The organism is Marinobacter sp. NFXS11 (genome assembly GCF_040148675.1).
In the GTDB taxonomy this organism is placed as follows: Bacteria; Pseudomonadota; Gammaproteobacteria; order Pseudomonadales; family Oleiphilaceae; genus Marinobacter.
Window position 1 is genome coordinate 621,872 of record NZ_JAGDDV010000001.1, and the last position, 57,043, is coordinate 678,914.

Sequence of the window (57,043 nt, forward strand, 5' to 3'; positions counted from 1 at the left end):
GAAATTTGTGGCGTAATGTTAACGGGTTAACAGTATTACTTCAGTTTGTTGCGAATGTTCTGGTAACCGGTTTTCAGGTCTTCGCCAAGTTTTGATGCGGTCTGACGAGCTTCATGGGACGCGCTCTCGGCATCGTGCAGAACTTCATCGACCTTGTTTCTGAAGCGATCCCAATCCTGTTCGAGATCCTCCCATTCGTCCTTAACGTCTTCACGGGCCAGATGAATCTGGACGCGCGCCTCATCTCGGTATTGTTTTACTTTTTCCGACAGCTTCTTGAGTTCTTCTTGAAGACTCATATCAAGCACCTCCTTGGATTGTTGGTGTGCTTACAATGCGCTCGATTGTAAAAAACTGTCAAGGGGCTGGCGGTGCCAGCAGTGCACAACGAAGGCTGAGTTTGATTTAGATCAGGAACAGCCGGCGAGCAGGGCAGACATATCCCGCAGATAGTGCCAGGGGGAGAGGGGGTCGAAGCCTTTCGCCGCGCGGTCGATCTGGCTGCACAGGGTGATGGCCTCATTTAGTTGGTTCCGGTTCAGCCGGCGAGCGGCCTGTTCCATTGCCCGGGCACGTTGCGGCTGGAACACGCCCCGTTTTTTCAGGAATGCGGCGGGATTTTCCGACTGGGCGGCCGCAGACGTCAACTCGAGAAGCAGGTTCAGATCCCGGCTGAGAACCGACAGCAGGCCGAGCGGGTTTTCGCCCTCTTGCTGAAGCACGGTGATCATCTTGCCGGCGTGGGGCGCCCGGCCACTGATCAGCTCGGTCACGAGTTCAAATCCATTGAACCGGGAACTGTCCTGGACCGCCTGTTCAACGGTTTCCTCATCAATCGTATTGCCGTTTGCGAGCAGTGACAGCCTGTCGAGCTCCTGGCTGGCGGCGAGCAGATTGCCCTCGAGGCGTTCGCTCATGATGGCCAGGGCTCCCCGGGTCAGGCTGAGACCGCGGTTGCTGGCCCTCTGCTGCAGCCAACCCTGGAACTTGTCGGCATCGACGGGCCACACCGGCACGTGCACGCCTTTTCCCTGAAGCTCCTTGTACCATTTGCGACGGGTTTCCGCCGCGTCCAGACGAGCACTGATGAGCACGAGGATGATATCTTCGGGAGGTTCGGCCAGAACTCGTTCCAGTACTGCACGGCCATCGCCCAGCTTACCGGTTGGCAGATGGATCTCGATGCGCCGTTTTTCAGCGAACAGGGACATAGCACTGAATTCTTCGGCAACGGCGTTCCAGTCCATTTGGTGGTCAGCGTGAAAGGTCAGGCGGTCATGAAAACCGGCGTCTTTTGCGGCCTTGCGAATCTGATCACAACATTCCTGAACCAGCAGGGGTTCGTCCCCGGATATGAGATAGACCGGCGAAAGGCCCTTTTTCAGAAGCTGGGACAACTGGCCCGGATTGGTCTTCATGGCTGGCCTGTAGCTGGAGCGTCGGCTTCCTGTTCACGCTGGTAATCTGCCCGGATGGCGTCGATTCGCTGCGGAGTCAATGGTGCCAGCCGGAATATCACCTGCTGCGCAAGCCGATCGTCCATTTGTTGGCGGAGGGTCTCTTCTTCACGCTGTCTTGCCAGCACGTTGGTTTCGTCGTACCGGTAACTCTCGCTGGTGGTCAGGCGTGTCGTGCCTACCATGGGAACCCGATCCGCGCTGACCACTTCAAGGTCCACGGAGTGACGCAGCGTGTATTCGGCCGCTGCGGCCTGGGCGGTGATGGCACTTGCGCGACGGTCACGCTCGAAGTTCTTCAGCCGCAGAATGTAGTCTGCCTCCGCCACTGGCGCCACCCGGATATTGCCCAGGTTGAGCTGTTCACGCAAGGAACGGCACAGCGTGTCGGGTACCTGTGATGAGCAATCCACGGCGAGAGGCTCGAGGGCCGAAGAGACTGGGGGCGCGCCCCGCAACTGGAATCCGCAACCACCAAGCAGCGCCGCCATAACAGCGGTTAGTAGCAGTTGTGTACGGGATTTCAGAGCGGAGTGCCTGGACATATCAGTTGGCCACCACGTTCACCAGTTTGCCGGGGACCACGATAACCTTACGCACCGTCGCTCCCTCGGTAAAGCGCATGACATTCTCGTTCTCCAGGGCCAGCTTTTCGAGGTCCGCTTTACTGATGTCGGCAGGCACATCTTCCTTGGCCCGCACCTTGCCATTCACCTGCAGTACCACCTGGATCTGGCTGCGAACCATGGCGGCTTCATCGGCTTTTGGCCAGCGTGCATCAACCACCGGCTCCTGGTGGCCGAGCGCGTGCCAGAGGGTGTGGCAGATGTGCGGAACGATCGGCGACAGCACAAGCACTGCGGTATCCAGCGCTTCCTGGCGCACTGCCCGGGTCTGGGGCTCGTCACCCTGCAGCTTGCCGACCTCGTTGAGCAGCTCCATCACAGCGGCAATGGCCGTGTTGAAGGTTAGCCTACGGCTGATGTCGTCACTGACTTTGGCTATCGTCTCGTGAGTCTTGCGCCGCAGGTTTTTCTGGTCGTCGTTCAGGCTTGCGGCGTCCAGAGCGGGCGCTGGGCCAGTTGCGGCGTGTTCGTTCACCAGACGCCAGACCCGCTTGAGGAACCTGTGTGCGCCTTCGACACCGCTGTCTGACCACTCCAGGGACTGTTCTGGCGGGGCCGCAAACATCATGAACAGACGAACCGTATCGGCGCCGTGCTCATCAATAATGGCCTGGGGATCGATACCGTTGTTCTTGGACTTGGACATCTTGGTGACGCCGCCGGAAACCACCGGCTCACCATCTTCCCTGTGCACTGCTCGCACGGGCTGGCCCTTTTCGTCACGCTCGACGGTTACGTCGGCGGGCGAAATCCATACCTTGCCGCCTTTGCCGTCGTCGCGGTAATAGGTCTCCGCCAGAACCATGCCCTGGCAAAGCAGCCGGTTGAATGGCTCTGAACTGGTTACCAGCCCGACATCCCGCAGGAGCTTGTGGAAGAAGCGGGCGTAAAGCAGATGCAGGATCGCGTGTTCAATGCCACCGATATACTGATCCACCGGCAGCCAATAGTTGGCAGCGGACGGGTCCAGCATGCCCTGGTCGTAATTCGGGCTGCAGAACCGTGCGTAGTACCAGGAGGACTCCATGAACGTATCAAAGGTGTCGGTTTCCAGCGTCGCCGGCTGGCCGTTGAACTCCGTCTTGCACCACTCAGGGTCGGCCTTGATGGGGGACTGGACACCGTCCATTTCCACATCTTCCGGCAGACGTACCGGCAGCTTGTCATCGGGCACCGGCATCTCTGTGCCATCTTCCAGGGTCATCATCGGGATCGGTGCACCCCAGTAACGCTGGCGGGATACGCCCCAGTCGCGCAGGCGGTAGTTGACGGTTCGCTTGCCGATATTCTGTTCTTCCAGGTAGCTGGCAATCTCGTCGAAGGCTTCCTCGCTGGTCAGGCCGCTGTATTTACCAGAAGACACCAGCGTGCCTTTTTCGGTAAACGCTTCTTCCTGCACATCAATCTCGCGGCCATCGCGGGCGGCAATAACCTGCTTGATGGGCAGCTTGTATTTTCGGGCAAACTCATGGTCCCGCTCGTCGTGGCCCGGAACCGCCATCAGGGCACCGGTGCCGTAGTCAGTCAGCACGAAGTTGGCGACCCAGATCGGGATCTCTTCCTGGGTCAGCGGGTGAATCGCCTTGAAACCGGTGTCGATGCCGCGCTTTTCCATGGTGGCCAGCTCGGCCTCCGCGGTCTTGCTGTTGCGGCACTCCTCGACAAATTCAGCCACGTCCCGATGGCGCTCCGCCGCCTCTTTCGCCAGCGGATGCTCTGCGGCCACGGCCATGTAGCTCACGCCCATCAGGGTGTCGGGGCGCGTGGTGTAAACCGTCAGGCCACTGTCCCGGTCTTTCAGCGGGAAGGTCAGTTCGGTACCTTCCGACTTGCCGATCCAGTTGCGCTGCATGGTCTTGACCTGCTCGGGCCAGTCTTCCAGCTCGTCCAGATCGTTCAGCAGTTCTTCGGCGTAATCGGTAATGCGGATAAACCACTGGGGAATCTTCTTCTGCTCAACCAGTGCGCCGGAACGCCAGCCGCGGCCGTCGACAACCTGCTCGTTGGCCAGAACGGTCTGGTCAACGGGGTCCCAGTTAACCGTGGACATCTTCTTGTACACCAGGCCCTTTTCGTACAGGCGAGCGAAGAACCACTGCTCCCAACGGTAGTAATCCGGCTTGCAGGTCGCCAGCTCCCGGTCCCAGTCGTATCCGAAACCCAGCTGCTTGAGCTGGTTCTTCATGTATTCAATATTGGCGTAGGTCCACTTGGCCGGCGCGGTCTTGTTGGCAATGGCGGCGTTCTCGGCGGGCAGACCAAATGCGTCCCAGCCCATGGGCTGCATCACGTTCTTGCCCTGCATGCGCTGATAACGGGAAATCACATCGCCGATGGTGTAGTTACGGACATGCCCCATGTGCAGCTTGCCACTGGGGTAGGGGAACATGGACAGGCAGTAGTACTTGGGCTTGCCCGGCTCTTCCTTGACCATAAAGGTCTTGTTCTCTTCCCAGAAATCACGGGCATTCTGTTCTACGTCACGGGGATTGTATTGCTCGTCCATTCCTGCCATTACCGAAATTACCTTGTGTGGAAAAATAAAAGCCTGTATCAAAAATCACGTCCGGAGCGGGCCGAACATTCTAACGCACACTAGCCTTTACAGGTAGTCTGCCAATTTTCTGTTCTTGTGCCAGACTTATAGTCATGGGGGAGGTTCTGGCGGGCATGGCTTCCCGGGACACGCCGTGAATACGTCCGTGTAGGCTTGATCGCAGCATCCATGCTGCTCACAGTCCCGGAAAGCCATACCCGCCAGAACCCCAGACAAAGTCAGTGAAGTCAACAGGCGTGTTCCAGAGGTTTGGGAACCGTGATGGGGGCCTTCGTGCCGGGACTGTCTGCAGCATGGATGCTGCAGTCAAGCGTACATGGATGTATTTACAGCGTGTCCCGGCACGAAGGCCCTCAGCGCGGCTCTTGCACCTGACTGCGGTATTCAAGGAGTCGATATGACACAACCAGAAAGAAGTCATCTCTCAGGCAAGGCACTGGAAGTTTACGACCGTATGCTGGAGCGGGTAAAAACGCGTCTCCATGACCTGGAAGAAACATCGCTCCAGAACCTCGAAGAAGAGGTCCAGAAAGCGGTGGAGTTCGAGTACGAACTCGAGGAAATGACCCGGGATGAGGCAAACCTCCTGGGGGCTTATCTGCAGCGGGATCTTGAACACCTGCTGCATTTTGTCGAGGAGACTGGTGAAGGCCTGAGCGAATGGTTGCAGCTTGATATCGCGCTGCTGGAACACCAGTTGGCGGACAGTTTGTTCTCGGTTGCTGATAAAACCGTCGTCGACTTCCTGGAACTCAAACAGAAACTGGAAAACAAGGAAGTGGGCCAGTACATCTCAGGCGAGGTGGCCACTGCTGGCATGTTCCAGTGCCTGAACTGCGGGCATATGCGCTGCCTGACAGCTACCAGCCACCTGGAACCCTGTGAAGCCTGCGGCTCCCACTACTACGAGCGGGTTACGAGCCGCTGGCCGAAACAGGAGGAATGACCCGCTCCCGGACAAAGACAATCAGAATGACCGCCAGGGTCAGGACGGGCCAGGAGCCAGTCTGCATGTAAGGCGTGCTGCCGGTGGCGGTGAATACCTCGCCAGTCAGGGTGGCGCGCTCGAAATGGGGGATGGTTTCGGTCAGCTGGCCCCGGTTGTTAATGATCGCGGTGACGCCATTGTTGGTGCCGCGGAGCATGTAACGACCCGTCTCCAGAGCCCGCATTCTGGCAATCTGCAGGTGCTGCAACGGGCCAATGGAGTCGCCGAACCAGCCATCGTTGCTGATGGTCAGTAGCAGGCCAGCGCCCCGGGCGTTGAAGGCGACAAAATCCGGGTAGGCGACCTCGTAGCAAATGAATGGCATCACATTGACGCCATTGGCCTTGAGCGGGTCCTGCCACGCCGGTCCCCGGCTGAAATCGCTCATTGGCAAATCGAAGAAACCGATCAGCCCCCGCAGCACGCTTTGCAGTGGCACGTACTCGCCGAAAGGCACGAGCTTCTGCTTGTGGTAGATCCCTTCGCCATTGCCGATGGCCATGATGCTGTTGTGGAACGTGAAATCTTCAATACGGTCGCTGAAGCCGTACCAGGGTATTCCGGTAATCAGCGTACTGTTGTCGCCCAGCTGTTCACTGATGTGATCAATGATCTTGCCAGCCTGGTCCTGGGGGATCGGAATGGCGGTCTCGGGCCACAGGATCAGATCCGTGTCCCAGTGATCCTCGGTCATGCCGAGGTAGGTGACGATCTGATCCTTCAGGAACTCGGGATCCCATTTGATCTGCTGGGGAATATTGCCCTGCATGGCGGCAAACGAGGTAGGCTCCTCGTTTAGCTCCGTCCACTCGACGCGGTCCATGGCCGGGGCAATCAGCCAGGGAATCAGCGCCACCGCAAGAGTGACGCCCGCAGCAACCGGCTTGGCGTGTTTCAGGAGCCACCAACTCCCGTAGAGTGCGGCCCCTGTGGCCGTTATCCAGAAAGTGATGCCATGCACGCCGGTCAGAGGTGCCAGCCCCGCGAGCGGGCCGTCCGTATGTGCTGTGCCCAGATACAGCCAGGGAAAACCGGTAAGCAGCCAGCCCCGAAGCCAGTCGCCAAGTATCCAGATAGCGGGAAACAGTATCAGACGCCTGGCCGGGCTCTGCTTGGCAAGCTTGCCCCAGAACCAGAACGCCAGACCGTGGAACAGCGCCAGCCCTGCAACAAAGAGAACCGTCAACAAGACGGCAATCGGAATGGCGGTATTACCGTGTTCGCTGATACTGACGTAGACCCAGCTGGCGCCGCTGCCGAACAGCCCCAGGCCAGTAAGCCAACCTGCCCGGAAGAGTTTCTCCGGCGCCAGAGGAACCGTCACGAGGAGAATAAGAAGAACTGAAACCGGCCCCAGCCACCAGAGGTTGAACGGTGAAAAGGTCAGGGTTTGCATGGCGCCGGCAACCAGAAGGGTTGCCGCGCCAAGTAATGCGTTTGAGGAAAGAGGGGTCTTCAGCGCTCTGGTATTTTTCGCGTCACTGTTCACTTCGGGTTACCTGCAGCAGACGGATTACACGGTTATCGGCGTTGGCAATGGTAAAGCGCAAACCGCCGAATTCAACCGATTCGCCCCGTCTGGGCAGGTGTCCGAATTCCTTGAGAACTACGCCACCGATGGTGTCGAATTCCTCTTCGTCCAATTCGGTCTCGAAGAACTCATTAAAATCATCAATGGGTGTTACCGCTTTTACGGCGTAGCTGCCATCGCCCCGGGCCTTGATGTGGGTCTCTTCATCAAAATCATGCTCATCTTCGATTTCGCCCACAATCTGTTCCAGCACGTCTTCAATGGTGATCAGGCCGGCCGTACCACCGTATTCATCCACCACAATCGCCATGTGGTTACGGTTTTCCTTGAATTCCTTGAGCAACTGGTTAAGGCGCTTGCTCTCGGGCACGAAGGTGGGCGGGCGCAGAATTTCCCGGATACGATTCCAGTTGAGGTCGTTGTTCAGAGCCAGGGGAAGCAGATCCTTGGCCAGAAGAACGCCAATCACGTCGTCCTGGCTGTCCCCGATGACCGGGAACCGGCTGTGTGCAGAATCCATGATTTCGCCCAGGAACTCCTTGGGTTCCTGGGAGGCCTTGACGGTGACCATCTGTGAGCGGGGAATCATGATCTCATCCACTCGCATGTCGATCACCTGCATGGCACCTTCGATGATGCTCATGGCATCGACATCGATGATGTTCTGGGACTCGGCGTCCCGCAGGATTTCCAGCACGTCCTCGACGGACTCAGGCCCGCTGGAGAAGGCCTGGGATATACGTTCCAGCCAGGACTTGCCGCCCTGGCTGCGACTCGACTGATCGTCGCTCATGAGTCTTGTTCCGTTTCCTCTGCTTCGTAGGGATTGCCGAATCCGAGCTGCGCAAGCAGTCGGACTTCGAGGGCTTCCATGACCTCGGCATCTTCGTCTTCAATATGATCAAAACCCTGGAGATGCAACATGCCGTGCACCACCATGTGCGCCCAGTGGGCGACCAGGGTTTTTTCCTGTTCCGTGGCCTCTTTCTCGACAACCGGTGCACAAATCACCAGATCTCCGGCCAATGGCACCGTTATACCGGCTGGCGCCTCAAATGGGAAGGACAACACGTTGGTCGGGTAGTCCCGCTCCCGGTACTGATGATTCAGGGCCTGGCTTTCTTCGATTCCGACAATACGGACCGTCACCTCGGACGGATCCTCGCCCTGCCAGGCAAGTTGCGCCCATTTTTGAACCTGCGTCTCCGAAGGTATCCCTGGCGCCTCAAAAACCTGCTGAAAATCCACAGTCAGCTTATTCACTGGCCCGTCGCACTCCCGTCGTCAAAGGAATCGTAGGCTTCAACAATCCGCTGTACCAGCGGGTGCCGAACAACGTCCCTTGCTTCGAACCGCGTGAACCCAATACCCGATACCTTGCTCAGAACCCCGGCAGCGTGAATAAGCCCCGAATTCTGACCCCGTGGCAGGTCTACCTGAGTGGTATCGCCGGTAATCACTGCCGTGGAGCCGAAGCCGATCCGGGTCAGAAACATCTTCATCTGCTCCCGGGTAGTGTTCTGGCTTTCGTCCAGAATGATGAACGAGTTGTTCAGTGTACGGCCCCGCATGAAAGCCAGCGGCGCAATCTCGATCACGCTTTTCTCGATCAGCCGGGTGACATGGTCAAACCCGAGCATTTCATACAGAGCGTCGTAGAGTGGACGAAGGTAGGGGTCTACCTTCTGGGCCAGGTCGCCGGGCAGGAAGCCGAGTTTCTCACCAGCTTCTACCGCAGGACGGACCAGCAGGATCCGCTTCACCTGCTCGTCTTTCAGGGCCTCAACGGCACAGGCCACCGCCAACCAGGTCTTGCCGGTACCCGCCGGCCCTATCCCGAAGTTGATATCGTGGGTGCGGATGTTATGAACATACTTTTGCTGGTTCGCGCCCCGGGGTTTGGCCTGCAGCTTAGGCGTCTTGATCACCGTCACGGCGCCATCGTAGGGAACATCCTCCGGCAGGCGTTCAAAACCGGTTTCCCGGATAAACAGATGCACGGTATCCGGGGGAAGGTCATCGGTGGCCTCGGTTTCCCGATAAAGATGCCGGATAACCTCAACGGCCGCCGCCACATGCTCTGTCTCACCCTCAACTCTGAAATGATGGCCGCGCCTGCCGACTTTCACATGCAGGCGTTTTTCAATCATCTTCAGGTTTTCATCAAACTGGCCACAAAGCGTCGCCAGCCGACGCTGGTCCACCGGGTGCAGGTCAAATTGTCTGTGATCGTTGGCGTTCAAAAGTGCTCCGTTTTCGTTTACTCCCCTGGTTTCTTTTTCGGGAGTACGTGTTTCTGAGTCTAGGTTAACGGGCGAGAGCCGGAAGGACTTTCCAAAAAACGCCCGTAAATACGTCCATGTAGGGCTCGGTCGCGCCATCCCTGGCGCTCCACGTTTTTGGAAAGTCCTTCCGGCCCTCGCCCTGATCAATCTATGTGCAGGTCCGAATGTGAAAAAACAAGTAGGTCGGTTTAGCTGGAAGCATAATCCGAAAGATTTCCTGAATTTAGGCCTGATGTTGGATTACGTTTTCGTCTAATCCAACCTAAGAATGTTTTGCTAATATCTCGAAGACGGCTGTGCGGCCGCCGGAGAGTGGTGGGGCTCTCCTCCCAAAAATGTCGGCGGCCAAGGATGGCCGACGCCAAGCGCACATGGATGTGCTCGTAGCGGTTTTTGGGAGGGGAGCCCCATCACTCGCCCCACACCAAGCCTCAGACGAATAGGAAGCCAGGCCTAAAACAACTCCGAGTTCACTGGCACCCCGCGAAGAGAGTTGGCATAAGCCTCCACAATCTCCACATCAATAAAGTGCCCGACAATCTCCGGATTCTCATGCCGGAAATTCACAATCCGGTTGTTCTCGGTACGCCCCGCGTACTCGCCAGGATCCTTCTTGGACAGACCAGTCACCAGAATCCTTTGGGTAGAGCCAACCATCTTGCGGCTAATATCCATCACATTCTGATTCAGGCGGTCCTGCAGGATGCTAAGCCGCTGCTTCTTGACGTCCATCGGCGTATCGTCCGGCAGATCTGAAGCCGGCGTGCCGGGCCGTGCGCTGTAGACGAAGCTGAAGGACATGTCGAAGCCGATGTCGTTGATCAGCTTCATGGTGTCCTCGAAATCTTTCTCGGTTTCACCCGGAAAGCCGATGATGAAATCCGATGAGAAACTGATATCCGGGCGAATCTTGCGCAGGCGGCGGAGTTTGGATTTGTACTCCAGCGCCGTGTGGCCTCGCTTCATGGCCGCCAGGATCCGGTCGGAACCGCTCTGAACCGGTAGGTGCAGGTGGCTGACCAGCTCAGGAACGCGCTCATAGACGTCGATCAGGGCATCCGAGAATTCCACCGGATGGGACGTGGTGTAACGAATGCGGTCGATGCCGTCGATGGTGGCGATCAGTTCGATCAGCTCCGCCAGGTCCATGGTGTCGCCGTCGTGGGTTTCGCCACGGTAGGCGTTCACGTTCTGGCCCAGCAGGTTCACTTCGCGAACGCCCTGGCTGGCCAGGTGGGCGACTTCGGCGATTACGTCGTCGGCCGGGCGGCTGACTTCTTCGCCTCGGGTGTAAGGCACTACACAGAAGGTGCAGTACTTGCTACAGCCTTCCATGATGGAAACGAAGGCAGAGGGCCCATCAGCACCGGGCTCGGGCAGGTTGTCGAATTTCTCGATTTCCGGGAAGCTGACGTCCACTACGCCCACGCCGTTACCCTTGGTGCGCACCTCGGTAATCATGTCCGGCAGGCGATGTAGCGTTTGCGGGCCAAAGACCATGTCCACGTAGGGCGCCCGATCCAGGATGGCCTGACCTTCCTGAGAGGCAACGCAACCGCCGACGCCGATGATCATTTCGGGCTTTTTGCTCTTCAGCTTTTTCCAGCGACCAAGCTGGTGAAAAACCTTTTCCTGGGCTTTTTCCCGGATGGAGCAGGTGTTCAGCAACAGGATGTCGGCGTCGTCGGGTGAATCGGTCATTTCGACGGTTTCACCGGATTTGAGCAGGTCTGCCATGCGGGCAGAGTCATACTCGTTCATCTGACAGCCGTGGGTTTTGATGTACAGCTTCTTGGCCATGGGTCTCACGTAATCTGATGGATGTTGCGCCGGGAACTGGATGTTTGAAACGAGGCGCCAGCAAAAAGGAACTGAGCATTATAACGGGGTGCTTAAACTTCAACCACCTTTGTCTCGGCTAGTTGCTAGTTCGCTTGTGGTACTATTTGGCGCTTATGGTTTCGGGGGCTGAATCGATTGGGGAGGAGCTTTCCAAAAAACGCCCGTAAATACGTCCCTGTAGGGCTCGGTCGCGCCATCCCTGGCGCTCCACGTTTTTGGAAAGCTCCTCCCCAATCGCTTCGACGGGCTTCTCGATAGGCCTCCTGAAACTAATGAAATGTAGGTCGGATTAGCCGAAGGCGTAATCCGACAACCCTGATAACCCAACACCCAAACACCAAAATGACCCCCGAACGCCTCGCCCGAATCAAACAAACCCTGAACACCCGGCAACCGGACCTGAGCGTGCTAACCGACCAGGTCCACAAACCCCGGAACCTCTCCGCCATCATCCGGTCCTGCGACGCCTTCGGGCTGGCGAACATGCACGTGGTTTGGCCAAAGGAAGGCTTCCGGGCGTTTCGAAAAACTGCTGGCGGCAGTTACAACTGGGTAACCACCCATACTCACCGGAGCATGGACGAAGCAATCGCTGCTCTGAAAGGGCAGGGCCATAAGATCTACGCTGCCCAACTATCCGACCGGGCCATTGATTTCCGCGAGGCGGATTACACGGTGCCGTGTACGGTGGTCATGGGCAACGAGGTTGATGGCGTCAGCGCTGATGCAGCGGCCCAGGCCGACGAGCACATCGTGATCCCGATGATGGGGATGGTGGAGTCGCTCAACGTTTCCTCCGCCTGCGCAATTATCCTGTCCGAAGCGCAGAGACAGCGGAAATTGGCCGGTATGTTCGACCAGCGCCGGTTGCCGGACGACGAATACAACCGCCTCTTATTCCGCTGGTGTCAGCCCACCGTCAAACGCTACTGCGACGACCGCAATCTGCCGTACCCGCCTATCGACCCGGAGACCGGAGAGCTAATCGATGGCGTAGGCTGGATGCAGGAAGTAAGAAAACTGAGGGCTAACCGCCCCAGGTGGAACGGGGAGCCCGGAAAAACCAAGGCGTTGTCAGAGTAAAGCTCTCTGGTGGATGAGGTCGTTTATGACGCCCCGGCTGAACACGACACGATGAATGAAGAGGAGTTTCAGTACTTGATGAAGGCCTTGCCGGAATAGAACAAAAACTGAGCGATTTTTGATTCCCGATGTAAAGTTTCGCAAAATCATTAGTTTCACAATGGGTAGGGGCTCACCTAGTTGCAGAGTATCTGATAATAATGTCGCCGCAGGAAAACCATATCTCAATGCATCGCACACCCCGGGATAGGGGTGTTTTTGTTCCTGTCAGACAAAGGAAGCAGTATGTCCCATCAAAACAAATTAGCGGCTGTATGTGTTGCAGTTACTCTCACTGCCTGTGGGGGAGGAGGAGGGAAAGATTCCTCTTCTGAGACAGCAAAGCCGGCCGCCCCAATACCTACATCAGTGATTACGGTTTCTGAATCAACAACAGAAACGCGAGACCTTCCGGACGCATTCGCAAGCCTGAACGGGGAGGTGTCGAGCGAGGGCGACTTGTTATCTGGGAGCCTGGTCAACGGAAACTTGAGTGTGACAGTCGGTGAGGTAGATCGTCCCACCGAAACCACTGCGAAGGTGGTCAACGGGGATGGAAAGGCCATAGCCACCCTCAAGGTTCTGGTAGAAAACACCTCCGCCGCACCAGTGATACAAACCTTGGAAGTGCTGGAAAGCCAACGAGCAAACCTGCTGGCGCTTTCGGATCTCAAAGCTCTACACAAGTTGATCGTAGATTCAGCTTACCTGGGCTCTGAAATATCCGCGGCCGAACAAGACTCGCTGCTGGCTCAATTCAATACGGACCAACTTAACCGCTTTCCACAGGCAGAGATGGCATTTGATGAAGCCCTGACAGTTTTACGTGAGTACAACGACGGAACACTGGGCGATGATCAGTTGAATCCAGCGCAGGTGATAGCAGAATTGAACTTCCTGGCTCAAGAGGGACACGCGTTGGTGGTATCGACTGCTCAGAATCTCAGTTCCCCGCTTGCCATTCCTCAGAATTATGATCTTCAGGTGAACATAGATTCGAGCGTGGTAAGCCGGTTCATCGGCCAACAAGACCTTGGTTCAATGTCGGGCGGGCAGTGGTCCTACGACCCCACATACCAGCACCTTTCACTCATTCAATAACAGGGCCGAATCATGAAGACGAAACTGACAAAGGCGCTTGCCATTGTTCTGGCGACACAGGCAATAGCAATAACGCCGGTGGTGTATGGTTCAGCGACCACCCGCGATATGGCCGGCGTTGACGTGACTGAGATGGTGTCCCTGGTCATCACACGGGTACAGGGAACAGAGCCAGTGCTCGAGGGCCTTGGTTACAAGGCAGATCGAGTGACGCCATACTACGAAACCATCACCATCCCTGCTGCGGAAGCTAAAGACCTGGTACCGCACCTGGAGCGACTGGAAAACGTCCGGGCAGTCGAGCAGGACCATCGCACCACCTATGTGCCACCCGAACAAATCACCATCACAAGAAGCTCAGAAAACTGGGATTACTACGAGGAGAGAAGTAAGTTTGCAGCTGAGGGGCCAAACGACAGCTACTTCATCGACCAGTCCGCATGGATGGAGCCACATGAGAACCTGGCAGGTGTCTCGGACATCCTGCGTGCATGGAAGGCTTCAGAAAAGGTCGAGCAATTGCGTGTTGCCATCGTGGATTCCGGGTTCGACACACATCCGGACCTGACGTGGAGTGAAGGGATCAATCTATATTACCCAGATGATCTGGCTGACGCCCAGGACTACAGACGTTACCGGACTGAATGCGCTGATGTCAGCAATGCGAACTACCACGGCCAGCAAGTCGGGGCTGTGGTTGGGGCAATTTCAGGCAACAGTTACGGCGTTGCCGGCATCCTGGATGCAAAGATGGTTGCTGTTCATGTGGCAGGCTGTGACGGTTCCGGATTTCTGTCTGCCACCACCGACGGTATCCGCTGGGCGGCCGGTGATCCGGATGTGGGCATGTTCCCCATTTCCGAGCCAGCGAAGATCATCAATGTTTCCAGGGGAACTGGTCCGGGTGAAACTGACTGCCCAACCTACGCTCAGGACGCGATCGATTACGCGATCAGCCGTGGCAGCATCGTTATCATTTCCGCCGGCAACCATGCAGACACCCCGTCATCCAAGATCGCGCCGGGCAATTGTGAGGGCGTTATCACGGTCGCAAACATAGGGCGATCGGGCGAACCGTCTGGCTCAACAAGTCGAGGCAGCGCCGTGGAACTGTCAGCAATCGGCGAGCTGGTGCCTGCGATCTCACCTGATGGCGACGAGCAAACGCTGATGTTTGGAACCTCATTCTCGGCACCCACGACCTCAGGCGCATTCGGTCTGCTCTGGCAACAGATACCTGAGCTGAGCCCGGACGACGTCATTAAAATAGCCCGAGAGACCGCTCGCCCGCTTCCAGGCAATCCAAGTGATCTTGGATGGGGTGTGGTCGACCCTTACCGTATGCTGGAGCGAGCAACCAGGCTATTGAGCGAGGCTCCGGCCGCTTACGACCACCCGGAGAGAACCGGGAGCGTAACAGAGGGGCTCTCCCACTACCTCGAGGCCAAAGGTTATGTGGCGGGGGCGTGCAGTGCCGTAGAGATGGACCTCGAGACAGAGTTGGATTCGGGGAAGCACATTGTCATTTTTGAAGTGCCCCAAGGCGAACCGTTGAACCGAACTAGAGGGACAAAATTCATGTCGTCCCGGAACACTCGTTTTCTCACGAATATCAGCGCCGACGACAATTCGCAGTATGGTTATCAAATCTGCGAAGACGGTGATGGACGAACCTGTTCCCTGGATGCGCTCATAAAAGTTGAGTTGACCGGCATAGGGCAGGGCCAAAACTGCTAAAAACGGCAAAATTGCCAGTCCGTGCAGGACAACAGCACTGTGTCAGCTTTTTGATTGTCGCAAAAACAGCGGGTGCGGATGAAAGTCATCATCTGCACCCGCATGGTTATATGTCAGGCCGCAGGGCCACTAGATTTAACGGCTAGCTAGCTCAGTAAAGGCCCGGCTTGATCACTCCTCGCGAGCCTCAAGATACCGCTGAAGCTGCTCCCGCAAAGCCTTGGGAAGCCGGGTAATCGTCAGGGCATCTTTGTCACGGTCATAGTAGACCGCCTGATTCACCAGGTCGGATGAAAACGACACGCTCATACCACCACCAGAGCCCGCAATACGCACCAGCTTCTTTACTTTGCGGTGATCCGGGTGCAGCACGCCACTTTCCGGCATTTCGGCGGTTTTCGAGGCAAACTCCTTGAAGCGTTGAGGCTCGCTCTCGTCGAGGTAGCCGGATAGCGCCTCGATTTCCACCGGCTCGCCCAGGGCATGCTGCTCCTTACAGAACTCATAGGCCTTGTTGCGAACCTCTCCGGCTTTCTCAGGCTCGGAGGACTTGGCAAAAGCTTCCACCGCATCCAGGAAGGTAATGGTTTCCTTTTCAACATCCACCTGATTGGTAAACCCACACAAACGGATGAACAGCTCGCCCGGCTCACCCGTTCCTCGGCCATGAACCAGGGTGAGATAGTTCTCCGCCGGGTTGTTGCCGCGCCAGTCGTCCAGCTCGATACGAACAGCCAGATTCAGACGGGACAGGCTGAGAACGTCGGTCGCATCCAGTGATTGGTTGCCATCGAAGCGCATGGCACTGTCGGTTTCCAGAATGAACAGATAGACCACTTCAGCATCTGCCAGGGCATCATGGACAATCATCAGGTGGCCATCGAACTCTTCCTGACTGCCGGTCAGGAGCTCCTGCCACTGTCCGAACAGGCGGTCGGTCATGGCGCCGAAGGTTTGCTTGTCTTCCAGGTAGTCTTTCAGCCAGGCGCTGAACGGGCACTCACCAAAGTCCTCGGAGAACCGCCCGTATTTCTTGCCGGGTTTGCTGTTGAAAAGCCGCTTCATCTGCTTGTGCAGCCCCTCGTAATCGCCACCGGGCTCCTGCAGGGCCTCACCGGTGACGAGGCGGGCAGGCTGGCCCGGCTGGTACTGGCTGGCGAAGGCAGTGCGGAGGTGTTTGATGGCCATCTTTGGCTCCTGTTCGTTGTTTCGGGTGACTCAGAGGGGCGGGATTTTGCCACGTATTGGCGTTAGATTCATTCGTAGTCTGCTGGCTTAGTAAGAGGGCCGCAGGGCAGGTGATTCTTTTTCTTCCGAAAAAACAACTCGCTTCGCTCAGACATTTTTTTCTGCAGAAAAAGAATCACCTACCCCACGTCCACGGGCCTTTCAGTGGTCCGCCAAAAAAGAACGGGTGGTTTACCGTACTTTGGTTTTGGGAATTAACACCAAGGTATGTCGGCGACGGGGTGGGGGTATCTTTTTCTGCCGGGAAAAGATGTCTGAGCGAAGCGAGTTGCTTTTCACAAAGAAAAAGATACCCCCACCCCGGCGCCAGCCACCGAACTAGGGGCATCTAATATCCCGTCGAATCTACGGAATTAGATCCGCTTGCTGCGAATCAACTCCTGAACAAGTTTGCTCACAGCCTCAGGAATCTCCTTTTCGCTGTCGGCGGTTGTCGCCGCATTGGCAATGTCCGTGCCCAGGTTAACGGCAATGGCAACCAGCCCGTGAGAGGTCAAAAGCTGGGCCACGCGGCGGCGTTCGTCAGCATCGCCGGCGTTTTCTTCGGTGACCACCACGGCGGTTTTGCCCTGGTCGAACAGCGCACGCTCAACGGCGAGGGCCAGTGCCGGCGCCTGGCGACCATTACAGGCAATGATGGCCGGCTTCTGGGCCAGTCGGCGCTCGCGTTCTTCTACCGAAACCGGATCGAGCGATTCGCCGGAATCTGCCAGGCCGGCCACCATGCCTGCACCGATGGTGACGTTGGAGAGCCGGTCGATCACGATGAAGCTGCCGGTGGCGTGGTTGCGCTGGTACGCATCGAAGGCGATCGGCTGGTTCAGGGTCAGCTCGCACAGGCCGATTTCGTTCAGCTGGAGCTGGCTTGGGTTGGCCTGCTGTTCCAGGGTGTTTACGTCAGTCTGGTGGTGGATCTTTTTCACCGTGCCGGAGGTAAAGGTCGGTCCCAGCTTGATGTCGTACAGCCGGCCGGTTTCCAGGGGTGCGTCGGTCATCCAGACGATATTGGCGTTGAAGCGGTTGCCCACTTCGGGCTCGTCTTCAACTTTTACCAGCATATCGCCGCGACTGATGTCGATTTCATCGGTCAGAGTGAGGGTAACCGCCTGATCAATGTAGGCTTCTTCCAGGTTGCCGTCGAAAGTCACAACTTCTTTGACCGTACTGGTGCGCCGTGAGGGCAGGGCCATGACCTTCTCACCCGGGCGTATCACGCCGGAGGCGATAGTGCCGCAGAAGCCCCTGAAGTTGAGATTCGGGCGGTTGACGTACTGAACCGGAAAGCGGAAGTGCTCCAGGTTCTTGTCCCGGCCCACTTCTACGGTCTCCAGGATTTCCATCAACGGCTGGCCGGTGAACCAGGGCGTGTTCTCGCTTTTGTTCACCACGTTGTCGCCTTCCAGGGCGGACAGCGGGACGAAGCGGATATCCTTCAGGCCCAATTTGGCGGCAAAGGCCAGGTAATCGTCTTTGATTTCGTTGAAGCGCTCTTCGCTGAAATCCACCAGGTCCATCTTGTTCACGGCCACTACAATGTGGCGAATGCCCTGCAGAGACGCGATGTAGGAATGGCGGCGGGTCTGGGTCAGCACGCCATGGCGGGCGTCGATCATCAGGATTGCGACCTGCGCCGTGGAGGCACCGGTGGCCATGTTGCGGGTGTACTGTTCATGGCCCGGGGTGTCGGCGATGATGAACTTGCGCTTGTCGGTAGAGAAATACCGGTAGGCCACATCAATCGTGATGCCCTGTTCCCGCTCCGCCTGCAGTCCGTCGACCAAAAGGGCAAGGTCGAGTTTCTCGCCCGTCGTTCCCATCTTGGCGCTGTCGGTTTTCAGGCTGGCCATGTGATCTTCGTAGATCATCTTGGTGTCATGGAGCAGGCGGCCGATCAGGGTGCTCTTGCCGTCATCCACGCTGCCACAGGTGAGCAGGCGCAGGAGTTCCTTGTTTTCGTGCTGTTTCAGGTAGGCCTGAATATCTTCTGCGATCAGATCAGACTGGTGTGACATCTTAGAAATACCCTTCCCGCTTTTTCTGTTCCATGGAGCCGGCTGAATCGTGGTCGATCACCCGACCCTGGCGCTCGGAGCTCTTGGCCAGCAACATTTCCTGGATAATGTCCGGAAGCGTGTTGGCTTCGGATTCGATGGCGCCCGTCAGCGGGTAGCAGCCCAGGGTCCGGAAGCGAACCGATTTCATCATTGGTTTCTCGCCTTCCTTCAATGGCATGCGGTCGTCGTCCACCATGATCAGGGTGCCATCGCGCTCAACGACCGGGCGTTCGGCGGCATAGTAGAGCGGAACGATGTCGATGTTCTCAAGGTAGATGTATTGCCAGATATCCAGTTCCGTCCAGTTGGACAGCGGAAACACCCGGATACTCTCGCCCTTGTTGATCTTGCCGTTGTAGATGTTCCACAGCTCGGGACGCTGGTTTTTGGGATCCCAGCGGTGGTATTCATCCCGGAACGAGTAAACTCGCTCTTTGGCACGGGATTTTTCCTCATCGCGGCGGGCACCGCCGAAGGCTGCATCAAACTTGTACTTGTCGAGTGCCTGTTTCAGGGCCTGAGTCTTCATGACATCGGTATGTTTCGCGCTGCCGTGAGTAAAAGGCCCGATTCCCTGATCCACGCCTTCCTGGTTGGTGTGCACGATCAGGTCGAGGCCGAACTTCTCAGCGACGTTGTCCCTGAACTTGATCATGTCCCGGAATTTCCAGGTGGTATCAATGTGCATCAACGGAAAGGGCGGCTTACCCGGGTAAAAGGCCTTCAGGGCCAGGTGAAGCATTACCGCGGAGTCCTTGCCGATGGAATACAGCATTACCGGATTGTCGAACTCGGCTGCCACTTCCCGGATGATGTGGATGCTTTCCGCTTCCAGCTGTTTCAGGTGCGTGAGGTTGTATGTCGTCATGATAATCCGTTGCCGCCGTGCGGGCCGTTTTGGCTATGCGAATGAATACGGCAACTATAACAGAGGGGGTAAGGGCATAAGAAGACGACCAACTAGACATTGGCGTTATAACAATATAGCAGTGGTGGGCCTTGGTCGTTCGTCAGCCGGCAGGTTGAGGTCAGGCCGGATTGCGGGAGTCGGCCAACAGTTTGGCAACGTATCGATCGACGTAATCGAAGCCATTACCCTCAAATTCAGCGAACTGGATGCCAAGCTGAAATTCGTCCCTTGCGATGCGTCGCATGTGAACGATGTTGCCGTCGGCAATAATGGAAACCGGTTGCGTTGCAACCACCGGCACGGAGAATCGGGTCTTCACGGCAATCCAGTGTCCTGGAGCCGGGGCCTTTTGCTCGGGAATGAGCTGCTTCACCGTTTCCTGATTACAGGAAATCATGACCCCGGTGCGGGAGAGATTGGATACCGAACAGGTCAGGCAGCAGCCGTCCGATTTCTCAATAGTAATGTCGGTGGCTACGTCCACTCGCTGTTGGTTGCGCAAATTCAATTTGGCGGCGACAGGTTTCATGTTGACTCTTCTGGCGTGTCTGGTTGCGAATGATGCTGCCTTTCCCATAAATCCCTTCCAGAAAAACACTTAAACGCATGATAAGCGAATAAAAGTGTAGTTGTTTACTTTGTGATCAGCAAGAAGCCTGCCGCCTATAGTGGCAGATTTGTTAAATCTTTCTGAACAAGACGTCACAAATTTTGATGTCGATCAGATTATTCCGCTGGTTTTATTGGTCGGACTTTTGCTGCAGGCGGTCCCGTAGCTGGTGTAAAATATCGCCCTTCATTCATTTGTGGGCTCGCGCCGAGCTCCGGGAATTCCAAGCATTTTATGACAGACAACACCCAAAACCCCGCCGCATCCGGTAACGGCAAAGTCGGCTTCATCAGCCTCGGTTGCCCCAAGGCCCTCGTAGACTCCGAACGCATCCTCACCCAATTGAGGCTCGACGGTTACGATGTTGTGCCGACTTATAACGACGCCGATGTTGTTGTGGTCAACACATGCGGTTTTATCGATGCCGCCAAGCAGGAATCCCTGGACGCCATTGGCGAAGCCATAAGCGAAAACGGCAAGGTCATTGTTACCGGTTGTATGGGTGTTGAAGCCGCCAAGATCCGCGACACTCATCCCGGTGTCCTGGCCGTTTCCGGTCCCCACGCCTACGAGGAAGTGGTTGGTGCTGTTCGCCAGTTTGTGCCCCAGAAAAAACAGCACGATCCGTTCACCGATCTCGTTCCGCCGCAGGGAATCAAACTGACCCCGCGGCACTATGCCTACCTCAAGATCTCCGAAGGCTGTAACCATCGCTGCACCTTCTGCATCATTCCCTCCATGCGCGGTGATCTGGTCAGTCGGCCCATTGGCGATGTAATGGACGAAGCCCAGCGCCTGGTGGATGCCGGTGTAAAGGAACTCTTGGTCATCTCCCAGGATACCTCCGCCTACGGCGTAGACACCAAATACCGCACCGGCTTCTGGCAGGGGCGACCGCTCAAGACCAAGATGCAGTCACTGTGCGAAGCGCTCGGCGAAATGGGCGTGTGGGTACGCCTGCACTACGTTTATCCCTATCCCCATGTCGACGACATCATTCCGCTGATGGCCGAGGGAAAAATCCTGCCGTACCTGGACATCCCGTTCCAGCACGCCAGCCCGAAAGTGCTCAAGGCCATGAAGCGCCCGGCCCACGACAGCAAAACCCTGGAGCGCATCCGCAAATGGCGTGAGATCTGCCCCGAGCTCACCATTCGCTCCACCTTCATCGTTGGCTTCCCCGGTGAAACCGAGGAAGACTTCCAGTACCTGCTGGACTGGCTCGACGAGGCTCATCTGGATCGTGTGGGCGCGTTTAAATACAGTGCGGTGGAAGGTGCCAAGGCCAACGAAATCGAAGGCGCAGTCCCCGAAGAAATAAAAGAGGAACGCCTGGCCCGTTTCATGGAAAAACAGGCAAAGATCTCAGCGGCCCGCCTGCAGGCCAAAATCGGCCAAACGATCGACGTGCTGATTGACGAGGTCGACGAGGAAGGCGCCATTGGTCGCTCAAAGGCCGATGCGCCGGAGATTGACGGCATGGTTTATCTCAATGATGAGACTGACCTTGCGCCTGGCGAAATTGTCCAGGCCGTGGTTGAGCATGCCGACGAGCATGATCTTTGGGCTCGGCTTCTGTAATGGTGTTTGAGTTGGGTTTGTAGCCTTCGTGGTTTGGTGGAGGGCTTTGGCGGGCGGCGCTTCCCAAAAACCGCTACGAGCACATCCATGTGCGCTTGGCGTCGGCCATCCTTGGCCGCCGACATTTTTGGGAAGCGCCGCTCGCCAAAGCCTCAGAATCTTCAGGGATAGGGAGCAATCAGTGTGTAGGTCGGATTAGGCGAAGCCGTAATCCGACAACGGTACCAGCCGTCCAAAGATGTCGGCTTACGCTTCGCTAAGCCGACCTACAATCCAAACAGGCTGGGGCCGTAGCAAAACGCCACGACCCGGAGCCAGCGGGTTAACCCCCAAGCTTCTTGATAAGAATCTCGTTGAAAAGCTTCGGGTTCCCCTGACCCTTCGAGGCTTTCATCAGAGGTCCCATAAAGCCGCCAAGCATCTTCTTGCGCTTCTTCGGGTCTTCCTCGTTCTGATACTGCGCCACCTGATCCGGCATGCCCGCCAGAACCTCATCTACCATAGCTTCCAGGGCGCCGGTGTCAGACACCTGCTTCAGACCCTTGGCATCGATGATGGCGTCAACGCTGTCGTTCTCACCAGACCACAGCGCCTCGAACACCTTCTTTGCGCCGGCGGATGAAATCGTATTGTCGGCAATCCGTACCACCAGATCGCCCAGCTGAGCGCCGCTGATGGGCGAATCGGCAACCGATTTCTCCTCTGCGTTCAGGCGAGCAGAGAATTCGCCCTGGATCCAGTTTGCGACCAGTTTTGCGTCTTTGCCCTGGCTGGCCGCTTCTTCAAAGAACGTGGCCAGTTTCGAGTCGCCGCTTAGCAGGCCGGCGTCGTAGTCGTTCAGGCCGTACTGGTCCATGAACCTCGCCTTGCGCGCATCCGGCAGCTCCGGAAGGCTGTTGCGAGCTTCTTCGATGAAGGAATCATCGATTTCCACCGGCAGCAGGTCCGGGCAAGGGAAGTAGCGGTAATCGTTGGCTTCTTCCTTGGTTCGCATGGAGCGGGATTCGTCACGGTCGCCGTTGTACAGGCGGGTTTCCTGCACAATGGTGCCGCCGTCTTCCAGAATGTCCATCTGGCGCTCGACTTCGTGGGCAATGGCCTGTTCCATGAACCGGAAGGAGTTCAGATTCTTGGTCTCGGTCCGTGTGCCCAGCGTGTCGGAGCCCTTCGGCTTTAGCGAAATGTTGACGTCAAAACGCATGGAGCCCTGAGACATATCACCATCGCAGACGCCCAGCGAAGTCACAATGCCGTGAAGCTTCTTCGCGAACGCCACCGCTTCTTCCGCGTTGTTCATGTCCGGCTCAGTCACCACTTCGATCAGTGGCGTGCCCGCCCGGTTGAGGTCAACACCGGTCATGCCATGAAAGTCTTCGTGTAGGGATTTCCCGGCATCCTCTTCCAGGTGGGCATGGTGAATGCGCACGCGCTTGGTCTCACCGTTCGCCAGATCAATATCCACATAACCGGGGCCAACGATCGGGCGCTCCAACTGCGTGGTCTGGTAGCCCTTGGGCAGGTCCGGGTAGAAGTAGTTTTTCCGCTCGAACACTGATCGGCGCTCTATCTCAGCATTCACTGCCAGGCCAAACATGACCGCGTAGCGGAAAGCCTGCTCGTTGGGTACCGGCAGGGTGCCAGGCATGGCCAGGTCAACGGCGTTGGCCTGGGTGTTGGCCTCGGCGCCGTAAGCGGTGCTGGAGCCTGAAAAAATCTTGGTCTTGGTGGCGAGCTGAACGTGAATTTCCAGCCCGATCACAATGTCCCACTGCATAGTCTTTCTCCTGTCCCGGGCTTATTGCGGTTCACGCTGGTGCCAGTCGGTCACCTGCTGGAATTGATGGGCGGCGTTCAGCAGACGCGCCTCGGAGAAATAATCCCCGATAATCTGCAGCCCAACCGGCAGGCCGTCCACGAAACCGGCCGGAACCGACATGGCCGGAACACCGGCCAGGTTAATGGCGATCGTGAACACGTCCTCCAGGTACATGGTCACCGGGTCGCTGGTCTTTTCGCCCTGAATAAAGGCAGGGGAGGGCGTGGTCGGGCTCATCAGCACGTCCACTTCCTTGAAGGCATTGATGAAATCCTGCTGGATCAGCCGGCGAACTTTCTGGGCCTTGAGGTAATAGGCGTCAAAATAGCCTGCAGACAGAGCGTAGGTGCCCACCAGAATCCGACGTTTCACCTCTTCGCCAAAACCCTCCGCGCGGGAGCGCGTGTAAAGATCCATCAGGTCTTTCGGATCTTCACAGCGATAGCCATAACGGACCCCGTCAAAACGGGACAGGTTGGCGGACGCCTCTGCTGGAGCAATTACATAGTAGGCAGCAATCGCGAGCTTAGCGTTTGGCAGCGACACCTCTTTAACCGTGGCGCCCAGCTTCTCGTATTCGGTTACCGCGTTGCGAACCTGCTGCTCCATTGCCGGGCTTAGCTGGTCGCTGAAATACTCCTTCGGCAAGCCGATCTTCAGGCCTTTCAAAGGTTCGTTCAGGGTAGCCGTGTAATCCGGCACCTCCCGGTCGAGGGAAGTCGAATCCTTTGGATCAAAGCCTGCCATCACATTCAGCATCAGCGCATTATCCTCTGCGCTTCGGGCAATGGTGCCGCCCTGGTCGAGGCTGGAGGCAAAAGCAATCATCCCGTACCTGGACACTCGGCCATAGGTCGGCTTCAGCCCGGTAACACCACACAGCGCAGCCGGCTGACGGATCGAGCCACCCGTGTCCGTGGCGGTAGCCGCCGGAACCAGGCGTGCTGCAACCGCCGCTGCCGACCCGCCAGAAGAACCGCCTGGCACCCGCTTATTGCCCTCGCTCAATCCCCATGGGTTGGTCACTGCGCCGAAATAACTGTTCTCGTTGGACGACCCCATGGCGAACTCATCCATGTTGGTCTTGCCCAGACACACCGCACCGGCCTGGCGGAAATTCGCCGTAACGGTCGCATCGTAAGGCGGAACAAAGTTCTCCAGCATCTTCGAGCCGCAGGTGGTCCGAACGCCATTGGTGCAGAAAATGTCCTTATGCGCGAACGGAACCCCCGTCCAGGGCGTCGCATTTCCCGCTGCGCGCTGTTCGTCCGCCACCCGGGCATCGGCCAGAGCCTGCTCTTCGGTCACGGTAATAAAACTGTTGTACTTCGAATCTTCCCGCTTGATGCGGTCGAGGAACTCCTGAGTCAGCTCCACACTGGAAATATTGCCGCTTTCCAGTTCCCGGGAAAGCTCTGCTACGGATTTGTTATGCATGACGTGTCCTTTCACTCGATCACTCGGGGAACCAGATAAAGCCCGTTCTCGGTAGCCGGCGCAATCGCCTGGAACGCCTCCCGCTGATTGGTCTCGGTTACCTCGTCAGCGCGCAGGCGCTGGACTGCATTCAACGGGTGGGCCATGGGTTCAACCGAATCGGTGTCGGCGGCCGCCAGCTGATCCACCAGATCCAGAATATTGCCCAGATCCTTCTCCAGAGCCGAAACCTGCTCGTCATCCACACGAATGCGGGCGAGCACAGCGACTTTCTCAATGTCCTCACGGGAAATGGTCACGCATTGCCTCCCAGGTAAATGAAATGTCGGTAATAAATCTTTTGAAAACGAGGGCCAAACCTGAGCTTCGGGGCCGTTCGGGGAATCCTTTTCAAAACTGTAGAGGGCCATGGATGGCCCGAAACAAGCTCACATGGATGTGCTCGTAGCGTGTTTTGAAAAGGATTCCCCGAATGGCCCTTCACCAGGGCCAGAAAACCAAAGCGAGTATGGTAACAGATTCGAACAATGGCGGGAGGCCCCAGCCCATAAGGTAAATGTGTGAACCGTAAGGCTTGAGGCCCGTTCGCGCCTTGCCTGCAGGGGTGCTCACTGCTAAAGTTGCCGCATCTTTTCTTTGCGACTGCAACTCTCAGGTTGAAACTACACGAATGTTGATAAAAAGACTCCGAGGCATCTTCTCCAGCGATCTGTCCATCGACCTGGGCACCGCCAACACCCTGATCTACGTGCGTGAGCGCGGAATCGTGCTGAACGAGCCCTCGGTAGTGGCCATTCGCACCAACAACTCCCAGAAAATGGTTGCCGCCGTCGGCGCTGAAGCCAAGCGCATGCTCGGCCGTACGCCGGGCAATATTACGGCCATCCGCCCCATGAAAGACGGCGTAATCGCAGACTTCGTGGTAACCGAAAAAATGCTCCAGCACTTTATCCATAAGGTGCATGAAAACAGCTTCATTACCCCGAGCCCGAGAGTACTGGTGTGCGTGCCCAGCAAGTCCACCCAGGTAGAGCGCAAGGCCATTCGTGAATCTGCCCTTGGAGCTGGCGCCCGGGAAGTGTTCCTGATTGAAGAACCCATGGCCGCCGCTATCGGTGCCGGTCTGCCGGTCGAAGAAGCCAGTGGCTCCATGATCGTGGACATCGGCGGCGGTACTACCGAAATCGCCATCATCTCCTTGAACGGCATCGTCTACGCCGAGTCCGTGCGGGTAGGTGGTGACAAGTTCGACGAAGCCATTGTTACCTACGTACGCCGCAATTACGGCAGCCTCATCGGTGATTCCACCGCCGAGCGCATCAAACACGAAATCGGTTGCGCCTACGAAGGCCTCGACATCCGCGAGATCGATGTTCGCGGTCGCAACCTGGCTGAGGGTGTGCCCCGGGCATTCACCCTCAACAGCGAGGAAATTCTCGACGCGCTTCAGGAATCCCTGGCGCAGATCGTTCAGACCGTCAAGAGCGCTCTCGAGCAGTCGCCGCCTGAGCTGGCGTCCGACATTGCCGAGCGCGGTATCGTGCTGACCGGCGGCGGCGCCCTGTTGCGCGGGCTGGACAAACTGATCAGCGAAGAGACCGGCCTGCCGGTGATTATCGCTGAAGACCCGCTGACCTGTGTGGCCCGTGGCGGCGGCAAGGCGCTGGAAGTGATTGACCGGGGTGGCATCGGAATGTTCTCCCAGGAGGGATAATCCTGTGGGGAGGGCTCGCCATTAAAACTATCTTTGTCCAGGGGCCTGTTCCCGGCTTCAGACTCCTCATCGTTCTTCTCGTATCGGCAGCCCTGGTGGTTGCCGATGCGCGTTTCGACAAGCTCTCAACAGTGCGAAGTACCATCGCAACCGGCCTGGCACCAGTGTACTGGCTGGGGAACGCGCCCTACGAATTTTCCGACTGGTTCGCCGGGCTGTTTGAAAACAAACAGGATCTTCAGGAAGATAATGAAGATCTTCGGGCCCGTTTGCTGATCCTCGAGCGTCGCGCCCTGAAATACGCCGCTCTCGCTTCCGAGAACAACGAGCTGCGCCGCCTGATGAACTCATCAGAAGTGCTGGATGACCGTGTCATCGTTGGCGAGGTGGTCGGTGTCTCCCCGGATCCCTTTTCCCACGAGATCATTATCAATAAGGGTCGTAGTGACGGCTTGTCGCCGGGCCAGGCCATTCTGGACGCCCATGGTCTGATGGGGCAGGTGGTGCAGAGCAGCCAGATTACCTCCCGCGTCTTGCTCGTCTCCGACAGCAGCCACGCCGTCCCGGTGGAGGTTGTGCGTAACGGTTTGCGCGCCATCCTGCTGGGTACCGGCGACACGGATACCCTAGATCTCGTTCATGTGCCGGATACGGCGGATATTCGCGAGGGCGATCTGCTTGTCAGTTCCGGCCTGGGTGGGCGTTTTCCGAGGGGTTATCCGGTCGCGGAAGTCAGCCGAATATCCAAAGAGCCGGGCGAACCGTTTGTCTCCATTGAAGCCACGCCCAAGGCGCAACTGAACCAGAGCCGTCTGGTGCTGGTAGTGTTCCCTCCGGAGAATGCCGCTCCGATCGAAACCGACGAAGGTGAGGGCGCATCCGCTGCCAACGTCGCCGAAGATGCCAGCCAGGGAGGGCAGGACTGATGTTGTCCGTAATCAGCTATCCGGTCTTTGTGCTTTCCGTGATCGTTGCCCTGGTGTTCAGTATTTCCCTGTTTCCGGTGGGCTGGTTCGAGTTCCGCCCCGAGTGGCTGGGGTTGGTGGTTTTCTACTGGACGTTCCGGGCACCGGCCCAGTTCGGGATCCTGCTGGCCTGGTGTCTCGGCATGTTGCTGGACGTGCTGGAAGCCACGCCTCTTGGCGTGAATGCCATGGCCATGGCCTTGATCGCTTTCCTGGTGCTTACCATCCACCAGCGTTTGCGCATGTATCCAATGCCCCAGCAGTGCCTGATGGTGTTCCTGTTGTTGGGCATCAATCAGATGCTGGTGCATTTCGTGAAGCAGTTGCTGGGTGCCGATGATGCCGGATTCAGCTACCTCTGGCCGGCCCTGACCAGCGCGCTGGTATGGCCCATATTCTGTATTCTCCTGGACAACATTAACCGCAAACTGGGTTAGCCATGCCATCAATCATTCTCGCCTCGGCTTCGCCACGCCGGGCGGAGCTGTTGCAGCAAATCGGCCTGAATTTTTCGGTTCGTCCGGCGGACATCGACGAAACACCGGAGTCCGATGAACCCCCGGAACACTATGTGGAACGTTTAGCCCGGGAGAAGGCGCTGGCCGTCTCTGAGTCTTCCCCGCACAGCCTGGTCCTGGGATCAGATACCTCTGTGGTGCTTAATGGCGAGATACTCGGTAAGCCGTCAGATCCGGCAGACGCCCGGGAAACTCTGGCCCGTCTCTCCGGTGCGACTCATCACGTCATGACGGCCGTGGCACTCGCCACCGCCGGCCAATGTCAGTCAACCCTGGTCATTACCGAGGTCAGTTTCAGGCCGCTTTCAAGCGCCGAGATCGACGCCTACGTGGCCAGTGGCGAACCCATGGACAAGGCCGGAAGTTATGGAATTCAGGGCCTTGGTGGTATTTTTGTTAATGAGCTCCGGGGTAGCTACAGTGCCGTGGTTGGTCTGCCGCTGCAGGACACCGCCGCATTGCTGGCTGGTGCCGGTTACCCGGTCTGGAAAAACTGGCCGCGCAGTCTGGAGAGCCAAACATTATGAGCGAAGAGATTCTGATCAACGTCACCCCGGTGGAAACGCGGGTGGCCCTGGTTGAAAACGGCATGCTGCAGGAAGCCTACATAGAGCGCACCAGCAGGAAAGGCATTGTCGGCAACATATACAAGGGCAAGGTGGTGCGCGTTTTACCGGGCATGGAAGCGGCGTTCGTCGATATTGGTCTGGAACGGGCTGCATTCATCCATGCGTCCGATGTGGTTCCGAGTCAGTCCAATGGCGATGAGCCCGTCGATACTCCGAAAACCGTTCCCGATATTCGAAGCCTGCTTCGGGAAGGGCAGTCACTGGTCGTCCAGGTGACCAAGGATCCGATCGGCACCAAGGGGGCCCGCCTGACCACCCAGCTTTCAATTCCGTCCCGGTATCTGGTTTTCATGCCCGGTGTCAGTCACGTTGGTATTTCGCAACGGATTGAGGACGACGCCGAGCGGGCGCGGCTAAAAACGCTGGTGGAAGAGGCCGCAGCGGAAGATGAAGACGTTCAGGGTGGTTATATCATCCGGACGGCCGCGGAAGCGGCTCCGCCTGAGGACCTGATTGGCGATATGGCCTACCTGCACCGGTTGAGCCAGTCTATCCATGAGCGCATTGCCCGGGTTCAGGCGCCGGCGGTTGTGTACCAGGATCTGCCGTTGTTTATTCGCACCATCCGGGACCTGATCCGGCCCCAGACCGAAAAGGTGCGTATCGACAGCCGCGAGAGTCATCAGCGGGTGATGGAGTTCGTCGATGAGTTTGTTACGGAATTTGCCGACAAGGTCGAGTACTACCCGGGCGAGCGCCCCATCTTTGACCTTTACTCGGTAGAGGACGAAATCCAGAAGGCCCTGAGCCGAAAGGTGCAGCTCAAGTCCGGTGGTTATGTGATTATCGACCAGACCGAAGCCATGACCACCATTGATATCAATACCGGGGCGTTCGTCGGGCACCGGAATCTGGAAGAAACCATCTTCAAGACCAACCTGGAGGCGGCCCGGGCCATCAGTCGTCAGCTGCGCCTGCGAAACCTGGGCGGCATTATCATCATCGACTTTATCGACATGGAAGATGCCGAGCACCAGCGCCAGGTCCACCGGATGCTGGAAAAGATGCTGGAGCGGGATCACGCCAAGACCAAGATCACCGGCGTCTCCGAGTTGGGCCTGGTGGAAATGACTCGCAAACGTACCACCGAGAGCCTTGGTCAGGTGCTCTGCGAACCCTGCCCCATCTGCGATGGACGGGGTTTTCTGAAAACCACCGAGACCGTTTGTTATGAGGTTTTCCGGGAAATTCTCCGGGTAAATCGCGCCTACGATGCCGAAAGCTATCTTGTGATGGCCTCCCAGAGCGTGGTGGATCGCCTGCTGGATGAGGAATCCGATAACGTGGCCGATCTTGAAACCTTTATCAGCAAGACCATTCGCTTCCAGGTCGAGCCCTTTTACAGCCAGGAGCAGTACGATGTTGTTCTGCTCTGATCCCGGGAAACTGCGCCGGTTACCGGGTTAAGGGGTCTGAATGTCCTCCGCTGACCACGAACCGCCGCTTCCGGAGAACCTGCCCGAGAGTGCTCCGGTTCGGCTTTTGGCGAGGCTCGCAAGCCTGATCTGGTGGATGCTGCTGACACTTCTGGTGCTGCTGGCCCTATACGCCGGGCTTGGCCGTCAGCTGACCCAGAATGTGGATAGCTTTCGCGATGATCTGGCTCGTGAGCTGTCAGACAGGCTGGGCCATGATGTCAGTATTGGTCGTCTTTCATCCCAGTGGTACTGGCTCGACCCCGCCTTTACGGCCAGCGACATTCAGGTCACTCACCCTGACACCGGAATTGTTGTTGCCAACCTCCAGCATCTGAATATCCGCTTTGCTGCGCTGGCCTCGCTGATGCGTCTGAGGATTGTCTTTGAGGACTTCGAGGCAGACGGTCTGGAGCTGACCGTGAACCAGGAGCGCGGCGGTGATGTCGCGGTGAGAGGCGCAGAAATACCGGAACCGGTCAGCAATCAGTTGCAGGAGTGGCTGGAGCTTGCCGGCGACTGGCTCTCCGACCCCTACGTCAAGATTACCCGCGTTAATCTTGGTATCCGGGATAATCAGGGCAACCTTCGCCATCTGGATATTCCCCAGCTGGATCTCGACTACCGCCGTGGATTGTTCCACGCATCCGGCCGTGCTATGCAGTCTGGTACCACCCAGCAGTTGGCCAGTTTTGCACTCGTGGGCCAGCATTTTTTTCGGGGAGACTTTACCGGCCAGTTGTACCTTGGCGTCGATTCCGGTCGGCTGTTCGACGGACTGGTTGACGAGTACCAGTGGCGATCCCTCCGGGTGGAAGGCTTCGATCTTGGCGGGGAAGCCTGGCTTACGTTCCGCAACGGTTTGCTGCAACAGGTGACCGGTACGGTGCGGACCCCCTATCTGCAGTTGGGTGTCGGCTCTCAATCCCTGGCGCCTTTGGAAGACATTCGCGCGAGATTTGGCTGGCGTCGCCACGATACGGTGATGACCGACGAGACTGTGGTCGAATCAGGGGCCTTCGCCCTTGGCGAATGGCATCTGAAGCAGCTCCAGTGGACCTGGGACGGTGATGTGGTTTCACCTTTCAGTCTGAGGCTGGCGCCCTCGGAGGGAGGCATGTCTGTCATTGCCGACGCCCTTCCGCTTGCGCCCACACGTCGCCTCGCGGCGCGGCTTCCGTTTTTGCCGGAGCGTGCACTCCGGGCCCTCCTGGACTATCGGCCCAGTGGCTTTCTGGACCAGTTGAGAATCTTTTTCCCCGAGGGCGCCCCGGAAGACTTTCAGCTTTCCGGCCGGTTGCGTGACGTCAGTGTCCGTGCCCATGGCGGCGCCCCGGGCGTTACCTCTGTAAACGGAGACATCGCTCTGGACCGGCAAAGAGGATATGTCCGGGTTGCCGCCGGCGAATCGCCTGTTTCACTGGATTTCCCCCAGCTTTTCGGGGGTGCCTGGTCATTCCCGGTACTTGAGGGCGAAGTGGCCTGGTTGCTGGATGGCGCTATCACCCGCGTGTTTTCGGATGGCGTCCGGATGCGTTACGGCGAGGCCACCGAACTGGACGGAGCTTTTGACCTCAGGATGGATCGAGAGGGTGAGGACAATCTGGGGCTGAAAGTGTCGGTGAAAAACGGCAACGCCGACATGCTGGCGGATTTTGTTCCGGTTAAGGCGGTAAACCCCGGTTTGTACGATTGGCTCACGACCGCCATTCTCGAGGCCGATATTACCTCAGGGACGTTTTTTGGCCATGGCCAGATAGGTTCTGGTGCACCCCGGGGCTCCTTCGTCACCTCCATGATCTATGAATTCGATCAGGCATCTGTCCGCTACGATGACGCCTGGCCGGAGGTCACGGGTGCCCGGGGCAGTGTCAGGGTTCACAATGGCGACACGCTGGTCCGACTCGAAGCAGGTCAGACCGGGGGCCTGGATCTCGATCCCGGGACGGTTCGCGTGGTGCCCTCCGATCAAGGCACACGGATAAGGGTGGATACCTCGGCTCGGGTGCCGGGCGAATCGGTTGGGTTCTGGATGAAAAATAGCCCCCTGGGTGATATGGCAGGCACAGAGGCCCAGAAGCTTGAATATGGTGGTCAGTATCAGCTGGATCTTGGTATTGACTTGCCATTGGGGGCGGAGCAGCCCCCCGTGGTTGAGGCAAATATTGCCGCTCAGGAAGGCTCCGTCTCCTACCCCTCGGCAGGGTTGGCCTGGAGGTCGGTTCAGGGTGAACTGACTTACCACAGCGAAAACGGCTTCTCCGGTGGTCCTCTGACTGCCGAATTCTTCGATGAGCCGGTGACCATTGCCTTCAGCAAGTCCCGGGCGGGCAATGCCCTTACCATCCGGCAGTCGGGAACGCTACCGGCGCCCGGGGTGTTTGAGCAGGCGGGACTTGGGACCCGTTCGGGGTTTGGTTTGCAGGGCAATGTCACCTATACCGCGGACCTGGACGTGGGAGCGGATTCAACGTCTGGCATCCGCGTGCGCTCCACTCTTGAGGGGCTGTCGGTTGACTGGCCGGAGCCACTGTCAAAAGCGGCGGATGAGGCCGCACCGCTGCGGGCAACCATCAATCCCTCGGCCTCCGGCGGGCTTGGCATTACGGGCGACTGGGAAAACCGCGCAACGTTCGATTTGTTATGGAAAGAGACCGGGTTTGATTTGCGCCTTGGACGCCTGCACCTTGGCCCGCAGGTGTTGAGCGATATCGATATCAATGCCCTCGATCTTGGTGACCGGTGGGTGGTGACCACGAGCTCGCAACGCGCTGAAGGCCGGCTGACAATTCCGCAGAATGGTGACACGGTGAAGGCCGATTTTCAGGTGTTACGGCTCGTACGCAGTGAGACACCCCCTGAGGACTCGCCGGAATTGCTGACCCTGGAAGAGCAGCTGGAGGCATTCCGCGCGCTGGATATGGGGAACTGGCCCGATATCGACGTCTCGATTGCTGAACTGCAACTGAACGAGGAATCTCTGGGACAGTGGGCCTTCCGGCTCCGCCCTGAACCCTTCCGGTTGCAGGTAAATGACATCGAGGGGCGCCTGAATTCCCTGACCCTGCTGGGCGACATGAGCTGGAGCATCATCGGAGACCGGGAAACCAGCCGGTTTAAAGGGTCCATCATCGGGGGTGCGCTCGCGGATCTGAACGAGCTCCTCGACACCGAAATGCCGGTCACCAACGAGAGCACCAATATCGAGCTGGACCTGGACTGGCCTGGCCGCCCGGATGAGTTTTCCATACCGGAACTCAGTGGCTCGGTTAGCCTGAGACTGGATGAGGGCGTGATCCTCGAGCGAAACAATACTGCTCAACTGTTCCGGGTCTTCAACCTGCTGAACTCCGATACACTATGGCGCCGGCTGAAGCTCGACTTTTCCGATCTGTATGAGCGGGGTGTGGCTTTTGACGCCATCTCGGGCAAGGCGCAGATAGTCAATGGCTTGCTGACCATGGATCCGGAGTTGCAGATAGTGGGCCCATCCGGCGCCTTCAAGCTCAGTGGTACGACCAATATGGCCAGCGAGGAGCTGGATATGCGGCTTGTGGTTGTGTTACCCCTGACCCAGAATCTGCCATTGGCGGCACTGCTAATGGGTGCTGGTGCGCCGATTGGCGGCGCCTTGTTTGTGCTGGACAAGATTCTGGGCGATCCTTTGAGCAGGCTGACCAGCGCAACCTACAGCGTGACCGGCACATGGGACGAGCCGGAAGTGGACCTGCAACGGGTGTTTGATACAGGCGAATAATTTTTCTGTTTGGCAATATCGGAGGCAGTCATGAGCAAGCGTGTTTCCAACCGGGTCGCAGCCATCCAGATGGTCAGCGGTCATGACATCGAAGCCAATCTGCGCGAAGCGGAACAACTGCTGGCCCAGGCTGCCGAGCAGGGCGCCTCGGTCGCCGTACTACCCGAGAATTTTGCGGTTCTGGCCACCAGTCAGATGATTGATCGTGGTCGCCAGGAAGCGGGGCCCGAGCCTGTCATCAGAAGCTTCCTGGCCGATCAGGCCCGGAAACTGGGTCTCTGGATCGTTGGCGGATCGATGCCTGTAGCCAAACGACCGGACGGCTCAGATCTGGAGGATCGGGTCAGGGCAACGTGCATTGTTTTTGATGACCAGGGTAGGGAAGTTGCCCGTTACGACAAGATTCACCTGTTTGATGCCATGGTGGAAGACGCCCATGGTCAATACCGTGAATCGGACACCTTCGAGCCCGGCGAACAGATAGTGACTGTGAATACGCCCGCGGGCAAGCTGGGGCTGGCGATCTGTTACGATCTTCGCTTTCCGGAGCTGTTCAGGCTGCTCCGTGAGCAGGAGGTGGACTGGATTTGCCTTCCTAGCGCTTTCACCTGGCAGACCGGTGAGGCCCACTGGTACCCCCTGATCCGGGCGCGCGCGATCGAGAATCAGGTATGGTTAGTGGCGCCTGGCCAGGGTGGCCACAACAGCGAGCGCCGTCGCACCTATGGCCACAGTCTGATCTGTGATCCCTGGGGCCGGGTGGTCACGGAGATGGGTGAAGGCCCGGGCCTGGTCACCGCCGAACTGGACTCCGATCAGGTAGCCAATCTGCGCACCCGGATGCCGGTGTGGGAGCACCGCCGGCTTAAAGGGTGAACGAACTGCTCACATGGCCTCAGCGTCGTCGATGCATTCCCTGAGATAACGGAACAGTTTCCGGGCCTGGCCGGTGTTCTTCTGTTTTTCAACGTCTTTTCGGGCGTTTCGAGCAAGGTTTCGCAGGTGCTGCATATCGGCACTGGGGCAGTAGCTGAAGAATTCGCCAACAACGGAATCGCCTTCGGCAATCATCCGGTCCCGCCAGCGTTCCGCCAGGTGATGTCTGCGGGTGTGTTCCTCGCTACCGGCATCGAAGGCGTCGATGGCTTTCGCCAGGGCTTCGGGATCATCTTCCTGTCGGATGACCTTGCCGATGTATTGCAGGTGTCGTCGTTTGGCCTCGTTCTGGCGGATACGGCGGGATTCCTCGATCGCGGCGCGGAGGGTGTCGCTGATTGGCAGGGTCTCCAGCTGATCGTTGCTCAGGTCCAGCATCCGCTTGCCCAGATCCTGCAGGGCATGCATTTCCCGCTTCAGCTGGGATTTGCTCGGGCCGTCGTATTCCGGCGCGTCGTTGTCTTGATGGTCTTTCATAAATCCGAGATCCGCTTAAGCGTAGAAAATCGTCGCGAGGCCAAGAAAGGCCATGAACCCGACCACATCGGTCACAGTCGTGAGAATCACGCTGCCTGCCAGGGCCGGGTCGATATTGCGCGATTTGAGAAACAGTGGCAGAACCGTGCCAACCAGCGCTGCGGCGACAAGATTGATCACCAGCGCGGCAGCAATGATCGCGCCGATCAGCACGTCCTGGAACCAGAGCATGGCGGCACACGCCACCACGGCGGCCCAGAGCAGGCCGTTCAGTATCCCCGACAGGAATTCCCGGTTAAGAAGCCAGCCCACGTTGGCGCCGCTGATCTGGCCTACGGCCATGCCGCGAATCACCAGGGTTAGCGTCTGACTGCCAGCAATGCCACCCATACTGGCAACAATCGGCATCAGCACCGCAAGCGCCACCACTTTGGCGATGGTGTCTTCGAAAAGTCCGATGACGGCGGAGGCAGTCAGTGCGGTGATCAGGTTGATGCCCAGCCAGACGGCACGGCGACGGGTGGTTTTCCACACCGGCGCAAAGGTGTCTTCGTCTTCATCCAGACCCGCCATACTCATCAGCGAGTGGTCTGCATCTTCCCGGATAACGTCAACCACGTCATCGATGGTGATGCGACCCAGCAGTCGGCCCTCCTCATTCACCACCGGCGCCGAGATCAGGTCGTAGCGTTCAAACAATGTCGCCACCTTGGTGTCGGAGAGGCTCACGGGAATAGGCTCGATGTCGGTATCCATGACTTCCCGCACGGTGGAGGCGGGGTTGGAGACCAGCATTTTCGTGATGGGCAGCATGCCAATGAAATCGTCCCGCCGGCTAACTACGATCAGACTGTCGGTCATCGGTGGCAGGGTTCGATGTCGACGCAGGTAACGCAGTACAACGTCAATACTGATGTCCGGGCGCACCGTAATGGTGTCCGTGTTCATCAGACCGCCGGCGGTGTCCTCCGGGTAGGAGAGCACTTCCTCCACGCGCTGGCGGTCCTGCTCGTCCATGGTGTCCAGCACTTCCTGGATCACCGTGTCCGGCAGCTGCTGCAGCAAGTCGGCCAGGTCGTCCGACTCGAAATCCTCGATAATGTCCGCCAGTTCCTGAGCGTTCAGCTGGCTCAGGAAGTAGCCACGGATATCGTCGCTCAGGTACTGGAGGACTTCCCCTTCCAGCTGCTTGTCGACGAGATTCCACAGGAGGGCACGCTGCCGGGGCGGTGAGGATTCCAGCAAATGGGCAATATCACTGGGGCTCAGGCCACCGTTCAGGATGCGGGCAACCTGCTTCAGTGCGCCACTGTCCAGGGCTTCGCTCAGGGAGCGAAGGCGCTGGCGGGCCTGGCTTTTTTCCAGAATATCGGTCATGAATCACCCGGCGTCAGAAAACGCCTGTATTATAGCGGAGTTAGGCGCAATCGGTGAGAAAGAGTTGTAGATGAATGCCGTACGGAACGTGCTTTATTCGCCTTCGCCGAAATAGTCGTTGATCAGTTCCACTAATGCCTCGATGGCCTGTTCCTCGTCCGGTCCGTCGGCAATGAGCTCCACATCGGTTCCTTTGCTGGCGGCCAGCATCATCACCTGCATGATGTTCTTCGCGTCCACGTCCCGGCCTTTGCCACTGATACGCACGCTGCTGTCGAATTCGGATGCCGTGTTGACCAGCTTCGCAGTGGCGCGCGCATGCAGGCCAAGCTTGTTGATAATGGTAATGGGGCGGCGAATCATGGCGCGATCAGATCTCTTCCCGAGTCTGCAGGTGTGGCAGTTCGGTGTGCCGCACCTGCACGTTGCTGTAGCGTTGCCGGAAGTAATCGCCCAACTGCTCGCACACATACACAGACCGGTGCTGGCCGCCGGTACAACCAATGGAAATCGTCATGTAGCTGCGGTTGCTGTCTGCGAAAGAGGGCAGCCAGGTATCCAGAAATGATTTCAGGTCCTCGATCATCTTCCGGCTCGCCGGTTCTTTTTCCAGAAACTCGATAACCGGCTGGTCGGTACCGACGTACTTGCGGAGGCTGGTATCCCAGTAGGGGTTAGGAAGACAGCGAACATCAAAAACGTAGTCGGAATCCAGCGGTACGCCGTGTTTGAAGCCGAATGACTGAAACAGGAGAGCCAGTTCCTGATCTTTTCGACCGACCACGCGCTGCTTGACCATGTCCCGCAGTTCATACATGGACATGCCGGTGGTATTTACATACAGGTCGGAAAGCTTGGAGAGGGGTTCCAGCAGTTTCTTTTCGCTGGTAATGGCTTCCCGGAGAGAGGTCCTGTCGTCACTCAACGGATGCTTTCTGCGGGTGGCGTGAAAACGCTGAAGAAGCGACTGCTCGTCGGCGTCCAGGAAGATGATTTCAACGGTAACTCCGGTTTCCTGGAGGCGCCGGTATATCTCCTCGAAATTTGCCAGCTCGCCGGAAAGGTTCCGCGCATCGATACTGACGGCCATCTTGCCCAGCCGGCCTGGTTGTGTCTGGCTGGCCGCTTCCCGGGTGAGGGGAAAGAGCAGGCCGATAGGAAGATTGTCGATGCAATAGAACCCGAGGTCCTCAAGCACATGAAGTGCCGTACTCTTGCCCGAACCGGACCTGCCACTGACGATAATCAGCTTCATGACCACCTTACCTCCACTGCAGTGAATATCAGCCGCCTGAGGCGGTCATGCGCTGGTACAGCGTGCTGGCGTCCTCGCATTGCCGGAGGCGATCACAGAATGACCGCTCGTTGAACTTCTCGGCCAGTTGGCTCAGCAGCTCAAGGTGCTCGCTGGTTGCCTCTTTTGGAACAATCAGGGCAAAGATCAGATCGACTGGCTGATTGTCGATAGCATCGAACTCCACGCTTTCTTCAAGCGTCATCAGCACACCCACCACGTGATCCAGTCCTTCCAGGCGGCAGTGGGGAATGGCAATTCCCTGGCCAATGCCGGTGCTGCCTAGGCGCTCACGGGAAATCAGGTTGTTGAAAAGCTGGGTCTCGCTGAGCGTATTGTCCTGATAGTTTATCTGCTCGGCAATAAACTCCAGGGCCCGTTTCTTACTGGACGCAGCTACCCTGCAGAGGGTGAGCTCCGGAGCAAGAATGTTGTCTATGGTCAGGGATGTGTCGCTCATGGATCGACTGCATTTCCGTTAAAAAAAAGGCCGCGACACGTTACTCATGTCGCAGCTCGATTAGATGAAGTGCATGAAAACAGCCCGTTAGCGAGAGCCGTTTCCGTGCATCCGTTCTACATTCTTTTCCTTGTGCTTGAGGATCTGACGGTCCAGCTTGTCGATAAGGGCATCAATGGCCGCGTACATATCCTCGTTTTCTGCCTTTGCGTGAATCTCACCACCTACCACGTGCAATGTGGCTTCCGCAATCTGGCGCACCTTTTCCACTTCCAGGGTGACCTGGCAGTTACTGATGTGGTCAAAGTGACGCTCGAGCTTCTCGAATTTCTCTGAAACGTAATCCTTCAGTGCGGGAGTCAGTTCTACGTGATGGCCTGAAATATTGAGTTGCATAGGCGTCTCCTGTTGTCATCATGCCGGCTCCCGGGAGCCGGTCTGGGTGCTGGCGCATTGTGCGCCGGCGAATACGTTGTTGCGTCCCGTCCTGGAGTATTCAGACCAGCCGCTTGCGTTCGTTGGACGGCGGAATGTGCATGGCCTCCCGGTACTTGGCAACGGTGCGTCGCGCAACCTTGATACCCTGTTCCCCTAGCATGGCTGCAATTTTACTGTCGCTCAATGGCTTTTTGGGTGTTTCGGCGGCAATCAGCTTCTTGATCATCGCGCGGATGGCCGTGGAAGAGCATTCCCCGCCCTCGTCAGTGCTGACATGGCTGGAGAAGAAATACTTCAGTTCGAATATGCCCCGCGGGGTATGCATGTATTTCTGGGTCGTAACGCGTGAAATCGTCGACTCATGCATTTCTACCGCCTGGGCGATGTCGGAAAGGATCAGCGGCTTCATCGCTTCTTCGCCGTGATCCAGGAATCCCTGCTGGTGCTCGACAATGCGGGTCGCCACTTTCAGCAGGGTCTCATTGCGGCTTTGCAGGCTCTTGATAAACCACTTGGCCTCCTGCAACTGATCGCGCAGGTAAGTGTTGTCTGCACTGCTGTCCGCACGCCTTATAAGTGAAGCATAGCTGGCATTCACCCGGATGCGCGGAGCAATTTCCGGATTCAGCTCAACGCGCCAGCGACCATTGTGCTTGCGAACGATGACGTCCGGAATGACGTAGTCGGGTTCGGCGCGGTCAATAACGTCGCCCGGCCTCGGATTCAGGCCGGTGATCAGCGCCAGGACTTCCCGGAGCTGATCTTCTTTCAGGCGGCTGCGGCGCAACAACTGGGCGTAGTCACGGTTGCCCAGCAGGTTGATGTAATGGGTAATCACCAGCCGTGCCTGGGCCAGCCAGGGGGTCTCCGGTGGCAACTGATTGAGCTGGATCAGCAGGCATTCCTGCAGATCCCGGGCGAACACGCCAGGAGGGTCAAAATGCTGCAGTCGGTGAAGAACCGCTTCTACTTCGTCCAGCTCAAGGGGGTCCTCGTCGTTTTCATCCAGCATCCCGGCATGGATATCTTCCAGAGCGCTCGTCAGATAGCCGCGTTCATCCACCGCATCCATCAACGCGTGGGCAATGGCTTGGTCCCGCTCACTCAGCGGAGTCAGGTTGAGCTGCCATTCCAGGTGATCCTGAAGCGTCTCGGTGGGCGAGTTTCGGGTCTCGAAATCGTGGTCGTTTTCGTCGTCATTGCGGGCTGCCGGGGCGGGAGCGGACTGGTAAATGTCGTCCCAGGCTGTGTCGACCGGCAGGTCGTCCGGGATGTTATCCGGAATATCGTTTTCAGACGACCAGTCGGGGCCGTTTTCGGATTCGTCCCAGTCGCTGGAAGGTTCCGGTGTGGTCTCCGCGGCAGACTCAGCTGCGTTGGCCTCGCGCTCGTCACTCTCGGTAGCCGTGTCGGTCTGATCGTCGTCCTCGGATGTCTCCAGCATGGGGTTGGATTCCAGTGCCTGCTGGATTTCCTGTTGGAGGTCGAGGGTAGAGAGCTGGAGAAGCCGGATCGCCTGTTGCAGCTGGGGTGTCATGGTCAGGCTCTGACCCAGCTTTAACTGTAAGGAGGCTTTCATAACCATGGTTCAGGATCCGTCACTCATCAGCGCTTTGTGTCATAGGTCTTGAAAAAATCTTTATATGCCGGTTACTTGCCGCGGTTTTTCGTTACCCTAGCAAGTTCTTTGCCGAGTTTACTTGCTACAGATCATCAAAACAATGAGCCATTCACTGTCAAAGCCTGAATTCGTCCCCGAGGTAAACTTCCTTGACCTGTTGATTGGCCAGGATCGCATCGGCATTGCCGGAGGCGATAATGTGCCCGCCCGACACAATGTACGCGTTCTCGCAGATATCGAGAGTCTCGCGCACGTTATGGTCGGTGATCAGCACGCCAATCCCCTTGTCCCGCAGGTGCCGGATGATGTGCTTGATGTCGCTGACGGATATAGGGTCAACGCCGGCGAAGGGCTCATCCAGCAGGATGAAAGCCGGCTCCATGGCCAGGGCCCGGGCAATTTCCACCCGTCGCCGCTCACCACCGGACAGGGCCATACCAACGCTGTCCCGGATATGGGTGATGTGGAACTCCTCCAGCAGCGCCTCGAGCTTTTTCTGCCGGTCTGCCTTGCTCAGGCCCTGCCGCGTCTCAAGGATCGCCATGATATTGTCACGCACAGACAGTTTGCGGAAAACCGAGGCTTCCTGTGGCAGATAGCCGATGCCCTGACGGGCCCGACCGTGCATCGGCAGCGGCGTAATATCCCGGCTGTCGATGGTTATCCGCCCGTGATCGGCGGGTACCAGCCCAACGATCATGTAGAAACAGGTGGTTTTCCCGGCGCCGTTGGGGCCTAGCAGTCCGACAATTTCTCCGCTTCGAATTTCCAGGGAGACGTCGATAACCACTTTTTTCTGTTTGTAACTCTTTGCCAGGTTACTGGCTCTCAGAACTGCCATCGGTTTCCTGTTTGTCAGTGCGTCTGTCGGCGCTGCGCGGCTGGATCACCATTTCTACCCGGCCACTGCCATCGCCCGTGTCGGCGCCGCCCTCTGCGGTCACAACACGTCCAGCGGTATCATAGTGAATCACGTCGCCGCGGAACAGGTTGCCATTCTGCTCAATCACCGCTTCCCGTTCAAAGGTCAGCTGACTGTCGGTAGCAGACCAGGTAATGTTCAGGGCGCGGGCATCGGTTTCACCTTCACCCTCGCGCGCCGGCTGCCTGTATCTTGCGGGGGTTCCGGAGGCCTCGATCCGGCTCAGGCCGTTCTCTGTGCGGTACAGGACCACACGCTCCGCGTTCAGGCGGGTTTTGCCCTGTTCAAGCTCCACATCGCCGGTGTAAGTAGCAATGCCCTGGCCATCGTCCAGGCGGGCGTTGTCGGCGGTAACCTTGATGGGGATGTCGGAATCAAGGTCGAAAGCCGCCACCGGGCCAGCCATTGCGATTGTCAGCAGGGCAGCCAACAGGCTCCGGTATCGGTTAGTTTCCGGTTTCATAGCGTCCTTCCACCTGGGAGTTCAGTTCCAGAATCCGCTCGTCAATCCACGCTTTCATGCCCGTGGCCCGGGTAACTCCGGTAACGTCGCGTATTTCTACGGGTGCGTCTGTATATACCATGCCCCGGTCATTATCCAGCGTCAGTGTTGATGTTGTCAGAGTGGCGTCCCGTTCACCAATACTGCGCTGAATCCGGACATTGTCAGTGAGATAGACCAGGTTCTGGTTTTGCAGCAGGCTGCCATTCTCGGCCTCAACAATCCAGGGCAGGACATTGTCGCCGCCATACAGTTCAGCACGGGGAGACTCCATGGTGGCCAGGTTACCTTCTTCGAACTGCTCAATGCGGGGGCTGGAGAACCGGATTTTCAGCTTGCCCGATTCGTCGAATGACGTGTAATTGCCATTGACCACAAAGCCGTCCGGTTCGGCATCGCCCCGCAGCGCGGCTGCCTCATCATCAATGACCGGCGGCTCATCGCTTTGCCAAAGCAAAAAGACCGCGGCCACCACGGTGCCAGCCAGCGCCAGCGTTCGCAGCCAGGGCCGGTCCGGAAGCCAGTTCACGCCTCGAGCTCCAGGTAGGGTGCAAGCGCGGCATCAAGCTTGCCATGGGCAGTCAGCAGCAGGTCGCAGGCTTCCCGCACCGCGCCCTCGCCACCCCGGGCTTGGGTGCAGTAATCGGCATGTTGCTGCACCAGCCAGTAACCATTGGGTACGGTGATTCCGAGCCCGGCGAACCGGAGCGCCGGCAGGTCAGGAAGATCATCGCCCATGTAGGCGATGGCTTCAGGGCTGAGGTCCATGGTGCCGACCAGTTCCTGCAGGGCCACTTTCTTGTCCTCACGGCCCTGCATAAGATGCGGGATGCCCAGATCACGCATGCGCTTCTCGGTCAGGGGTGACTTTCGACCGGTAATAACGGCCACAGTGATGCCAGATGCCATGAGTTGCTTGAGCCCAAGGCCGTCCAGAATGTTGAACGACTTGAGTTCATCACCGTTGGCACTGAAGTAAAGCTTGCCATCGCTCATGATGCCGTCCACATCCAGTGCGATCAGTCGGATTTTGGCGGCTTTTTCCAGCAGTGGCTCAGGCCATTGGCGCTTCATGTTGAATGGCTCCTCGTGGCCCATCAGATTACGCCGGCCCGCAGCAGGTCGTGCATGTTGATTGCGCCGATAAGAGCACCGCTATCGTTTGTCACGGGCAGGGCATTGATCTTCATTTCCTCCATGATATTCAGCGCTTCTGCCGCCAGATGATCAGCCTGGATGGTTTTACCATTCCGCGTCATGACCTCATTGATGGGCGTATTATGAATATCCACCGACCGGTCCAGAGTCCGTCGCAGGTCACCGTCCGTAAATATCCCGGTGAGAGTACCTTCCTGATCGATGACCGTGGTCATGCCGAGGCCCTTGCGGGAGATTTCCAGGAGAGCGCCGCTCAGGAGCGTGCCCTCGTTAACAACTGGGATCTGATCGCCAGTATGCATGATGTCGGAAACCCGCAGCAGCAGCCGGCGACCCAGGCTGCCACCGGGATGGGAGAACGCAAAATCCTCGGCACTGAAGCCGCGGGCTTCGAGCAGTGCGACCGCCAGGGCATCGCCCATGACCAGGGTAGCCGTTGTTGAGGAGGTGGGTGCCAGGCCCAGTGGGCAGGCTTCCACCATGACGCTGACGTCCAGGTTGGCGACGGCTTCCCGGGCCAGGGTGGATCCGGCATTACCGGTCATGCTGATCAGCGGGGCGCCCATACGTTTGATCAGGGGCAGAATCGTGACCACCTCGCTGGTGTTGCCACTATTGGAAATGGCGATGACAACGTCCTGCGGTGTGATCATGCCCATGTCGCCGTGGCTTGCTTCTCCGGGATGCACGAAAAACGACGGTGTACCGGTACTGGCAAGGGTGGCCGCTATCTTGTTGCCGATGTGGCCGGATTTTCCCATGCCGGTCACCACAACGCGGCCCTTGCAGTTCATGATGACTTCGCAGGCACGGGTGAACTGGTCGTCGATCCGGCTTTCAAGTGCATCAATGGCGTCACGCTCAATGCGAATGGCACGGATGGCAGAAGATCGGAAATCGTGGGCAGTCTGTTCGGTCATCGGGCTACGGGCCTGGTTATCGGGACATTGAAAATATTGGGCAGAGTATACCATTTTCACCTGGCAACGATGCCCGGTTACAGGAAGTTCAGTCAAACTGATCATTGCTATCAGTACATTTTGCGCTCTTTGGATTGAGCTCGTGCGCTCCATGGCATAATGTAGCGCCTCTTTGAAAGGTAGGGACTATGGATTCACCGGCTTACATATCGCTCAAGGATGTCGTGTTCTCCCGCTCCGGGCGCCGTATCTTCGACGGTGTCAGTCTGGATATTCCCCGCGGCAAAATTACTGCCATTATGGGACCCAGCGGAACCGGTAAAACCACGCTGCTGCGTCTTATTGGTGGTCAGCTCAAGCCGGATTCCGGCAGTGTCGTGGTGGACGGCCACGAGGTTCCAAAGCTCAAGCGCAAGGCTCTCTACAGTCTGCGCGAACGGATGGGCATGCTCTTTCAGAGCGGGGCGCTGTTTACCGATCTGAGTGTGTTCGAGAACGTTGCCTTTCCGCTCCGCGTGCACACAAAGTTGCCGGAAGACATGATCCGCGACATTGTTCTTATGAAGTTGGAAGCTGTCGGCCTGCGAGGCGCCCGCCAGCTGATGCCTTCGGAATTGTCCGGTGGCATGACCCGCCGGGTTGCCCTGGCCCGCAGTATTGCCCTGGATCCCGAACTGATCATGTACGACGAGCCCTTCGCCGGCCAGGATCCGATTGCCATGGGCGTGCTGGTCAAGCTGATACGGGATCTGAACAGTTCCATGGGCCTTACCAGTGTGCTGGTCTCCCACGATGTGCCCGAATCCCTGAGCATCTGCCATTACGCCTGCATTATTTCCGATGGCAAGGTAATCGGTGAGGGCACACCGGAGGAGCTGCAGGCGCACCCTTCCGGGAAGGTTCAGCAATTCTTGCAGGGGCAGCCGGATGGCCCGGTGCCATTCCATTATCCGGCCGAAGGCGCTGCCCGGGACTTCGGCCTGTCAGGAGGTGCCTCTTGATGGACAGAATAGCGGCATTCGGACGCCTCGGGCTGGATCTAGTCTCGTCATTCGGCCGTTCCGGTCGTTTTCTGGCGGGCGTTCTGGGCGGTGTTCCCCGGCCGGCAACCGGTTTCCCGCTTCTGCTTAAACAGATTTATGCCGTTGGCGTGCTTTCTCTGGCCATTGTTGTGGTATCGGGCCTGTTTATCGGCATGGTGCTGGGACTTCAGGGGTACACTATTCTGAGCGACTACGGCTCGGAAGCGGCCATCGGCCAGATGATTGCGCTGACCCTGGTGCGTGAGCTTGGCCCGGTGGTGACAGCCTTGCTGTTTGCGGGCCGCGCGGGTTCGGCTCTGACGGCAGAGATTGGCTTGATGAAAGCCACCGAACAGCTATCCAGTATGGAAATGATGGGCGTGGACCCGCTGCGGCGTGTCGTTGCGCCTCGCCTCTGGGCCGGGTTTATTGCCATGCCGGTGCTGGCGGTGATTTTCTCGGTGGTCGGCATCTGGGGCGGCATGCTTGTGGGTGTGGACTGGTTGGGCGTGTTCGAAGGCTCCTTTTGGGGCAACATGCAGTCCTCTGTGGATTTTGTGGATGATGTCCTGAACGGCGTCATCAAAAGCGTTGTTTTTGGCTTTGTCTGCGCCTGGATTGCGGTATACCAGGGCTATGACTGTGTGCCGACATCGGCAGGTATCAGTTCGGCGACCACCAAGACGGTGGTGTACTCATCGCTGGCGGTGCTGGGGCTGGATTTTGTACTGACCGCTGTCATGTTTGGCGATTTCTGAAACATCGATCAACGAGATATTACCGGAGCCGGAAATGGCACAGAGAACCACTGAAATCGTAGTTGGCCTGTTCATGATCGCAGGCTGCGCAGCGCTGCTTTTCCTGGCGTTGCAGGTTAGCGGGCTGTCGCCGAAGTCGGCCGAGAGCACCTATACCATTTACGCCAATTTCAACGATACCGGCGGACTAACGCCCCGCGGTCGGGTCTCAATGGCCGGGGTAACGGTTGGCACCATTGAATCCATCAGCCTGAACACGGAAACCTTCCAGGCTCGCGTGGAGATGTCGATTCATTCGGATGTGGACAATATCCCGTCGGACAGTTCCGCAGTTATACGTACATCCGGCCTGCTCGGCGAGCAGTACATTGATATATCGATTGGCGCCGAGATGGATTCGCTGAAAGAAGGCGATACCTTCTATTCGACACAGTCGGCCATGAACCTGGAGCGGCTGATCAGCAACTTTGCATCGGGCCGTTGATTCGGGCCGGAAAGATCAAACAGGAGATCCTGATGTTTGCACTGAGACACCACATTCTGATCGGCCTCTTCATGGCCCTGGCTCTGGTTGCGCCGACCCAGGCAAGTGAAGCCGAGGAGCTTCGCAAGTATGTGGACGCCAATACCCAGCGGCTGGTGGACAAGCTGAACGAAGAGCGGGGACTTTACGAGCGGGATCCGGAGGCTTTTTATAAAAGCATGGATGAGGCTCTGACCGATTTTGTCGACTTCCGCCGCATCGCTGCCAGGGTGATGGGTCGCTACGCACGCCAGACGACGCCCGAACAGCGGGATGCTTTTGTGGTCAAGTTCAAGCGCAGTCTTTTCGACAGCTACGCCCAGGCGCTGGTTAATGCCGAGGATTTCGAAATCCAGGTGAAGGAAGCAACCATCAACCCCCAGAGTGAAGATCGAGCTTCTGTGCAGATGGAAGTGATCAGTGCCTCTGGTAATCGGTACCCGGTGACCTATTCGATGTACAAGACAGCAGAAGGCAAGTGGCTGATGGAAAATGTCATTGTTGAGGGCGTAAACATAGGCCTGGCTTTCCGGGATCGATTCGGCCAGGAAATGGAAGAAAACCGCGGCCAGATCCAGGCGGTGATTGATGGTTGGAGCGACGCTGTTGAAAGCTTGAACCTCGATCAGGAAGTCAACAAATCGTGACAAGCGGCTCGCCTGTGGTTCAGCTCATGGACGGCGCGCTCGTGGTTACCGGTGAAGTGAACACAGACACCGTGATCGGCTTGAGAAAGCAGGGTGAGAAGCTCATAAGCTCTGCTTCTGCCGATCTGGTGGTCGACCTCGATGGACTGGTGACGGCCCACAGTGCGGTTCTCTCCATGCTGCTCTGCTGGCAGCGTCTGGCGCACCAGACGGGCGTTGCCCTTTCGTTTCGTGGCGTCAGCGGCCGTCTGGCCTCGCTGGCAGCCCTGAGCAATCTTGATGATCAGCTTGAGGGATTTGGTCCGGAAGCTGTCCATCCCGCCCATTGATTATTCCGGCCTCGCTCCCTTTGTTTGCCGGACGCTAAAGCTGACCCGAGCGCCGGAATTGGTTACAATCTCGCCCCTGATTTCAAAACACCCGAGGATTTTCTATGGATGCCGCCCAAGTAACCGAGCTGGTCAAGGAAGCGTTGCCCGGCTGTGAAGTTCAGGTACAGGTTGATGGTACCCATTACCTGGTCGTCGTGGTGGGTGACGTATTCGAAGGCCTGCCGACTATCAAGCGCCAGCAGCTGATCAACAAGGCGCTGTTCCAGCAGATCATGGATGGCTCGATTCACGCCCTTCATCCAAAAGCATTTACGCCGGCCGAATGGGCTGAGCGCCAGGGCTGATTGGCCCGGACAAAACAGGATATTTATTGTGGATAAACTTCTGATCAGGGGCCGCAAGCCTCTGGATGGTGAAATCCGGATTTCCGGTGCCAAGAACGCCGCACTGCCGATCCTGGCAGCAACGCTGCTGGCGGATGAGCCGGTAACCGTCGGTAATCTCCCGCACCTGCACGATGTAACCACCATGATCGAGCTTCTGGGCCGCATGGGTGTTGAAGTGATCATTGATGAAAAAATGAGCGTGGAAATCTACGCCAACACCATCGAACACTTCCATGCCCCTTATGAGCTGGTGAAAACCATGCGAGCCTCTATCCTGGTACTGGGTCCTCTGGTCGCTCACTTCGGCGAAGCAGAAGTATCCCTGCCGGGCGGTTGTGCGATCGGTAGTCGCCCGGTGAATCTGCATATCCACGGCCTGGAAATGATGGGAGCGGACATCAAGGTCGAGAATGGCTATATCAAGGCCAAGACCAACGGTCGCCTGAAGGGCGCGCACATTTTCCTGGATACGGTCACTGTAACGGGTACCGAGAATCTTATGATGGCGGCTGCCCTGGCCGACGGAAAAACCATCCTGGAAAACGCGGCCCGCGAACCGGAAGTCGTTGACCTCGCCGAATGTCTGATCGCCATGGGCGCAGACATCAAAGGTCACGGTACCGCCACCATCGAAATCAACGGTGTTGAGCGCCTGCACGGTTGCCATTACAACGTACTGCCAGACCGGGTTGAGACCGGGACCTACCTGGTGGCTGCGGCGGCTACCGGGGGCCGGGTCAAGCTCAAGGATACCCGTGAAGACCTGCTCGAAGCCGTTGTGCTTAAGCTTGAAGAGGCCGGCGCCCACATCAACACCGGCCCGGACTGGATTGAACTGGACATGAAAGGCAACCGCCCGAAAGCGGTTAGCCTGCGTACAGCGCCATATCCGGCCTTCCCGACCGACATGCAGGCGCAGTTTGCTGCGATGAACGCCGTGGCCGAAGGCACCGGTACCATTGTGGAAACCGTGTTCGAGAACCGGTTCATGCACCTTCAGGAACTGATCCGCATGGGTGCGGATATCACGCTTGAGGGCAATGCCGCGATCATCAAGGGCGTGGACCACCTCACCGGTGCGCCGGTTATGGCCACGGACCTCAGGGCCTCGGCAAGCCTTGTCATTGCCGGCCTCATGGCCGACGGCGATACCATCGTAGACCGCATCTATCACATTGACCGCGGTTACGAATGTATTGAAGAGAAACTGCAGTTGCTGGGTGCCACCATCCGCCGCCTGCCAGCGTGAAAGACATCTATCCAGACAATACGGGAAACCGGATAAATCCATGACAGATTCCATAACCATCGCCTTGTCGAAGGGACGAATCCTGGAAGAAACCCTGCCGCTGTTGGCGGAAGCAGGAATCGAACTGATCGACGACGTCAAAAAGTCGCGCAAACTGGTGTTCCCGACAACGGACCCCAATGTTCGGGTTCTGATTATCCGGGCCACAGACGTGCCGACTTATGTTCAGTACGGCGGGGCTGACCTTGGTGTGACCGGCAAGGACGTGCTGATGGAGCATGGTGGGGAAGGGCTGTATGAGCCACTGGATCTGAACATTTCCCGGTGTCGCCTTATGACCGCCGGCCCGAAAGATCAGACTCCGCCATCCGGTCGTATCAAGGTGGCAACGAAATTCGTGAACCTGGCCCGCAGATATTACTCGGCCCAGGGGCGTCAGGCCGACATCATCAAGCTGTACGGCGCCATGGAGCTGGCTCCGATTCTCGGGCTGGCCGACGAGATCGTCGACATTGTCGACACCGGCAACACGCTGAAGGCGAACGGTCTCGAGGCCCGGGAACTGATTGAGCACATCAGCAGCCGGCTGGTCGTCAATCGTGCCTCCATGAAGATGAAACACGAGCGTATTAACCCCATAATCGAAAAGATGTCCGCAGCTGTGGATAAACGCCGGACCTGATGTCAGGGCCGGCCAGAGTCAGTTAGTTGTTAATCCCATACAGGATTTGAGTTATGACCGCCAAGATCACCCGATTGAACGCTTCCCAAAGTGACTTTAATGATGCGTTGGCCAAACTTTTGGCCTGGGACGACAGCGTTGATCATCAGGTGAACGAGTCGGTGCGCCATATCCTGCATGAGGTGAAAACCCGGGGTGACCAGGCGGTTCTGGAATTTACCGAGAAATTCGATCGCCTGAAGGTTGGGTCCGTCGCCGAGTTGGAAATGGACCAAAGCCGTTTGCAGCAGGCTCTGGACGCGATTCCCCAGGACCAGCGGGTTGCCCTTGAAAAAGCGGCTGAGCGAATTCGCGACTACCACGAACGCCAGAACCAGAAGTCCTGGCAGTATGAGGACGAAGACGGAACCGTGCTTGGCCAGAAGGTAACGCCTTTGGACCGGGCGGGCTTGTACGTGCCCGGCGGCAAGGCTGCTTACCCGTCATCCGTGCTCATGAACGCTATTCCGGCAAAGGTCGCGGGCGTCGGTGAAGTGGTGATGGTCGTTCCGACCCCGGATGGTGTTGTGAACGACATGGTTCTGGCCTCCGCAGCCATCGCAGGCGTTGACCGCGTATTCACCGTTGGTGGTGCCCAGGCCGTGGGCGCGCTGGCCTTTGGTACGGAAACCATCCCGGCCGTGGATAAAATCGTCGGCCCCGGCAATATTTTCGTTGCCACCGCCAAGCGTGAAGTATTTGGCGTCGTCGGCATCGACATGATTGCCGGCCCGTCGGAAATCCTCGTGATCAGTGACGGAAAGACCGACCCCGACTGGATCGCCATGGACCTCTTCTCCCAGGCAGAACACGACGAACAGGCCCAGTCCATCCTGATCAGCCCGGATGCTGAATTCCTTGACGCTGTCGAAGCCAGTATCAACAAACTGCTTCCAACCATGGAACGTGCCGACATCATCCGCACCTCCATGACTGACCGCGCCGCGTTGATCCACGTCGCCGATCTGAAACAAGCCGCCGAAGTGTCCAACCGCATCGCTCCGGAACACCTGGAGCTGTCGGTTGAAGAACCCGAGGCCATGCTCAATGACATTCGCCACGCCGGCGCCATCTTCATGGGCCGCTACACCGCCGAAGCCTTGGGTGACTACTGCGCCGGTCCGAACCACGTGCTGCCCACCAGCGGTACCGCACGGTTCTCCTCACCTCTGGGCGTCTACGACTTCCAGAAGCGGTCCTCCATCATCGGCTTCAGCGCTGCCGGTGCAGACCGCATGGGTCGGGTGGCGTCGGTCCTGGCCCGTGGCGAGGGCTTAACCGCCCACGCCCGTTCGGCAGAATACCGTATTAAAGATTGAGGTGGATTGTTGGCTTATTTGTCGGATTACGCTTCGCTAATCCGACCTACAATCCCAATTGACGCCGGAATCCCGTAGGTCGGATTAGGCGAAGCCGTAATCCGACAGCTATTCCCGCCGTTTATTAGGAGCCAAAAATGAGCAAATTCTGGAGTCCCCTGGTAAACGACCTGGTTCCATATGTCCCAGGCGAACAGCCAAAAATGGCCAACCTGGTGAAGCTGAACACCAACGAAAACCCCTTCGGCCCCTCACCAAAAGTCATCGAAGCCATCCAGGCCGAACTGAACGACGGCTTGCGCCTCTATCCCGATCCGGAAGGCGAAAGCCTGCGCGAGACCATTGCGGCTTACCACAAGATAACGCCGGAACAGATCTTCCTCGGCAACGGCTCCGATGAAGTCCTGGCCCACATCTTCTTCGGTTTGTTCCAGCACGGCGAACCGATCCTGTTCCCGGACATCACCTATAGCTTCTATCCGGTTTACTGTGGCCTCTACAACATCGAGAGCAAAAAAGTACCGCTGACAGAAAGCTTTGAAATCAACCCGGACGACTTCAAGCAACCCAACGGCGGCGTGATCTTCCCGAACCCGAATGCGCCAACCGGTCGGTATATGGAGTTGCAGCATGTGGAAGAAATCCTGGCTGCCAATCCGGACCGCGTCGTGGTTGTGGATGAGGCCTACATTGATTTTGGCGGCGAGTCGGCAATCACCCTGGTCGACAAATACCCGAACCTTCTGGTCTCCCAAACGCTCTCCAAGGCGCGTTCACTGGCGGGATTGCGTGTAGGTTTTGCCGTTGGTCATCCGGACCTGGTCGAGGCCCTGAACCGTGTGAAGAACAGCTTCAACAGCTACCCGCTGGACCGCCTGGCCCTCGCCGGTGCGAAAGCAGCCTACGAGGATGAGGCCTGGTTCCGGAAGTGCTGCGATGGCGTAATCTCCGAGCGGGAGCGTGTAACGGCCGCTCTCGAGGAGCTGGGTTTTGAGGTGTTACCCTCAAAGGCAAACTTTATCTTTGCCCGTCATAAAGAGCAGCCGGGTGAGGTTTTGGCGAAGAGCCTTCGTGAGCAGGGCATTATCGTTCGGCACTTCAACAAGCCCCGAATCAGCGAGTTCCTGCGCATCACCATCGGCACTGTTGAGCAGAATGATGCGTTGATTGCTGGCCTCGAATCACTCTAGCCTGAGTATTGGCGGGTAGAGCCGGGTGGGCACTCCTCTCCGGGAAACGCTACGAGCACATCCATGTGCGCTTGGCGTCGGCCATCCATGGCCGCCGACATTCCCGGAGAGGAGCGCCCACCCGTCTCGTCGAGCTTCCGTAAAATAGTCAGGAGCTTAGTTTTATGGCGAATCGAAACGACATTCTGAAGAAAATTAACGAGTGGCTACAGCCGGAGAATTTTCAGGATTACTGCCCAAATGGCCTTCAAGTTGAAGGCGCCTCCGAGATAAATACCATTATTTCCGGCGTAACCGCCTCAAAAGCGCTTATTGAAGCCGCCAGCGAAGCAAACGCCGATATGATCCTCGTCCACCACGGTTACTTCTGGAAAGGTGAGGACCAGCGAATCCAGGGCATGAAACGTGAACGCTTGAAACAGCTTTTGGACAACGACATCAATCTTGTCGCCTACCACCTCCCGCTGGATGACCATCCCGAATACGGCAACAACCGTCAGCTGGCGGACGTTCTCAATATCAGGAATCCACGCCCGCTTGGCGGTCTGGTCTGGGAAGGTGAGCTTGAAGAAGCAATGTCTCCCGAGAAATTCGGTCTTCACATCGCGAGACAGCTTCACCGTGAACCGCTCTGGGTTGGAGAAGGTCCGACTGCGATCAAGCGGGTAGGGTGGTGTACCGGTGCTGCACAGGGGTTTATTAACACTGCTCTGGACGCTGGCCTCGATGCCTACATAAGCGGTGAAATCTCCGAGCCGACGACGCACACGGCGAGGGAGTGCGGCATTCATTACTACGCTGCCGGGCATCACGCTACTGAACGGTACGGCGTTCAGGCTCTAGGGAAGGCGTTGGAGGAGGCGTTTGGGGTAAACCACAAATTTATTGATTGCGATAACCCTGTCTAATCAGGAACAGGTGATTAGACGAAGGCAGGGCGCGAATTGCACAGAAGCAGATGGAGCGCGGTGTGTGCCCCTTTCCGGGAATGTCGGCGGCCAAGGATGGCCGACGTCAAGCGCACATGGATGTGCTCGTAGCGGTTCCCGGAAAGGGGCACATACCATGCTCCCTCTTCCAAACCATCAGTCCTGCGGCAAGCCGAATAACCAGATCTATGCGAGTTAGGCCTGCTGAGCCTTATCACCCTTCTTGAGCCCAAAGTCCTCAGCGAGCGTGCCGGAATCCTTCGGATCCGTCTTGGGCGCATAATCCCGCGGCGGCTCGGAAGCGTCCTCGCGAACCTCCTCCAGGCGCTTCTTCGAAGTCTCCTGCGCCAACTCCTCCATCCAGTCCTCGTCATTGCAAAGACGATTGGCGCCGCGTGCCATATGCTGGTTCACATCGCGGTAGGCATCGTTGAAGCGGCGCAGCAAATGGGCCGACTCCATGAAATGCTCGTTCACCTGGGCCTGGTAGCGGGTATATTCGCTTCTCAGTTCCTCAATCTGCTGTTCCGCCCGGCGCTGCCGAAGCGACGTTCCCTGCCCGGAACGGCCAACAAATACCCCGATGACAATGCCAACAACCAATGCGGCAATCGCTGCCAGAATCAGGTTTGTCATATGCTGTGTCGTCCTTTTACCTAGAAGTGAGCCAAGCCCCTGTCCGACGAGTATAACGCCCCAGGCTCCATCATCCCATGATTGTGGCCTGCGCCAATCGTCGTATTGCTGCCCAGGCGGCCAACGTGGCGAAAAATCGCCAAATGCGAGACAATATGGCGCCCAAATTTACGATCAACTTCCGGGAATACCTTGATGACAGCTGCGATGTCCTCCGAAACCAGTGCGACCATGACCCCTTGGCAACGTTACCAGAAGGATCTTGAACGCCCGGATTTCCAAAAGGACTCGGCCCAGGAAGATGCGGTCAAGCGCCTTCAATCACTGTACGACAAACTTGTTGAAGCCGAAAGGGATCGCAGCAAGCCCAAGGCCAAACTTTTCCGCAAGCTCAAAAAAGGCAAGGAAGAGCCAGTCAAGGGCCTGTATTTCTGGGGTGGGGTAGGCCGCGGTAAAACTTACCTGATGGACACTTTTTACGAGTCGCTGCCTTTTGATCGCAAGATGCGGGTTCACTTCCACCGCTTCATGCAGCGTGTCCACAGCGAACTCAAATCCCTCAAAGGCGAGAAAAACCCTTTGGAGCTGGTGTCCAAGAAGTTTGCCGATGAAACCCGGGTTATCTGTTTCGACGAGTTTTTTGTGTCCGACATTGGCGACGCTATGATCCTCGCCACTCTCATGGATGGTTTATTCAGCCGCGGCGTCACCCTGGTGTGTACCTCCAACATTGTGCCGGATGGTCTTTACAAAGATGGTCTCCAGCGCGCCCGGTTCCTGCCCGCTATTGAACTCGTAAAAAGGCACACCGATGTGGTCAACGTTGATGGCGGCGTAGACTACCGGTTGCGGACGCTCGAGCAGGCGGAACTGTTCCACTCGCCTCTCGATGAAGATGCGGACGTCAGCCTGCGCAAAAGTTTCGATGCTTTGGCGGTTGAGGCCGGCAAACACAGCAAATCCATGGAAATCAACGGCCGTAAAATTCCGGCCCAGGCGCACGCAGACGACGTAGTCTGGTTTGATTTCAAAGACGTTTGCGACGGCCCCCGAAGCCAGAACGATTACATTGAAATGGCCAGGCAGTTCCACGCCATCATCGTCAGCAACGTGCCCGTCCTGGGCAAAGAAAAAGACGACCAGGCGCGCCGGTTCATCAACATGATTGACGAATTTTACGACCGCAATGTCAAAGTCATCATCTCGGCGGCGGCACCTATTACAGGGCTTTACACCGGCGGCCGCCTCGGCTTCGAATTCGAGCGCACCGAATCCCGTTTGCTGGAAATGCAGTCCCGGGAATACCTCGAAGCACCGCACAAACCATAAAAAAGAAAACAGCCCTGCGTAGGTCGGATCAGCACAGCGCAATCCGACAAGAACCTACCAGACAACCAACAGAGAGATTCAGAAATGAGCACAGACAACGTCGTTATCGTGAGCGGGGTTCGTACCCCCATGGGTGGATTCCAGGGTAGCCTGGCCAGTGTCAGCGCAACCGATCTTGGAGCGATCACCATCGCCGAGGCCGTAAAACGCGCCGGTCTGCAGCCCGCGGACGTGCAGGAAGTCATCATGGGCAACGTTCTGCCTGCCGGCCTAAAACAGGGCCCGGCCCGCCAGGCCATGCGCAAGGCCGGTCTTCCGGATCACACCGGCGCCACCACCATCAATAAACTCTGCGGCTCCGGCATGAAAGCCGCCATGTTCGCCCACGATCTGATCAAAGCCGGCAGCAACGACATCATGGTTGCCGGTGGTATGGAGAGCATGTCCAATGCCCCCTACATCCTGCAGGGAGTTCGTAGCGGCTACCGCATGGGACCTGGCCAGGCTCCCCAGGATCACATGTTCCTTGATGGCCTCGAAGACGCCGAAACCGGTCGCCTGATGGGTGCCTTTGCCCAGGAAATGGCCGACAAGAAAGGCTACACCCGGGAAGAAATGGATGAATACGCCATCACCTCCCTCAAGCGGGCCAAGAAAGCCATTGAGGAGGGCCTGCTGAAAGACGAAATCATTCCGGTAACCGTGAAAAGCCGCAAAGGCGAAGCGGTTGTCGAGGACGATGAACAGCCCCACAACGCCAACATCGACAAGATCCCGAGCCTCCGCCCGGCATTCGCCAAAGATGGCACCGTTACCGCTGCCAACGCGTCCTCGATCTCCGACGGCGCGTCAGCGCTACTCCTGATGCGCGAATCCGAAGCCGAAAGACGCGGCCTCAAACCCCTGGCTCGAATCGTCGGTCACAGCACCCAGTCCCAGCATCCATCAGAGTTCACCTGCGCCCCGGTAGGCGCTATAGAAACTCTGTTCGGCAAAACCGGCTGGAGCAAAGACGACGTCGACCTCTTCGAAATCAACGAAGCCTTCGCCATGGTCGCCATGATGCCCATCCGCGAACTCGGCCTCGACCCCGAGAAAGTCAACATCCACGGCGGCGCCTGCGCGCAGGGTCACCCCGTCGGCTCCACCGGCTCCCGCCTTCTGGTCACCCTCATGTACGCTCTTCAGCGTTACGGCAAAAAGAAGGGCATTGCAGCTCTTTGCATCGGTGGCGGTGAAGCTACGGCCATGGCGATTGAGATGCTTTAAGCGGGGATCCCGTATAGCTCTTTTGCTTCGGTTGTTGGGCAAGGTGCGGTCGTCTTTCTGAAACACGCCGTAAATACGTCCCTGTAGGCTTGACGGCAGCATCCATGCTGCCGACAGTTTCAGAAAGGCGACCGCACCTTGCCCCTGACAATACGAGAAGGATTTTCGAGGCACTGGTACCGAAGATTCCTTTTGTCGAGAATCTGGTGACATCTGAGTCGCAGATTACATCGGAACTATGGGCGCTCACCCCGGCGGCAGTGCTTGCTCCCAAGTTTAAAGCGAAAAAAACCACCAAAACCAAAGTGGTTGCATCCAAATTTGTTGTCTATAGTGATTCTGTGCGAAGAAACCCGGCGGCAAACGGCGTTAACAGAGGGATGATAGCAAAATCATACTTTTGACTGATCAAAGCGCCCGAAGGCGTTAGCTATAGTGCCAACATCACGAGCACTGTGCATGAAGCCTCCAATACATCGTGAACACCAATAATCAGAGCAGCGACTCAGAACAACAATGGAGTAGCCTTCCAATGACAAGAAAAACACATCAATGGCAGCGTTGGACCAAATTGCCGCTTGCCGTGGCAGTTGCAGCCGGCGTGTCCGGTCAGGCAGCAGCCTATTCATTTTATGTGGGTGATGTGGAAGCCCAGTTCAATACCACGCTGTCCGCAGGTGTAGGTTGGCGAGTTGAAGATCGAGATAAGCGTCTGATCGCCCAGGGTA

The 57,043-nt window shown here is 57.5% G+C and carries 56 protein-coding genes (1 of these 56 only partly in view); 27 read left to right on the top strand and 29 right to left on the bottom strand.

The window, feature by feature from the left end:
* Positions 1–35: 35 nt before the first annotated feature.
* The 4 genes from J3362_RS03000 to leuS form a co-directional block, all read right to left on the bottom strand.
* Positions 36–299 (bottom strand): hypothetical protein, encoded by a 264-nt coding sequence (locus J3362_RS03000; RefSeq protein WP_349518069.1) that lies wholly within the window; start codon positions 297–299, stop codon positions 36–38.
* Positions 300–410: 111 nt separating this feature from the next.
* Positions 411–1,418, bottom strand: coding sequence for a DNA polymerase III subunit delta (holA, locus tag J3362_RS03005; protein WP_349518070.1), 1,008 nt, complete (start codon positions 1,416–1,418; stop codon positions 411–413).
* Positions 1,415–2,002: an LPS-assembly lipoprotein LptE gene (locus J3362_RS03010; RefSeq protein WP_349518071.1), complete on the bottom strand. Its 588-nt coding sequence runs from the start codon at positions 2,000–2,002 to the stop codon at positions 1,415–1,417. The genes holA and J3362_RS03010 overlap by 4 nt, the downstream gene beginning before the upstream one ends.
* A 1-nt stretch (position 2,003) precedes the next feature.
* A complete protein-coding gene (gene leuS / locus J3362_RS03015) occupies positions 2,004–4,589 on the bottom strand; it encodes a leucine--tRNA ligase (RefSeq protein WP_349519241.1) in 2,586 nt (861 codons plus the stop codon).
* Positions 4,590–5,037: 448 nt separating this feature from the next.
* Here leuS and J3362_RS03020 point away from each other — a divergent pair, with 448 nt between their 5' ends.
* On the top strand, positions 5,038–5,586 hold the full coding sequence (locus J3362_RS03020) for a zinc ribbon-containing protein (protein ID WP_104320207.1): 549 nt from the start codon (positions 5,038–5,040) through the stop codon (positions 5,584–5,586).
* On the opposite strand, the gene lnt is transcribed toward J3362_RS03020, so the two are convergent.
* The 5 genes from lnt to miaB form a co-directional block, all read right to left on the bottom strand.
* Positions 5,555–7,117: an apolipoprotein N-acyltransferase gene (lnt, locus tag J3362_RS03025; protein WP_349518072.1), complete on the bottom strand. Its 1,563-nt coding sequence runs from the start codon at positions 7,115–7,117 to the stop codon at positions 5,555–5,557. The genes J3362_RS03020 and lnt overlap by 32 nt on opposite strands.
* Complete coding sequence (locus tag J3362_RS03030) at positions 7,107–7,952, bottom strand: CorC family transporter (RefSeq protein ID WP_008170107.1); 846 nt, start codon at positions 7,950–7,952, stop codon at positions 7,107–7,109. Before J3362_RS03030 ends, lnt begins: the two co-directional genes overlap by 11 nt.
* Positions 7,949–8,422 carry an rRNA maturation RNase YbeY gene (gene ybeY, locus J3362_RS03035; RefSeq protein WP_349518073.1) on the bottom strand — a complete coding sequence of 158 codons (474 nt, stop codon included), beginning with the start codon at positions 8,420–8,422 and terminating at the stop codon, positions 7,949–7,951. The genes J3362_RS03030 and ybeY overlap by 4 nt, the downstream gene beginning before the upstream one ends.
* Positions 8,419–9,402: a PhoH family protein gene (locus tag J3362_RS03040; RefSeq protein WP_349518074.1), complete on the bottom strand. Its 984-nt coding sequence runs from the start codon at positions 9,400–9,402 to the stop codon at positions 8,419–8,421. Before J3362_RS03040 ends, ybeY begins: the two co-directional genes overlap by 4 nt.
* Positions 9,403–9,897: 495 nt before the next feature.
* Positions 9,898–11,244 (bottom strand): tRNA (N6-isopentenyl adenosine(37)-C2)-methylthiotransferase MiaB, encoded by a 1,347-nt coding sequence (miaB, locus tag J3362_RS03045; RefSeq protein WP_349518075.1) that lies wholly within the window; start codon positions 11,242–11,244, stop codon positions 9,898–9,900.
* Positions 11,245–11,628: 384 nt separating this feature from the next.
* Here miaB and trmH point away from each other — a divergent pair, with 384 nt between their 5' ends.
* From trmH to J3362_RS03060, 3 genes are all read left to right on the top strand, one after another.
* The gene (gene trmH, locus J3362_RS03050; protein ID WP_349518076.1) at positions 11,629–12,369 is read left to right on the top strand and encodes a tRNA (guanosine(18)-2'-O)-methyltransferase TrmH; all 741 of its coding nucleotides are present in this window, start codon (positions 11,629–11,631) and stop codon (positions 12,367–12,369) included.
* A gap of 285 nt (positions 12,370–12,654) precedes the next feature.
* Positions 12,655–13,509 carry a hypothetical protein gene (locus J3362_RS03055; protein ID WP_349518077.1) on the top strand — a complete coding sequence of 285 codons (855 nt, stop codon included), beginning with the start codon at positions 12,655–12,657 and terminating at the stop codon, positions 13,507–13,509.
* Between the two features lie 12 nt (positions 13,510–13,521).
* Positions 13,522–15,246 carry a S8 family peptidase gene (locus J3362_RS03060; RefSeq protein WP_349518078.1) on the top strand — a complete coding sequence of 575 codons (1,725 nt, stop codon included), beginning with the start codon at positions 13,522–13,524 and terminating at the stop codon, positions 15,244–15,246.
* A 171-nt stretch (positions 15,247–15,417) separates the two neighbouring features.
* Here J3362_RS03060 and J3362_RS03065 read toward each other — a convergent pair whose 3' ends face one another.
* From J3362_RS03065 to J3362_RS03080, 4 genes are all read right to left on the bottom strand, one after another.
* Complete coding sequence (locus J3362_RS03065) at positions 15,418–16,434, bottom strand: nucleoid-associated protein (RefSeq protein ID WP_349518079.1); 1,017 nt, start codon at positions 16,432–16,434, stop codon at positions 15,418–15,420.
* Positions 16,435–16,847: 413 nt separating this feature from the next.
* Positions 16,848–18,506, bottom strand: a complete 1,659-nt coding sequence (gene cysN, locus J3362_RS03070; protein ID WP_349518080.1) for a sulfate adenylyltransferase subunit CysN — start codon at positions 18,504–18,506, stop codon at positions 16,848–16,850.
* Between the two features lies 1 nt (position 18,507).
* Positions 18,508–19,416: a sulfate adenylyltransferase subunit CysD gene (cysD, locus tag J3362_RS03075; protein WP_014577758.1), complete on the bottom strand. Its 909-nt coding sequence runs from the start codon at positions 19,414–19,416 to the stop codon at positions 18,508–18,510.
* A 160-nt stretch (positions 19,417–19,576) separates the two neighbouring features.
* Entirely contained in the window at positions 19,577–19,987 is a 411-nt protein-coding gene (locus J3362_RS03080) for a PilZ domain-containing protein (protein WP_008170127.1), read from the bottom strand.
* Positions 19,988–20,302: 315 nt separating this feature from the next.
* On the opposite strand from J3362_RS03080, the gene rimO reads away from it, so the two are divergent.
* Positions 20,303–21,649, top strand: a complete 1,347-nt coding sequence (gene rimO, locus J3362_RS03085) for a 30S ribosomal protein S12 methylthiotransferase RimO (protein ID WP_349518081.1) — start codon at positions 20,303–20,305, stop codon at positions 21,647–21,649.
* Positions 21,650–21,971: 322 nt separating this feature from the next.
* On the opposite strand, the gene gatB is transcribed toward rimO, so the two are convergent.
* From gatB to gatC, 3 genes are read right to left on the bottom strand one after another with little or no spacing between them, the layout of a single operon-like run.
* Positions 21,972–23,423, bottom strand: a complete 1,452-nt coding sequence (gene gatB, locus J3362_RS03090; protein ID WP_349518082.1) for an Asp-tRNA(Asn)/Glu-tRNA(Gln) amidotransferase subunit GatB — start codon at positions 23,421–23,423, stop codon at positions 21,972–21,974.
* Between the two features lie 21 nt (positions 23,424–23,444).
* Positions 23,445–24,902 (bottom strand): Asp-tRNA(Asn)/Glu-tRNA(Gln) amidotransferase subunit GatA, encoded by a 1,458-nt coding sequence (gene gatA / locus J3362_RS03095; protein ID WP_349518083.1) that lies wholly within the window; start codon positions 24,900–24,902, stop codon positions 23,445–23,447.
* An 11-nt stretch (positions 24,903–24,913) separates the two neighbouring features.
* Positions 24,914–25,201, bottom strand: a complete 288-nt coding sequence (gene gatC / locus J3362_RS03100) for an Asp-tRNA(Asn)/Glu-tRNA(Gln) amidotransferase subunit GatC (protein ID WP_014577753.1) — start codon at positions 25,199–25,201, stop codon at positions 24,914–24,916.
* A 374-nt stretch (positions 25,202–25,575) separates the two neighbouring features.
* Between gatC and J3362_RS03105 the strand changes: the two genes are divergently transcribed.
* From J3362_RS03105 to J3362_RS03135, 7 genes are read left to right on the top strand one after another with little or no spacing between them, the layout of a single operon-like run.
* Entirely contained in the window at positions 25,576–26,616 is a 1,041-nt protein-coding gene (locus tag J3362_RS03105; protein ID WP_088828193.1) for a rod shape-determining protein, read from the top strand.
* Between the two features lie 29 nt (positions 26,617–26,645).
* Positions 26,646–27,542 (top strand): rod shape-determining protein MreC, encoded by an 897-nt coding sequence (mreC, locus tag J3362_RS03110; protein WP_349519242.1) that lies wholly within the window; start codon positions 26,646–26,648, stop codon positions 27,540–27,542.
* Positions 27,542–28,018 carry a rod shape-determining protein MreD gene (mreD, locus tag J3362_RS03115; RefSeq protein ID WP_349518085.1) on the top strand — a complete coding sequence of 159 codons (477 nt, stop codon included), beginning with the start codon at positions 27,542–27,544 and terminating at the stop codon, positions 28,016–28,018. Before mreC ends, mreD begins: the two co-directional genes overlap by 1 nt.
* Before the next feature lie 2 nt (positions 28,019–28,020).
* Positions 28,021–28,626, top strand: coding sequence for a Maf family protein (locus J3362_RS03120; RefSeq protein ID WP_349518086.1), 606 nt, complete (start codon positions 28,021–28,023; stop codon positions 28,624–28,626).
* A complete protein-coding gene (rng, locus tag J3362_RS03125; protein ID WP_349518087.1) occupies positions 28,623–30,104 on the top strand; it encodes a ribonuclease G in 1,482 nt (493 codons plus the stop codon). The genes J3362_RS03120 and rng overlap by 4 nt, the downstream gene beginning before the upstream one ends.
* Positions 30,105–30,144: 40 nt before the next feature.
* Complete coding sequence (locus J3362_RS03130) at positions 30,145–33,900, top strand: YhdP family phospholipid transporter (protein ID WP_349518088.1); 3,756 nt, start codon at positions 30,145–30,147, stop codon at positions 33,898–33,900.
* 30 nt (positions 33,901–33,930) lie between these two features.
* Positions 33,931–34,776 carry a carbon-nitrogen hydrolase family protein gene (locus J3362_RS03135; protein WP_349518089.1) on the top strand — a complete coding sequence of 282 codons (846 nt, stop codon included), beginning with the start codon at positions 33,931–33,933 and terminating at the stop codon, positions 34,774–34,776.
* A gap of 9 nt (positions 34,777–34,785) precedes the next feature.
* Here the strand turns inward: J3362_RS03135 and yjgA are convergent, their stop codons facing one another.
* From yjgA to J3362_RS03195, 12 genes are all read right to left on the bottom strand, one after another.
* Positions 34,786–35,313: a ribosome biogenesis factor YjgA gene (gene yjgA, locus J3362_RS03140; RefSeq protein WP_062781911.1), complete on the bottom strand. Its 528-nt coding sequence runs from the start codon at positions 35,311–35,313 to the stop codon at positions 34,786–34,788.
* Positions 35,314–35,328: 15 nt separating this feature from the next.
* A complete protein-coding gene (gene mgtE, locus J3362_RS03145) occupies positions 35,329–36,690 on the bottom strand; it encodes a magnesium transporter (protein WP_349518090.1) in 1,362 nt (453 codons plus the stop codon).
* Positions 36,691–36,783: 93 nt separating this feature from the next.
* Entirely contained in the window at positions 36,784–37,053 is a 270-nt protein-coding gene (locus tag J3362_RS03150; RefSeq protein WP_349518091.1) for an HPr family phosphocarrier protein, read from the bottom strand.
* A gap of 7 nt (positions 37,054–37,060) precedes the next feature.
* Complete coding sequence (gene rapZ, locus J3362_RS03155; RefSeq protein ID WP_349518092.1) at positions 37,061–37,945, bottom strand: RNase adapter RapZ; 885 nt, start codon at positions 37,943–37,945, stop codon at positions 37,061–37,063.
* Between the two features lie 28 nt (positions 37,946–37,973).
* Positions 37,974–38,444 (bottom strand): PTS IIA-like nitrogen regulatory protein PtsN, encoded by a 471-nt coding sequence (gene ptsN, locus J3362_RS03160; RefSeq protein WP_349518093.1) that lies wholly within the window; start codon positions 38,442–38,444, stop codon positions 37,974–37,976.
* Between the two features lie 87 nt (positions 38,445–38,531).
* On the bottom strand, positions 38,532–38,840 hold the full coding sequence (gene hpf, locus J3362_RS03165; protein WP_014577741.1) for a ribosome hibernation promoting factor: 309 nt from the start codon (positions 38,838–38,840) through the stop codon (positions 38,532–38,534).
* Positions 38,841–38,940: 100 nt separating this feature from the next.
* Entirely contained in the window at positions 38,941–40,461 is a 1,521-nt protein-coding gene (locus J3362_RS03170; protein ID WP_349518094.1) for an RNA polymerase factor sigma-54, read from the bottom strand.
* Between the two features lie 157 nt (positions 40,462–40,618).
* Entirely contained in the window at positions 40,619–41,344 is a 726-nt protein-coding gene (lptB, locus tag J3362_RS03175; protein ID WP_349518095.1) for an LPS export ABC transporter ATP-binding protein, read from the bottom strand.
* Entirely contained in the window at positions 41,322–41,888 is a 567-nt protein-coding gene (gene lptA, locus J3362_RS03180; RefSeq protein ID WP_349518096.1) for a lipopolysaccharide transport periplasmic protein LptA, read from the bottom strand. The genes lptB and lptA overlap by 23 nt, the downstream gene beginning before the upstream one ends.
* Positions 41,872–42,456 (bottom strand): LPS export ABC transporter periplasmic protein LptC, encoded by a 585-nt coding sequence (gene lptC, locus J3362_RS03185; protein WP_349518097.1) that lies wholly within the window; start codon positions 42,454–42,456, stop codon positions 41,872–41,874. The genes lptA and lptC overlap by 17 nt, the downstream gene beginning before the upstream one ends.
* A complete protein-coding gene (locus tag J3362_RS03190) occupies positions 42,453–43,001 on the bottom strand; it encodes a KdsC family phosphatase (protein WP_349518098.1) in 549 nt (182 codons plus the stop codon). Before J3362_RS03190 ends, lptC begins: the two co-directional genes overlap by 4 nt.
* A 23-nt stretch (positions 43,002–43,024) precedes the next feature.
* Entirely contained in the window at positions 43,025–44,005 is a 981-nt protein-coding gene (locus tag J3362_RS03195) for a KpsF/GutQ family sugar-phosphate isomerase (protein ID WP_349518099.1), read from the bottom strand.
* 188 nt (positions 44,006–44,193) lie between these two features.
* On the opposite strand from J3362_RS03195, the gene J3362_RS03200 reads away from it, so the two are divergent.
* The 11 genes from J3362_RS03200 (at position 44,194) to J3362_RS03250 (ending at position 53,060) form a co-directional block, all read left to right on the top strand.
* Positions 44,194–45,006 (top strand): ABC transporter ATP-binding protein, encoded by an 813-nt coding sequence (locus tag J3362_RS03200; RefSeq protein ID WP_349518100.1) that lies wholly within the window; start codon positions 44,194–44,196, stop codon positions 45,004–45,006.
* A complete protein-coding gene (gene mlaE / locus J3362_RS03205) occupies positions 45,006–45,785 on the top strand; it encodes a lipid asymmetry maintenance ABC transporter permease subunit MlaE (protein ID WP_349518101.1) in 780 nt (259 codons plus the stop codon). The genes J3362_RS03200 and mlaE overlap by 1 nt, the downstream gene beginning before the upstream one ends.
* A gap of 34 nt (positions 45,786–45,819) precedes the next feature.
* On the top strand, positions 45,820–46,269 hold the full coding sequence (gene mlaD, locus J3362_RS03210) for an outer membrane lipid asymmetry maintenance protein MlaD (RefSeq protein WP_008170174.1): 450 nt from the start codon (positions 45,820–45,822) through the stop codon (positions 46,267–46,269).
* 32 nt (positions 46,270–46,301) lie between these two features.
* On the top strand, positions 46,302–46,955 hold the full coding sequence (locus J3362_RS03215) for an MlaC/ttg2D family ABC transporter substrate-binding protein (protein ID WP_349518102.1): 654 nt from the start codon (positions 46,302–46,304) through the stop codon (positions 46,953–46,955).
* Positions 46,952–47,284, top strand: a complete 333-nt coding sequence (locus J3362_RS03220) for an STAS domain-containing protein (RefSeq protein ID WP_349518103.1) — start codon at positions 46,952–46,954, stop codon at positions 47,282–47,284. Before J3362_RS03215 ends, J3362_RS03220 begins: the two co-directional genes overlap by 4 nt.
* Positions 47,285–47,388: 104 nt before the next feature.
* Entirely contained in the window at positions 47,389–47,631 is a 243-nt protein-coding gene (locus tag J3362_RS03225) for a BolA family protein (protein WP_008170179.1), read from the top strand.
* A 28-nt stretch (positions 47,632–47,659) separates the two neighbouring features.
* Positions 47,660–48,922, top strand: a complete 1,263-nt coding sequence (gene murA / locus J3362_RS03230; protein ID WP_349518104.1) for a UDP-N-acetylglucosamine 1-carboxyvinyltransferase — start codon at positions 47,660–47,662, stop codon at positions 48,920–48,922.
* Between the two features lie 40 nt (positions 48,923–48,962).
* Entirely contained in the window at positions 48,963–49,604 is a 642-nt protein-coding gene (gene hisG / locus J3362_RS03235; protein ID WP_014577730.1) for an ATP phosphoribosyltransferase, read from the top strand.
* A gap of 53 nt (positions 49,605–49,657) precedes the next feature.
* Complete coding sequence (hisD, locus tag J3362_RS03240) at positions 49,658–50,962, top strand: histidinol dehydrogenase (protein ID WP_349518106.1); 1,305 nt, start codon at positions 49,658–49,660, stop codon at positions 50,960–50,962.
* Positions 50,963–51,099: 137 nt separating this feature from the next.
* Complete coding sequence (gene hisC / locus J3362_RS03245) at positions 51,100–52,152, top strand: histidinol-phosphate transaminase (RefSeq protein WP_349518107.1); 1,053 nt, start codon at positions 51,100–51,102, stop codon at positions 52,150–52,152.
* Positions 52,153–52,316: 164 nt separating this feature from the next.
* Positions 52,317–53,060: a Nif3-like dinuclear metal center hexameric protein gene (locus J3362_RS03250; RefSeq protein ID WP_349518108.1), complete on the top strand. Its 744-nt coding sequence runs from the start codon at positions 52,317–52,319 to the stop codon at positions 53,058–53,060.
* Between the two features lie 216 nt (positions 53,061–53,276).
* Here J3362_RS03250 and J3362_RS03255 read toward each other — a convergent pair whose 3' ends face one another.
* Positions 53,277–53,717: a Z-ring associated ZapG family protein gene (locus tag J3362_RS03255; protein WP_008170195.1), complete on the bottom strand. Its 441-nt coding sequence runs from the start codon at positions 53,715–53,717 to the stop codon at positions 53,277–53,279.
* Positions 53,718–53,948: 231 nt separating this feature from the next.
* Between J3362_RS03255 and zapE the strand changes: the two genes are divergently transcribed.
* The 4 genes from zapE to J3362_RS03275 all read left to right on the top strand — a co-directional run.
* Positions 53,949–55,046 (top strand): cell division protein ZapE, encoded by a 1,098-nt coding sequence (gene zapE / locus J3362_RS03260; RefSeq protein ID WP_349519243.1) that lies wholly within the window; start codon positions 53,949–53,951, stop codon positions 55,044–55,046.
* 84 nt (positions 55,047–55,130) lie between these two features.
* Positions 55,131–56,315: a thiolase family protein gene (locus J3362_RS03265; protein WP_349518109.1), complete on the top strand. Its 1,185-nt coding sequence runs from the start codon at positions 55,131–55,133 to the stop codon at positions 56,313–56,315.
* 104 nt (positions 56,316–56,419) lie between these two features.
* On the top strand, positions 56,420–56,719 hold the full coding sequence (locus tag J3362_RS03270; RefSeq protein ID WP_349518110.1) for a hypothetical protein: 300 nt from the start codon (positions 56,420–56,422) through the stop codon (positions 56,717–56,719).
* A 128-nt stretch (positions 56,720–56,847) separates the two neighbouring features.
* Positions 56,848–57,043: the beginning of a DUF1302 domain-containing protein gene (locus J3362_RS03275; protein WP_349518112.1), read on the top strand. It continues 1,655 nt past the right edge of the window; only the first 196 of its 1,851 coding nucleotides appear in the window; the start codon lies at positions 56,848–56,850; the stop codon falls past the right edge of the window.

Excerpts from the sequence above, each read along its gene's own strand:
- trmH (WP_349518076.1), top strand. The coding sequence starts at position 11,629 with ATGACCCCCGAACGCCTCGCCCGAATCAAACAAACCCTGAACACCCGG.
- J3362_RS03200 (WP_349518100.1), top strand. The coding sequence starts at position 44,194 with ATGGATTCACCGGCTTACATATCGCTCAAGGATGTCGTGTTCTCCCGC.
- J3362_RS03030 (WP_008170107.1), bottom strand. The coding sequence starts at position 7,952 with ATGAGCGACGATCAGTCGAGTCGCAGCCAGGGCGGCAAGTCCTGGCTG.
- J3362_RS03130 (WP_349518088.1), top strand. The coding sequence starts at position 30,145 with ATGTCCTCCGCTGACCACGAACCGCCGCTTCCGGAGAACCTGCCCGAG.
- J3362_RS03020 (WP_104320207.1), top strand. The coding sequence starts at position 5,038 with ATGACACAACCAGAAAGAAGTCATCTCTCAGGCAAGGCACTGGAAGTT.
- hpf (WP_014577741.1), bottom strand. The coding sequence starts at position 38,840 with ATGCAACTCAATATTTCAGGCCATCACGTAGAACTGACTCCCGCACTG.
- J3362_RS03255 (WP_008170195.1), bottom strand. The coding sequence starts at position 53,717 with ATGACAAACCTGATTCTGGCAGCGATTGCCGCATTGGTTGTTGGCATT.
- cysD (WP_014577758.1), bottom strand. The coding sequence starts at position 19,416 with ATGACGACATACAACCTCACGCACCTGAAACAGCTGGAAGCGGAAAGC.
- holA (WP_349518070.1), bottom strand. The coding sequence starts at position 1,418 with ATGAAGACCAATCCGGGCCAGTTGTCCCAGCTTCTGAAAAAGGGCCTT.
- rapZ (WP_349518092.1), bottom strand. The coding sequence starts at position 37,945 with ATGAAGCTGATTATCGTCAGTGGCAGGTCCGGTTCGGGCAAGAGTACG.
- mgtE (WP_349518090.1), bottom strand. The coding sequence starts at position 36,690 with ATGACCGATATTCTGGAAAAAAGCCAGGCCCGCCAGCGCCTTCGCTCC.
- yjgA (WP_062781911.1), bottom strand. The coding sequence starts at position 35,313 with ATGAAAGACCATCAAGACAACGACGCGCCGGAATACGACGGCCCGAGC.
- hisD (WP_349518106.1), top strand. The coding sequence starts at position 49,658 with ATGACCGCCAAGATCACCCGATTGAACGCTTCCCAAAGTGACTTTAAT.
- J3362_RS03190 (WP_349518098.1), bottom strand. The coding sequence starts at position 43,001 with ATGAAGCGCCAATGGCCTGAGCCACTGCTGGAAAAAGCCGCCAAAATC.
- J3362_RS03215 (WP_349518102.1), top strand. The coding sequence starts at position 46,302 with ATGTTTGCACTGAGACACCACATTCTGATCGGCCTCTTCATGGCCCTG.
- J3362_RS03195 (WP_349518099.1), bottom strand. The coding sequence starts at position 44,005 with ATGACCGAACAGACTGCCCACGATTTCCGATCTTCTGCCATCCGTGCC.
- mlaE (WP_349518101.1), top strand. The coding sequence starts at position 45,006 with ATGGACAGAATAGCGGCATTCGGACGCCTCGGGCTGGATCTAGTCTCG.
- miaB (WP_349518075.1), bottom strand. The coding sequence starts at position 11,244 with ATGGCCAAGAAGCTGTACATCAAAACCCACGGCTGTCAGATGAACGAG.
- J3362_RS03135 (WP_349518089.1), top strand. The coding sequence starts at position 33,931 with ATGAGCAAGCGTGTTTCCAACCGGGTCGCAGCCATCCAGATGGTCAGC.
- J3362_RS03080 (WP_008170127.1), bottom strand. The coding sequence starts at position 19,987 with ATGAAACCTGTCGCCGCCAAATTGAATTTGCGCAACCAACAGCGAGTG.
- J3362_RS03225 (WP_008170179.1), top strand. The coding sequence starts at position 47,389 with ATGGATGCCGCCCAAGTAACCGAGCTGGTCAAGGAAGCGTTGCCCGGC.
- J3362_RS03270 (WP_349518110.1), top strand. The coding sequence starts at position 56,420 with ATGCTGCCGACAGTTTCAGAAAGGCGACCGCACCTTGCCCCTGACAAT.
- J3362_RS03010 (WP_349518071.1), bottom strand. The coding sequence starts at position 2,002 with ATGTCCAGGCACTCCGCTCTGAAATCCCGTACACAACTGCTACTAACC.
- J3362_RS03055 (WP_349518077.1), top strand. The coding sequence starts at position 12,655 with ATGTCCCATCAAAACAAATTAGCGGCTGTATGTGTTGCAGTTACTCTC.
- ptsN (WP_349518093.1), bottom strand. The coding sequence starts at position 38,444 with ATGAGCGACACATCCCTGACCATAGACAACATTCTTGCTCCGGAGCTC.
- rimO (WP_349518081.1), top strand. The coding sequence starts at position 20,303 with ATGACAGACAACACCCAAAACCCCGCCGCATCCGGTAACGGCAAAGTC.
- mreD (WP_349518085.1), top strand. The coding sequence starts at position 27,542 with ATGTTGTCCGTAATCAGCTATCCGGTCTTTGTGCTTTCCGTGATCGTT.
- gatA (WP_349518083.1), bottom strand. The coding sequence starts at position 24,902 with ATGCATAACAAATCCGTAGCAGAGCTTTCCCGGGAACTGGAAAGCGGC.
- J3362_RS03065 (WP_349518079.1), bottom strand. The coding sequence starts at position 16,434 with ATGGCCATCAAACACCTCCGCACTGCCTTCGCCAGCCAGTACCAGCCG.
- J3362_RS03150 (WP_349518091.1), bottom strand. The coding sequence starts at position 37,053 with ATGATTCGCCGCCCCATTACCATTATCAACAAGCTTGGCCTGCATGCG.
- J3362_RS03000 (WP_349518069.1), bottom strand. The coding sequence starts at position 299 with ATGAGTCTTCAAGAAGAACTCAAGAAGCTGTCGGAAAAAGTAAAACAA.
- J3362_RS03265 (WP_349518109.1), top strand. The coding sequence starts at position 55,131 with ATGAGCACAGACAACGTCGTTATCGTGAGCGGGGTTCGTACCCCCATG.
- mlaD (WP_008170174.1), top strand. The coding sequence starts at position 45,820 with ATGGCACAGAGAACCACTGAAATCGTAGTTGGCCTGTTCATGATCGCA.
- rng (WP_349518087.1), top strand. The coding sequence starts at position 28,623 with ATGAGCGAAGAGATTCTGATCAACGTCACCCCGGTGGAAACGCGGGTG.
- J3362_RS03250 (WP_349518108.1), top strand. The coding sequence starts at position 52,317 with ATGGCGAATCGAAACGACATTCTGAAGAAAATTAACGAGTGGCTACAG.
- hisG (WP_014577730.1), top strand. The coding sequence starts at position 48,963 with ATGACAGATTCCATAACCATCGCCTTGTCGAAGGGACGAATCCTGGAA.
- J3362_RS03060 (WP_349518078.1), top strand. The coding sequence starts at position 13,522 with ATGAAGACGAAACTGACAAAGGCGCTTGCCATTGTTCTGGCGACACAG.
- cysN (WP_349518080.1), bottom strand. The coding sequence starts at position 18,506 with ATGTCACACCAGTCTGATCTGATCGCAGAAGATATTCAGGCCTACCTG.
- hisC (WP_349518107.1), top strand. The coding sequence starts at position 51,100 with ATGAGCAAATTCTGGAGTCCCCTGGTAAACGACCTGGTTCCATATGTC.
- zapE (WP_349519243.1), top strand. The coding sequence starts at position 53,949 with ATGACCCCTTGGCAACGTTACCAGAAGGATCTTGAACGCCCGGATTTC.
- leuS (WP_349519241.1), bottom strand. The coding sequence starts at position 4,589 with ATGGACGAGCAATACAATCCCCGTGACGTAGAACAGAATGCCCGTGAT.
- lptA (WP_349518096.1), bottom strand. The coding sequence starts at position 41,888 with ATGAAACCGGAAACTAACCGATACCGGAGCCTGTTGGCTGCCCTGCTG.
- gatB (WP_349518082.1), bottom strand. The coding sequence starts at position 23,423 with ATGCAGTGGGACATTGTGATCGGGCTGGAAATTCACGTTCAGCTCGCC.
- J3362_RS03120 (WP_349518086.1), top strand. The coding sequence starts at position 28,021 with ATGCCATCAATCATTCTCGCCTCGGCTTCGCCACGCCGGGCGGAGCTG.
- J3362_RS03170 (WP_349518094.1), bottom strand. The coding sequence starts at position 40,461 with ATGAAAGCCTCCTTACAGTTAAAGCTGGGTCAGAGCCTGACCATGACA.
- lptB (WP_349518095.1), bottom strand. The coding sequence starts at position 41,344 with ATGGCAGTTCTGAGAGCCAGTAACCTGGCAAAGAGTTACAAACAGAAA.